53 protein-coding genes and 5 pseudogenes (2 of these 58 only partly in view) are annotated in these 55,947 nt (G+C 71.1%); 28 read left to right on the plus strand and 30 right to left on the minus strand.

What is annotated here, in order from left to right; genetic code table 11:
- From ACFW6P_RS11055 to ACFW6P_RS11070, 4 genes and pseudogenes are all read left to right on the plus strand, one after another.
- Positions 1-172, plus strand: the 3' portion of a protein-coding gene (locus tag ACFW6P_RS11055; protein WP_386350962.1) for a DUF4397 domain-containing protein. 656 nt of this gene lie to the left of the window's left edge; the window shows 172 of its 828 coding nt (coding positions 657-828); the start codon falls outside the window, past its left edge; it ends in the stop codon at positions 170-172.
- A 244-nt stretch (positions 173-416) separates the two neighbouring features.
- Positions 417-878, plus strand: coding sequence for a class F sortase (locus tag ACFW6P_RS11060; RefSeq protein WP_386351160.1), 462 nt, complete (start codon positions 417-419; stop codon positions 876-878).
- Entirely contained in the window at positions 866-1,228 is a 363-nt protein-coding gene (locus ACFW6P_RS11065) for a hypothetical protein (RefSeq protein WP_386350965.1), read from the plus strand. Before ACFW6P_RS11060 ends, ACFW6P_RS11065 begins: the two co-directional genes overlap by 13 nt.
- Positions 1,229-1,737: 509 nt before the next feature.
- Positions 1,738-2,085 (plus strand): annotated as a pseudogene (locus tag ACFW6P_RS11070) (CPCC family cysteine-rich protein).
- Positions 2,086-2,175: 90 nt separating this feature from the next.
- On the opposite strand, the gene ACFW6P_RS11075 reads toward ACFW6P_RS11070, so the two are convergent.
- Positions 2,176-2,706: an NUDIX domain-containing protein gene (locus tag ACFW6P_RS11075; RefSeq protein WP_386423452.1), complete on the minus strand. Its 531-nt coding sequence runs from the start codon at positions 2,704-2,706 to the stop codon at positions 2,176-2,178.
- Position 2,707: 1 nt separating this feature from the next.
- A complete protein-coding gene (locus tag ACFW6P_RS11080) occupies positions 2,708-4,048 on the minus strand; it encodes a tetratricopeptide repeat protein (RefSeq protein WP_386350972.1) in 1,341 nt (446 codons plus the stop codon).
- Positions 4,049-4,271: 223 nt separating this feature from the next.
- On the opposite strand from ACFW6P_RS11080, the gene ACFW6P_RS11085 reads away from it, so the two are divergent.
- The 5 genes from ACFW6P_RS11085 to ACFW6P_RS11105 all read left to right on the plus strand — a co-directional run bounded on the left by ACFW6P_RS11085 (position 4,272) and on the right by ACFW6P_RS11105 (position 7,945).
- Complete coding sequence (locus ACFW6P_RS11085) at positions 4,272-5,021, plus strand: hypothetical protein (protein WP_386350975.1); 750 nt, start codon at positions 4,272-4,274, stop codon at positions 5,019-5,021.
- A 78-nt stretch (positions 5,022-5,099) separates the two neighbouring features.
- On the plus strand, positions 5,100-6,011 hold the full coding sequence (locus tag ACFW6P_RS11090; RefSeq protein ID WP_386350978.1) for an aminoglycoside phosphotransferase family protein: 912 nt from the start codon (positions 5,100-5,102) through the stop codon (positions 6,009-6,011).
- A 1-nt stretch (position 6,012) separates the two neighbouring features.
- The gene (locus ACFW6P_RS11095) at positions 6,013-6,705 is read left to right on the plus strand and encodes a class I SAM-dependent methyltransferase (protein ID WP_386423454.1); all 693 of its coding nucleotides are present in this window, start codon (positions 6,013-6,015) and stop codon (positions 6,703-6,705) included.
- Between the two features lie 33 nt (positions 6,706-6,738).
- On the plus strand, positions 6,739-7,284 hold the full coding sequence (locus ACFW6P_RS11100; RefSeq protein WP_386350983.1) for an HAD domain-containing protein: 546 nt from the start codon (positions 6,739-6,741) through the stop codon (positions 7,282-7,284).
- Positions 7,285-7,411: 127 nt separating this feature from the next.
- Entirely contained in the window at positions 7,412-7,945 is a 534-nt protein-coding gene (locus tag ACFW6P_RS11105; RefSeq protein ID WP_386350986.1) for an SMI1/KNR4 family protein, read from the plus strand.
- Positions 7,946-8,111: 166 nt separating this feature from the next.
- Here the strand turns inward: ACFW6P_RS11105 and ACFW6P_RS11110 are convergent.
- From ACFW6P_RS11110 to ACFW6P_RS11125, 4 genes and pseudogenes are all read right to left on the minus strand, one after another.
- Positions 8,112-9,169, minus strand: a pseudogene (locus ACFW6P_RS11110) (relaxase/mobilization nuclease domain-containing protein); the annotation flags it as partial.
- Positions 9,159-9,710, minus strand: a complete 552-nt coding sequence (locus ACFW6P_RS11115; protein WP_386351162.1) for a hypothetical protein — start codon at positions 9,708-9,710, stop codon at positions 9,159-9,161. The gene ACFW6P_RS11115 and the pseudogene ACFW6P_RS11110, both read right to left, overlap by 11 nt.
- Before the next feature lie 315 nt (positions 9,711-10,025).
- Positions 10,026-11,306: pseudogene (locus ACFW6P_RS11120) on the minus strand (DUF3631 domain-containing protein).
- Between the two features lie 520 nt (positions 11,307-11,826).
- Positions 11,827-12,021, minus strand: a complete 195-nt coding sequence (locus ACFW6P_RS11125; RefSeq protein WP_386350989.1) for a helix-turn-helix domain-containing protein — start codon at positions 12,019-12,021, stop codon at positions 11,827-11,829.
- 121 nt (positions 12,022-12,142) lie between these two features.
- Here ACFW6P_RS11125 and ACFW6P_RS11130 point away from each other — a divergent pair, with 121 nt between their 5' ends.
- Positions 12,143-12,643 carry a helix-turn-helix transcriptional regulator gene (locus ACFW6P_RS11130; RefSeq protein WP_386350992.1) on the plus strand — a complete coding sequence of 167 codons (501 nt, stop codon included), beginning with the start codon at positions 12,143-12,145 and terminating at the stop codon, positions 12,641-12,643.
- Between the two features lie 24 nt (positions 12,644-12,667).
- Positions 12,668-13,786 carry a tyrosine-type recombinase/integrase gene (locus ACFW6P_RS11135; protein WP_386350995.1) on the plus strand — a complete coding sequence of 373 codons (1,119 nt, stop codon included), beginning with the start codon at positions 12,668-12,670 and terminating at the stop codon, positions 13,784-13,786.
- Positions 13,787-13,894: 108 nt separating this feature from the next.
- Here the strand turns inward: ACFW6P_RS11135 and ychF are convergent, their stop codons facing one another.
- The gene (gene ychF / locus ACFW6P_RS11140; protein WP_386350997.1) at positions 13,895-14,983 is read right to left on the minus strand and encodes a redox-regulated ATPase YchF; all 1,089 of its coding nucleotides are present in this window, start codon (positions 14,981-14,983) and stop codon (positions 13,895-13,897) included.
- Between the two features lie 170 nt (positions 14,984-15,153).
- Between ychF and ACFW6P_RS11145 the strand changes: the two genes are divergently transcribed.
- Complete coding sequence (locus ACFW6P_RS11145) at positions 15,154-15,792, plus strand: DUF6542 domain-containing protein (protein ID WP_386423456.1); 639 nt, start codon at positions 15,154-15,156, stop codon at positions 15,790-15,792.
- Positions 15,793-15,801: 9 nt separating this feature from the next.
- Here ACFW6P_RS11145 and ppgK read toward each other — a convergent pair whose 3' ends face one another.
- Complete coding sequence (ppgK, locus tag ACFW6P_RS11150; RefSeq protein ID WP_386423458.1) at positions 15,802-16,548, minus strand: polyphosphate--glucose phosphotransferase; 747 nt, start codon at positions 16,546-16,548, stop codon at positions 15,802-15,804.
- Positions 16,549-16,616: 68 nt separating this feature from the next.
- Positions 16,617-17,642 carry a 4-hydroxy-3-methylbut-2-enyl diphosphate reductase gene (locus ACFW6P_RS11155; RefSeq protein ID WP_386423460.1) on the minus strand — a complete coding sequence of 342 codons (1,026 nt, stop codon included), beginning with the start codon at positions 17,640-17,642 and terminating at the stop codon, positions 16,617-16,619.
- A gap of 112 nt (positions 17,643-17,754) precedes the next feature.
- Here ACFW6P_RS11155 and xseA point away from each other — a divergent pair, with 112 nt between their 5' ends.
- The 3 genes and pseudogenes from xseA to ACFW6P_RS11170 form a co-directional block, all read left to right on the plus strand.
- Positions 17,755-18,963, plus strand: a complete 1,209-nt coding sequence (gene xseA, locus ACFW6P_RS11160; RefSeq protein WP_386423462.1) for an exodeoxyribonuclease VII large subunit — start codon at positions 17,755-17,757, stop codon at positions 18,961-18,963.
- A gap of 9 nt (positions 18,964-18,972) precedes the next feature.
- Entirely contained in the window at positions 18,973-19,218 is a 246-nt protein-coding gene (locus ACFW6P_RS11165) for an exodeoxyribonuclease VII small subunit (RefSeq protein WP_386351011.1), read from the plus strand.
- A 24-nt stretch (positions 19,219-19,242) separates the two neighbouring features.
- A pseudogene (locus ACFW6P_RS11170) lies at positions 19,243-19,490 on the plus strand (nitroreductase family protein); the annotation flags it as partial.
- 60 nt (positions 19,491-19,550) lie between these two features.
- Here ACFW6P_RS11170 and ACFW6P_RS11175 read toward each other — a convergent pair.
- The gene (locus ACFW6P_RS11175) at positions 19,551-20,075 is read right to left on the minus strand and encodes a DUF4245 domain-containing protein (protein ID WP_386423464.1); all 525 of its coding nucleotides are present in this window, start codon (positions 20,073-20,075) and stop codon (positions 19,551-19,553) included.
- Between the two features lie 127 nt (positions 20,076-20,202).
- On the opposite strand from ACFW6P_RS11175, the gene glpX reads away from it, so the two are divergent.
- Positions 20,203-21,237, plus strand: coding sequence for a class II fructose-bisphosphatase (gene glpX / locus ACFW6P_RS11180; protein WP_386423466.1), 1,035 nt, complete (start codon positions 20,203-20,205; stop codon positions 21,235-21,237).
- A 298-nt stretch (positions 21,238-21,535) separates the two neighbouring features.
- On the opposite strand, the gene ACFW6P_RS11185 is transcribed toward glpX, so the two are convergent.
- Both ACFW6P_RS11185 and ACFW6P_RS11190 read right to left on the minus strand, forming a co-directional pair.
- Positions 21,536-21,913 carry a WhiB family transcriptional regulator gene (locus tag ACFW6P_RS11185; protein WP_386351018.1) on the minus strand — a complete coding sequence of 126 codons (378 nt, stop codon included), beginning with the start codon at positions 21,911-21,913 and terminating at the stop codon, positions 21,536-21,538.
- Between the two features lie 113 nt (positions 21,914-22,026).
- Positions 22,027-22,704: a DUF1707 domain-containing protein gene (locus ACFW6P_RS11190; protein WP_386423468.1), complete on the minus strand. Its 678-nt coding sequence runs from the start codon at positions 22,702-22,704 to the stop codon at positions 22,027-22,029.
- A 166-nt stretch (positions 22,705-22,870) separates the two neighbouring features.
- On the opposite strand from ACFW6P_RS11190, the gene ACFW6P_RS11195 reads away from it, so the two are divergent.
- The 4 genes from ACFW6P_RS11195 to ACFW6P_RS11210 all read left to right on the plus strand — a co-directional run bounded on the left by ACFW6P_RS11195 (position 22,871) and on the right by ACFW6P_RS11210 (position 29,240).
- Positions 22,871-24,541, plus strand: a complete 1,671-nt coding sequence (locus ACFW6P_RS11195) for a fumarate hydratase (RefSeq protein ID WP_386423470.1) — start codon at positions 22,871-22,873, stop codon at positions 24,539-24,541.
- Between the two features lie 77 nt (positions 24,542-24,618).
- A complete protein-coding gene (locus ACFW6P_RS11200) occupies positions 24,619-26,022 on the plus strand; it encodes a class II fumarate hydratase (RefSeq protein WP_386423472.1) in 1,404 nt (467 codons plus the stop codon).
- Between the two features lie 103 nt (positions 26,023-26,125).
- The gene (locus tag ACFW6P_RS11205) at positions 26,126-26,800 is read left to right on the plus strand and encodes a DUF402 domain-containing protein (protein WP_386351027.1); all 675 of its coding nucleotides are present in this window, start codon (positions 26,126-26,128) and stop codon (positions 26,798-26,800) included.
- Between the two features lie 301 nt (positions 26,801-27,101).
- Positions 27,102-29,240: a SpoIIE family protein phosphatase gene (locus ACFW6P_RS11210; protein ID WP_386423474.1), complete on the plus strand. Its 2,139-nt coding sequence runs from the start codon at positions 27,102-27,104 to the stop codon at positions 29,238-29,240.
- A gap of 59 nt (positions 29,241-29,299) precedes the next feature.
- Here ACFW6P_RS11210 and ACFW6P_RS11215 read toward each other — a convergent pair whose 3' ends face one another.
- Positions 29,300-31,588: a transglycosylase domain-containing protein gene (locus ACFW6P_RS11215; RefSeq protein ID WP_386423476.1), complete on the minus strand. Its 2,289-nt coding sequence runs from the start codon at positions 31,586-31,588 to the stop codon at positions 29,300-29,302.
- 259 nt (positions 31,589-31,847) lie between these two features.
- Here ACFW6P_RS11215 and ACFW6P_RS11220 point away from each other — a divergent pair, with 259 nt between their 5' ends.
- The 5 genes from ACFW6P_RS11220 (at position 31,848) to ACFW6P_RS11240 (ending at position 36,710) form a co-directional block, all read left to right on the plus strand.
- Complete coding sequence (locus ACFW6P_RS11220; RefSeq protein WP_386423478.1) at positions 31,848-32,783, plus strand: SPFH domain-containing protein; 936 nt, start codon at positions 31,848-31,850, stop codon at positions 32,781-32,783.
- Complete coding sequence (locus ACFW6P_RS11225) at positions 32,780-33,046, plus strand: hypothetical protein (RefSeq protein WP_386423480.1); 267 nt, start codon at positions 32,780-32,782, stop codon at positions 33,044-33,046. The genes ACFW6P_RS11220 and ACFW6P_RS11225 overlap by 4 nt, the downstream gene beginning before the upstream one ends.
- A gap of 120 nt (positions 33,047-33,166) precedes the next feature.
- Positions 33,167-33,691, plus strand: a complete 525-nt coding sequence (locus ACFW6P_RS11230; RefSeq protein ID WP_386351038.1) for a PadR family transcriptional regulator — start codon at positions 33,167-33,169, stop codon at positions 33,689-33,691.
- Positions 33,688-34,377, plus strand: a complete 690-nt coding sequence (locus tag ACFW6P_RS11235; RefSeq protein ID WP_386423482.1) for an ABC transporter ATP-binding protein — start codon at positions 33,688-33,690, stop codon at positions 34,375-34,377. The genes ACFW6P_RS11230 and ACFW6P_RS11235 overlap by 4 nt, the downstream gene beginning before the upstream one ends.
- Positions 34,374-36,710 carry an ABC transporter permease gene (locus tag ACFW6P_RS11240; protein ID WP_386423484.1) on the plus strand — a complete coding sequence of 779 codons (2,337 nt, stop codon included), beginning with the start codon at positions 34,374-34,376 and terminating at the stop codon, positions 36,708-36,710. The genes ACFW6P_RS11235 and ACFW6P_RS11240 overlap by 4 nt, the downstream gene beginning before the upstream one ends.
- A 74-nt stretch (positions 36,711-36,784) precedes the next feature.
- Here the strand turns inward: ACFW6P_RS11240 and ACFW6P_RS11245 are convergent, their stop codons facing one another.
- Positions 36,785-37,729 (minus strand): LysR substrate-binding domain-containing protein, encoded by a 945-nt coding sequence (locus tag ACFW6P_RS11245; RefSeq protein WP_386423525.1) that lies wholly within the window; start codon positions 37,727-37,729, stop codon positions 36,785-36,787.
- A gap of 139 nt (positions 37,730-37,868) precedes the next feature.
- On the opposite strand from ACFW6P_RS11245, the gene ACFW6P_RS11250 reads away from it, so the two are divergent.
- On the plus strand, positions 37,869-38,423 hold the full coding sequence (locus tag ACFW6P_RS11250) for a peroxiredoxin (RefSeq protein ID WP_386351047.1): 555 nt from the start codon (positions 37,869-37,871) through the stop codon (positions 38,421-38,423).
- Positions 38,424-38,429: 6 nt separating this feature from the next.
- Positions 38,430-38,963 carry an alkyl hydroperoxide reductase gene (locus ACFW6P_RS11255; protein ID WP_386351049.1) on the plus strand — a complete coding sequence of 178 codons (534 nt, stop codon included), beginning with the start codon at positions 38,430-38,432 and terminating at the stop codon, positions 38,961-38,963.
- Between the two features lie 122 nt (positions 38,964-39,085).
- Here the strand turns inward: ACFW6P_RS11255 and ACFW6P_RS11260 are convergent, their stop codons facing one another.
- The 8 genes and pseudogenes from ACFW6P_RS11260 to ACFW6P_RS11295 all read right to left on the minus strand — a co-directional run bounded on the left by ACFW6P_RS11260 (position 39,086) and on the right by ACFW6P_RS11295 (position 48,070).
- Entirely contained in the window at positions 39,086-40,396 is a 1,311-nt protein-coding gene (locus ACFW6P_RS11260) for an AI-2E family transporter (RefSeq protein WP_386351051.1), read from the minus strand.
- Positions 40,397-40,533: 137 nt separating this feature from the next.
- Complete coding sequence (locus ACFW6P_RS11265) at positions 40,534-41,235, minus strand: transglycosylase SLT domain-containing protein (RefSeq protein WP_386351054.1); 702 nt, start codon at positions 41,233-41,235, stop codon at positions 40,534-40,536.
- A 419-nt stretch (positions 41,236-41,654) separates the two neighbouring features.
- Positions 41,655-42,980, minus strand: a complete 1,326-nt coding sequence (locus tag ACFW6P_RS11270) for a PhoH family protein (protein ID WP_386351057.1) — start codon at positions 42,978-42,980, stop codon at positions 41,655-41,657.
- Positions 42,981-43,385: 405 nt separating this feature from the next.
- On the minus strand, positions 43,386-44,159 hold the full coding sequence (locus ACFW6P_RS11275) for an isoprenyl transferase (RefSeq protein WP_386351060.1): 774 nt from the start codon (positions 44,157-44,159) through the stop codon (positions 43,386-43,388).
- Positions 44,160-44,866: 707 nt separating this feature from the next.
- Positions 44,867-45,383 (minus strand): annotated as a pseudogene (locus ACFW6P_RS11280) (hypothetical protein).
- Between the two features lie 57 nt (positions 45,384-45,440).
- On the minus strand, positions 45,441-46,319 hold the full coding sequence (locus ACFW6P_RS11285; RefSeq protein ID WP_386351063.1) for an LLM class flavin-dependent oxidoreductase: 879 nt from the start codon (positions 46,317-46,319) through the stop codon (positions 45,441-45,443).
- A gap of 54 nt (positions 46,320-46,373) precedes the next feature.
- Positions 46,374-47,279 carry a hypothetical protein gene (locus tag ACFW6P_RS11290; RefSeq protein ID WP_386423526.1) on the minus strand — a complete coding sequence of 302 codons (906 nt, stop codon included), beginning with the start codon at positions 47,277-47,279 and terminating at the stop codon, positions 46,374-46,376.
- Between the two features lie 131 nt (positions 47,280-47,410).
- Positions 47,411-48,070, minus strand: coding sequence for a hypothetical protein (locus tag ACFW6P_RS11295; protein WP_386423486.1), 660 nt, complete (start codon positions 48,068-48,070; stop codon positions 47,411-47,413).
- 244 nt (positions 48,071-48,314) lie between these two features.
- Between ACFW6P_RS11295 and ACFW6P_RS11300 the strand changes: the two genes are divergently transcribed.
- Positions 48,315-48,698 (plus strand): DUF192 domain-containing protein, encoded by a 384-nt coding sequence (locus tag ACFW6P_RS11300; protein WP_386351070.1) that lies wholly within the window; start codon positions 48,315-48,317, stop codon positions 48,696-48,698.
- 64 nt (positions 48,699-48,762) lie between these two features.
- Here the strand turns inward: ACFW6P_RS11300 and ACFW6P_RS11305 are convergent, their stop codons facing one another.
- The 8 genes from ACFW6P_RS11305 to ACFW6P_RS11340 all read right to left on the minus strand — a co-directional run.
- Positions 48,763-49,497, minus strand: a complete 735-nt coding sequence (locus ACFW6P_RS11305; protein WP_386351073.1) for a hypothetical protein — start codon at positions 49,495-49,497, stop codon at positions 48,763-48,765.
- Between the two features lie 39 nt (positions 49,498-49,536).
- On the minus strand, positions 49,537-52,005 hold the full coding sequence (locus ACFW6P_RS11310; protein ID WP_386423487.1) for a hypothetical protein: 2,469 nt from the start codon (positions 52,003-52,005) through the stop codon (positions 49,537-49,539).
- A gap of 169 nt (positions 52,006-52,174) precedes the next feature.
- On the minus strand, positions 52,175-52,825 hold the full coding sequence (locus ACFW6P_RS11315) for an OmpA family protein (RefSeq protein ID WP_386351077.1): 651 nt from the start codon (positions 52,823-52,825) through the stop codon (positions 52,175-52,177).
- 8 nt (positions 52,826-52,833) lie between these two features.
- The gene (locus ACFW6P_RS11320) at positions 52,834-53,415 is read right to left on the minus strand and encodes a hypothetical protein (RefSeq protein WP_386423489.1); all 582 of its coding nucleotides are present in this window, start codon (positions 53,413-53,415) and stop codon (positions 52,834-52,836) included.
- Between the two features lie 16 nt (positions 53,416-53,431).
- Complete coding sequence (locus tag ACFW6P_RS11325; protein WP_386423491.1) at positions 53,432-54,058, minus strand: pilus assembly protein TadG-related protein; 627 nt, start codon at positions 54,056-54,058, stop codon at positions 53,432-53,434.
- Complete coding sequence (locus ACFW6P_RS11330) at positions 54,055-54,288, minus strand: hypothetical protein (protein WP_289935118.1); 234 nt, start codon at positions 54,286-54,288, stop codon at positions 54,055-54,057. Before ACFW6P_RS11330 ends, ACFW6P_RS11325 begins: the two co-directional genes overlap by 4 nt.
- 148 nt (positions 54,289-54,436) lie before the next feature.
- Positions 54,437-55,393 (minus strand): response regulator, encoded by a 957-nt coding sequence (locus tag ACFW6P_RS11335; protein WP_386423493.1) that lies wholly within the window; start codon positions 55,391-55,393, stop codon positions 54,437-54,439.
- 60 nt (positions 55,394-55,453) lie between these two features.
- Positions 55,454-55,947: the final stretch of a sensor histidine kinase gene (locus ACFW6P_RS11340; RefSeq protein WP_386351087.1), read on the minus strand. Its footprint extends 700 nt past the window's final position; the window shows 494 of its 1,194 coding nt (coding positions 701-1,194); the start codon falls outside the window, past its right edge — the gene reads right to left on this strand; the stop codon is at positions 55,454-55,456.

Below are 55,947 nucleotides of genomic sequence, written 5' to 3' on the forward strand. Positions count from 1 at the left end.
CCAGACGTTCAGCGGCATGTCGTCGGCTCCGCGCTCCGTGGACGCGGGCGGCAACGGCGCCGCCGTCAACACGAACTCCTCCGACGCGTGGCCCGCCTGGGCCGCCGCGGCGGGCGTCATCGCGGTGACGGGTGTCCTGGCGGTTCGCCGGGCCGCCGGACGGCGTGGCTGACGGCACACGACGGCTCGCCGGACTGACCGTTGCGGCTGCCGCCCTGGCAGCCGCTCTCGGCTTTCCGGACGCACCGTCGGACCGGGCCGCTCCCCCTGCGGACTTCGCGGCCGCGCCCGCCGAGCGGGGGAACGCGGCGGCCTCCGGGCCGAGGGCATCGCCCGACGCGCGGCAGAGGGACCGGGCAGGCCTGGAGGGCTCGGCTGCCGGGGCGGTGCGGGACACACCGCCCCGGCGCGTTCTCGTGCCCGGCGTCGGCCTCGACGCACGGGTCGAACCGGTGGGGGTGACGGACCGGGGGGACATGACGATCCCCGACACCCCGTCCGTGGCCGGCTGGTACCGCTACGGTCCCTCGCCCGGCGGCTCCGAGGGCTCGGCCGTGCTCGTCGGGCACGTCGACACCGACACCGGCGAACTCGGTGAGTTCGCCGCCCTGTACGACGTGGGCCGGGGCGACCGGGTCGAGGTGCGGCGGGAAGGGGCCGAAGCCGTGCGCTACCGGGTGGTGTCGCGGGTCACCGTGCCGAAGGACGAACTGCCCTCGTCGACGTTCCGCCGCACCGGCGCACCCGTGCTCACTCTCATCACCTGTGCTCCGCCGTTCGATCCCGGGCGCGGAGGCTACCAGTCCAACCTCGTGGTCACGGCGGAGCCCGTCGACTCCCGGGGTCCGGGGAACAGGAGGACGCAGTGGCCCATGTAGAGCCCGCGCACCTGGTGGAGCTGGCGCTCGGGAACGCCGCGCCGGGCGGGGAACTCGCCGACGCACTGCTGCACGTCGAGCAGTGCGAGCACTGCCGTGACGAGTTGCGGGTGATGACCCGCGTGGTGACGGCCGCCCGCACCGCCCAACTGGTCGACCTGCCGGCGGCGCCCCCCGAACACGTCTGGCAGCAGATCTCCCGGAACCTGACCCCTGAGCCCACGCCGCCCCGGCCGCCCGCAGGCCCCCTCACCCCCGGCAAGCGGAAACTGCTCACCGCACTCGCCCTGGCCGCCCTGGCCGCAGCCTCGGCGGCGGCCGCCCGCCGGTGCCGCCGCGACTGCCCGTAGCCCCGGGACGGCTTCGCCACCGGCAGGGTGCCTCGGCACTTCCGCGAGAAGGCCAGGGCCTCGCGGTCGAGCAGCGGCGCCGGGCAGCGGGAAGTGCCCCCCGGAACAACCGGGGGGCACTGTGGTCTCACGTGCGGACGAGTCGCCCTTCGGCGACCGAGCAGGTCGGACGGCTTCCTTCGGCGCTCTTCGTCATCGCCTTCACGGACCCGCCGGTGTGCACCGGCGGGCCGAGCCGGGGAACCTCCACGGCACCAGCCCGCCCCTGGTTCTCATGCCCTCGGGTCATCGACGAGGGGCGGTTCAGACGTTGAAGCGGAATGTCTGCAAGCTGATCCTGACCTGCGGCGGAGCCCCCTCCAGGGCTCTGACCTTGGGTTTCCTCGTTGGCATGCGTTGGCTCCCGACGGCCGTTTACGAGTGTCCCGCGGACTGGCTGCGGACTGGCCGGGGTCCCGAGGCAGAGAAATCCATGGCACCCCGGCGGGACCTGCAACGAGACTGCGCAGGTGAGCGACTCCTACCCCTGCCCATGCTGCGGGCACCGCGTGCTGGACGCGATGCCCGGCTCGTACGAGATCTGCCCCGTCTGCTTCTGGGAGGACGACGGGGTCTAGTTCCGCTGGCCGGCCATGCCCGGCGGCGCGAACAAGGTTTCCCTGATCGAGGCCCAGCAGAACTACCAGGACTTCGGCGCCTGCGACGAGCACGGCCGCCGGTACGTCCGCCCGCCGGCCGAGGATGAGCCGCTCGACCCCGCCTGGCGCCCCATCGATCTGGCACGGGACTCCTTCGAGGAACTGGCACGGCACCCACACCTGAGCTCTCAGGCCCATCATATTGCGGAACTCGAATAGTCCGCATCTCATCGGCCCGGCCCGACATCGTTGCTCACCGAACACGTTATGCGGAATGAGTGTGGGCAGCCCTCTTGATGGTTGGCGCGCTCAGCTCCAACCATCAAGAGAAACTTGTGTGCCGCCTGCCAAGAAATGCCGGAGGGCAATGGCTGTGGTGTCCACGAAATCGTCGGGGATGGCGTTGGTGTCGACCCAGCGAACCTGGGAGTGCTTGCGGGGTTCGCGGTTTTCGGGTTCGCCGGTCCAGTCGTGGGCGGCGAAGACGACGGTGAGGAAGCCGTTGGGGGCTTCGACGCCCCAGGCGCCGTGGATGATGTGGGCAACCTTGAGGGACTCGGGCTTCACGGTGAGGCCGGTCTCCTCGTAGAGCTCGCGGACCGCGGTTTCGGTGATGGGTTCGCCCGGCTCGCTCTTGCCGACGGGGAGGTCCCACAGGCCCTGGGCGAACTTGGCGTTCTCGCTGCGCTGGAGGAGGACGACGCGGTTGGTGGCCTTGTCGTGGACGATGACGGCCGCGACCAGCAGGGTCATCGATTCGAGCGCCGGCTTGAGGGCCTTGGGCTGGTCGTCGGTCTGCTGGGTCACGGTGTTCCCTTCGTCGGGCGGGTTGTTGGGCATGTTAGGCGAGGGCCTCGCGGGCGCGGCGGGCGAGATCGGCGGCACCGGGAACTCGGCGGCGCTGGTAGACCGCGAGCGTGGAGCGGATTGAGGTGATTGCCTTACGGGTCCGATCGGAGGTCATGCCCGCCATGAGGACCAGGGCCTGGGTCCAGGCGGCAACCGCCTCGTCGGCGCGGGCCTGAGCGGCAAGGCTGTCGCCGAGGTCTGCGTAGGTGAGGGCGTGGACGCGCTTGTACTTCTCGGGGTCCCAGCGGGTGAGGGCGTCGCGGTGCTGCTGTTCGGTGCCGATGTGGTCGGCGAGGTCGGTCAGGGTGCGGGCGGTGTGGCTTGCCACAGTGCCGGCGGCGGGTCCGCTGACGCGGGAGTAGCTGGGCTGGGGGCCGTCGTCCCGTAGGAGTGCGTCCTCGGCGGCGAGCAGGGCGCGTGCGGCCGACGGGTTCTCGTCGGTGGCGGCATAGGCGCGGGCGTGCGTGATGTGGAGGAGGGCCTCGGTCTGGCCGTCGACGTGGCCGAGACCCGTGCGTAGGGCGCCTTCGACGAGGTCGACGCAGTGGTGGGGCTGTTTGAGGCTCAGGGCTTGGTGGGCGAGGGCGCGCATCATCCAGGCGGCGTGGCCGTGGGGGTCGGCTTCGCAGGCGAGCTTGTAGCCGACCTGGTAGTAACGCTGGGCGGCGCCTTCCTGGCCGAGGTCGTGGTGCTTCCACCCTGCGAGGTAGGCGAGTTCGGCGACGGCGCCGAAGGAGGCCCGGCGTAAGGCTTCGTTGGGGAAGCGTCCGCGCAGCATGGGGGCGGCTGTGTCGGCGAGGTACGCGGTGACGGTGGTCAGGCCGTGCCCGCCGCCGAGGCGCTCGTCAGCGGCGCTGAAGGCCGCGGTGATCTGGCGTACGACGTCCACGTCCTCCGCGCCGACTAGGGATGTGCCGGTGCGGGCGCGGAGCATGCGGGCGGTGGCTTCGTGGTCGTATCCGAGCGGCATGGCGACGCCGGCGGTGGTGAAGGCCGCGATGGCGAGGAAGCGGCGGCGCTCGACGTCGGCGCGGCCCAGGTCGGTGGCGGCGAGGACGGGGTCGGATTCCGCCGGCTCTTCGTCATCGCTGGCCTGGAGGCCGATCTCGGTCTGGGTGATCGTGCGCCCCGCTCGGCGGGACAGTGCTTCGGCGAGGTACTGGCCTACTCGGCCGGACGGGGCACGGGTGCCGGTCACCCAGTGCGAGATGGCCGACTTGTTGGTCTTCTCGGCGGCGATGCGCCGCACGTCTCTGGCGAGGCCCTCGTAGGCGCAGTCGACCGCCGCGATGACGTCGCGCAGACGGGAGTTGGGTTCTCTCTGCGCCGCCACGATCGCCTCCGCCCTGGAGCTGTAAACCGCGTATACCGCTTCAACTGCCTTCCACCGTACCCACTGAGCGTGACCACCGGTTCACTTATCAGCAGCCGCCCGGAACGGCGTGACCGTGATCCAGGCTCCCCCTTGGTCCGGGCGGCACCCCGAAGTTCCGTACGCCCACACCGGGCTCGGGCATTCCTGTGCCCGCGTCCGGCCAATCAGAGACGGAGACACGGTGACCACCATCGACACCACGGCCATCACGGTCGAGCTGCCCGAGGCGTTCGACCCGCGCTGGAGCCGCCTGCCCGGCATCCAGGTCGACGGCCGGCGCATCACCATCGACCCGGCCGAGTACTTCTTCCGCTTCGAGTCGAACACCTGGCTCGTCGCCGACTGGGAGCTGGTCAAGTCCCAGCTCCTGGAAGTGGACGAGACGACCGAGAGCGCGGTCGAGCAGCTCGCGCTCGACTTCATCAAGCAGCACAGCGAGTCCACGTCCGACGCGGCCCGCGTCCTGGCCACCGCGTGCGAGGTGTACGCGTATCTCTTCCGCGAGGAGCACCTGGCCGGCCTCGGCCTGCCGCAGATCAACGCCCAGCACCTGAGGATGCTCCGCGAGGCCGCCACGCTCATGGCCCTCAACAAGGTCGAGCTGGACGGGCACATCTCCAACGTCGGCCCGTGCTGGTTCTTCCCCGCCGCCACCTCCGTCGTCTTCGACCTGGACGACGAGATGGGCGGGATGCTCGACGAGGTCTACCACGGCGGCTGGTTCACCGAGCACCGCAGGATCGAGTCCATCAAGGCCCACGCGGCGCTCGGTGGCCGGCTCGTGCACGGGTGCCAGTCCGTGCCGGACCAGTCCGGCGGCGTGGTCGCGCCCTACGGTGCCTCGATGGCGAACTTCCGCGACGACCTCGCCGCGTTCAAGGCGGGCTGGATCGAGCAGGTCTACGCCCACCGCGTGAACCCCGCCGCGTAACCACCACCCGATCAGGCTCCGGGGCGGGCCGGCATCCCTCGCCCGCCCCGGACGCCACCATCCCCCCGGAGCCCCCTCGTGACCACGAACCCCAGCGCCGAACTCCTCGACAACCTGCTCACCGCGACCGGCCAGACCACTGCCGTACGAGAGGAGGTACGCGTGTGGTCCCTGTCCGGCGTCGAGCGCGTGACCTTCCCCGACGGTGCCACCGCCATCTTCAAGTACGCCAAGAAGCCCTTCGACAGCGAGGACCAGGCCCTACGCCTGGCCCACACCCTCGGCATGCCCGTCCCCCAAGTCCACGCCTCCGCCGTCCTGGACGGCTGGCTCGGCATGCTCATGGAAGACCTCGGACCGTCCACCCGCGAGGCCGACGACCTCGACGGCGTCGCTGCGGCCGTGGTCCTGCACGGCACCCGCACGGCCCCGCCCTTGCCCGTCCTCGACCAGGAGCGCCTGCGCGCACTTCCGGCCCGGGCGCTGGAACACCTCGAACGGCTGAGCAAGGCCGGCCGGTGGCAGGACGCCGACGACGTCGAGGACGCGCTCGACCGGATCGCCAAGGCCGCCGAAGCCCGCTCGGCCGGAGCGACGCTGGCACCGTTCGGCTGGGTGCACTCCGAGTTCCACCCCACCAGCCTCCACATCGGCGAGCGCGGCTGGCGGCTGCTCGACTTCGCCCGCGCCTTCACCGGCCCCGGCCTGCTCGACCTCGCCAGCTGGCATGGAACCATCGAGCCCGCGCACCCCGTGCGCCTGCGCGTCTTCCTGGAGCAGTACGTCACCGCCGGCGGCACCCCCGACGCCCTCGCCCCGCGCGGCGGGCTCACCGCCGAGAACTGGGCCCTGGGCTGGCACCGCATGTGGGCTGTTGAGTGGTTCATGGAGCAGTCCATCCGCTGGATCAACGACCCGGCCACCGACCCCGCCTACATCAAGGCCGTCCGCCGCCACCTCACCGACGCCCTCCACCTCCTGGAGATCTGACGTGCTCGCCCAGACATCCCCCTGGCACGCCCACTCCGCCCAGCGCACCGCCGCCGGACTCGCTGAACCCCTATCCGTACCCGCCCGGATGGAATGGACCACAAGACCCGGCCAAGGTCCCGGCGCCGACGTCCTCGGGCCTGACCTGCGTGGCAAGCGACTCCTGGAACTCGGCTGCGGCCCCGGCCACAACGCCGCCCACCTCGCCACCCGCCACGGCGCCCACGTCACCGGCGTCGACCTGGTCGGCCTGCAGGTCCGCCGCGCCCGCTCCCACTACGGACGGCTCAACAACCTCACCTTCGTCGCTGGCCACGCCCTGCACTACCTGCACGCCGCCGACGAACAGTTCGACGCGATCTACTCCGTCTTCGGCGCCGTCGGCCTGGTCGCCCCTGAGCTCCTGCTGCCGGCCCTTGCCCAGCGCCTCACGCCCGGCAGGGTGCTCGCCTTCTCCGTTCCGCACCCGCAGCGTGGCGGCCGAAGCCCCTCGGGCGACGATCGGCCCCGCCGCGACTACGTCACCCTTCCCGACCGCACCCGGCTCCCCATCGCCCGATGGGAGTTCTCCACGGACCGGTGGGAGAAGCACCTAAGCCAGGCGGGTTTCTGGCTCACCTCGGCCCAGGAGTTCCACGACCCCCGCATGGGCCACTGGCCCACCACCCTGCTGATCCGCGCCCGCAAGCTCTGACCAGCCATCGCCCGGCTTCCCTTGGAGGAACCGATGCGCCCGCCCTACCTGCTCCTCGACATCGACGGCGTCCTCATACCCTTCCCCGACGCAGAGGGCTCGACCCCGGCCACCCACGCTCGCCACGACGTCGTCCCCGCCGGCCGGAGCGCCGACAACCCGGTCACCGTCTGGCTCAACCCCGACCACGGCCCCATGCTCATGGACGTGACCAGTACGGGTCTCGTCACGCCGGTCTGGTGCACCAGCTGGCGCCAGGACGCCGCCACCCTCATCGGCCCCCTCCTGGGCCTCTCGGACCTGCCGTACGTCGACCTGCCGCGCCCTCAGATCACCACCAGCCACCCCAACGGCTACCTCTGGAAGCGCGACCACGTCGACGCCTGGCTGGCAGACGCCCCGGCTGCCTGGATCGACGACGACTTCACCGGTCTCGACCACGCCTGGGCGGCGGAGCGCACCGCCAAGGGAACGGCGACCCTCCTCATTCAGCCTGACCCACACCGCGGGCTGCAGCCCGAGCACCTGACCGAGGTCACGACGTGCGCCTCGCAGTTGCCCACAGCCCGCGCCGCCTGACGACTGATGCCCTCGCTGCCGCGAGCAGCGAGGGCATCGGGGTGCGCTGAGGGTGCTGTGTCGCTGTGTCAGCAGGGGTGGATCGAGGCGGTGCAGCCGAGCCCAAACCGATCGCTACTCTCTTCGCATGACCGCGAACGGAGATCGCCAGTTCCCCGCCGCGCTTGCCGCTGCCATGGCGGTCCGGCTGGAGTGCATTGGCGAGGACGGTGTGGACTTCGAACCCTACGAGTCCTTCCTGACTGCCGATGAGACCACCGAGTGGTTCCGCGCGTGGACAGGCAACGGCGAGCTGAACGGCGACGACTTCCGCGTATTCGGCCAGGACGGCACCGGCGGGAACGCGGCGCTGTGGCTGGTTCATCCCGGGCGGGAACTGGTAGAGCAGCCCGTTGTCTTTCTGGGCTCCGAAGGAGAGACAGGCGTCGTCGCTCGCGACATGGGTGCCTTCCTATGGCTTCTAGCTGACGGCTTCGGCCCGTGGGAAGCAGCCACCTCGTACGAGCCCGAACCCGATTGGGCTCCCCAGGTCAATCGCGATCTGGCGGCTATCGCGGAGCAATTCGCTCCGGACCGCCGCGCGTCGGCAGCGGCGATCATCGCGCAGGCCACACGAGAGTTTCCCGACTTCGATGACACCATCATGAAGCTTTGCCGTTGAACCCGACCCGATGCCCCCGCCACGACGTGGGCGAGGGCATCTGACCGGGGTCAGCGGTGCCGACTGCGCCCTTCGGGCCTCGTAGCCACTGGTGTGGCCTGAGGGTGTGGTGTGGCGGACATGGCCGAGGTGGTGCTGCGGCTGCGAGCGGCTTGCGTCCGTCGGTTCGGCTGAGCGGTGATGCGCCAGTTGAGAGTTCCGCCCGGTGTGGGCCGGTCGTGGCGCTGGCGATGTTGTACAGGGCGTCGCCGAAGGCGGCCAGGTGACCCTGGGCGGCGGCATCGTCACCGGAGTCGAGTGCGGTGCGTGCCGCGTGTATGGCGGTGGTGGTGTGCCGCCATGGGTCGGCTGGGTCCGCCGCATGCCGGGGGTGGTCGGCCACCTCCTGGTCGGGGAGGCGTTCGCGTAGGCGGTTGATGGAGAGGTCGGGGGCGAGTTTCGAGCCGCCGTACCAGACGGGTTCGCCGGCCGCGTTGGTGTCGCCGGGGGCGGCGAGGCTGTAGCCGATCACGTCGCCGGTCTCCGGGCCGATGCGGGTCTTGACCTTGATGCCGAGGGACTGCAGTAGTCGGCTTCGGTTCGTACGGCGGCGGCGACCGCGTACGCCTGCTCGCGCAGCCAGTGCCGTGCCGTGACCGTCTGGCCCTGGCGCTCGGCCTTGGCGCGTTCGGCGCCGGTGGGGGTGCGGGGTGCGGTGAGGTCGCCGGACTTCAGGCGGCGCAGGCCGAACTCGGCCTCGATCTTGCGGCATTCGGCTTGGGCCCGTTGTCCGTCGCGGTTGGTGCGCGGGCGGCGCCCGTCGGCGCGGACGGTGGTGGCCATGAGGTGGATGTGGTCGTCGGCGTGGCGTACCGCGATCCACCGGCATGCCTTCTCGTCGCCTTCGGGGGCGATGCCTGTGGCGTGGACGATGCGGCGGGCGACTTCGGCCCACTCGGTGTCGGTGAGGTAGCGGTCGCCGGGCGCGGTGCGGACCGGGCAGTGCCAGACGTGCTGAGGTGGTTTCTTGCCGCCAAGCTCGCGGGTGCGCAGGTCGACGTGGTGGTCGAGGCGCTTGGCGAGCTGGGAGTAGGTGGCTGTCGGGTTGCGGCCCGGGTCGGGGGCGCCGGCCATGTCCCAGGCGGCGACGATGTGCGGGTCGGTGTGTTCGTCGCGTCGGCCGGGGCCGAAGAGGTAGACGATCAGTCCCCGGGTGTCGGAGCCGGTGGAGACGTCAGGAACCATGGGCGGTGCCTTCCGTCAGGAGCTGGTCGATCAGCCGGTAGCTGCTCTCGGCTGCTTGCTCTACGCGGTCCAGCACCGCCTCGGCGCGCTCGGGCACCGTTCCTCGGTGGATGGCTGCGGTGATCTGGTTGAGGTTGCCGCCGATGCGGTTCAGCGCGACCGTCTGCGCCTCGACGGCCTCGATCAGCGGGCGGACCGGGTCGTCCTCCGGGCTGCCGACCAGCCCCGCCTTGCCGAGGGCGACGGCCAGGGCGGCGTCGCCGACGAACCCGGCGAACTTCTGACCGCGCTGGTGAGCGGCGGCGCTGATCACGCCGACCGCTGTCCGCGTGAAGCGGATGGTCTTCTCCTGGTCGCGCTTCTCCACCGTGCGCTTGCGGTTCATCAGCGCGGGCAGGGCGGGGGCGTCGAGGTCCCGCCAGGAGAGCTGCTCGACGGGCGGTTGGACGTCGGTCGGTGTCTGGGGGCGGAGGGCGGCGGAGTCGGCTATGACCCCTTCCAGCTCGGGCGCCCCCTGGCGCTCGGCCTTCTCCTCCGCCACCACTGGGGCGGGGGCAAGCGCGGACGAAGCCTCGTTAGAGGCTCGTTCGCTCCGGCTCGCTGCTGATCGGCGGGTCAGGCCGAAGAATCCCTTGCGGCGGCGGGTGGGGGCGTTGTCGGTGCTCGTTTCGGGCATGGTGGTGCTCCGGTGGTCGTGTGGGGTGGGGCTTCGTCACGTCCGTCGCATCCGTCCCGTAGCTGGTCAGGACAGGTACGGAGGCGGTCGCAGGTACGGAGTGATCCGTACCTGCGAGGAACTCCGTCCCCGCGCTGACCTGCGCGGGGACGGATGCGACGGATTGATACGGAGCTGGTGTCAGCGAGTGGGCCTGGGGCCGGCAGGCCCGCCGGGCGGGCCGACGGGCAACGTCCCCGACGGAGGGGCCGGTGGCTTGCCCTGGGGTCGACGTGCGAGTACGGCCTCGCCGGCTGCGGGGGCCGGTGGGGCGGGGTCGGGGCAGCAGCGGGCCCAGGCATCGAGGAACTGGTTGCGGGCGTACGCCTTGGCCTGCCTGCCGTTCTCGAAGCGGTGGTTGGCCGGACTGATGCCGAAGTCGCGCAGCAGGTTGGCCAGGTGGTAGGCGTTCAGGCCCTTCGTGCCGTACTCGGCCCACGGCGCCTCGGCGTCCTGGAGGAGGGCAGCGAGCAGGTCGTGGCTGCGCAGCGCTTCCTGGTCGCCCTGTTACTCAAAGACTCGTCGGATGTCCCGGAGCAACCGGGTCTTCAGCGTCGTCTGCTCGTCCTGGACCACCTCGTTCCTGGTCATCGCCAGGCAGGCCGCACGGGCCCGGGCAGGCCAGTGGCCGCCGGCCAGGTCGGCGACGATGACCAGGGGCTCCCAGGTGTCCGCAGCCCGGTGCTCGACCGGCATCGGTGGCACCAGCCGGTGCGCTGTCCCGCGCAGCGGGGTCAGCCACGCGGCCAGCCGGTCCCGCAGCGCGTTCAGTTCCGGGACGGAGTGCCGGGAGCGGAAGGGAGCGACCTTCTCGCCGGGCTTGCGCTTCTGCATGCGGAGCACGACGGCACGGTCCATGATCGTGTCCGGCAGGTCGCCGATGCCCGCCAGTGCGGCCATGGCGAAGGTCGGAAACGCGGTGGGCTTGTGTTCCGGGCCGGAGATCCGCCAGGCGGGGCGGTTGCGCTGGTGTCCGGCGTTCAGCAGGCCACGCAGGTCCTCCTTGTCCCCGGCCTTGGGGCCGAAGATGGTGTCGGCCTCGTCCACCAGCAGGGTCGGCGGGTCCTCGCCGATGATCCGGAAGACCACCGCCGGTGAGGTGTTCACGGTCATCATCGGCCGGGACACAGTCTCGTGGAGCACGTCCAGGACCCGGGACTTGCCGCAGCCCTTGGTCGGCCCCACCACCGTCAGACGCGGCGCGTGCTGGAGGGCGGGCTGGATGTGGGAGGCCGCCACCCACAGGGTGACCGCGGTCAGGGCCTCCTCGCTCGGCAGTACGACGTACCGGCCGATCGCGGCACGCAGCTCGTCCAGTACGACGGTCCCGTCCTGGTCCCGGTCCGCCGAGAAGCCAGCACGTTCGCGATCCTCGGTTCCCGGTCCGGGTTCGGGGACCGTCCCCGGATCACCGTGCTCCACCGGGACCGACGGTCCGGGTTCGCCGGCCGACTGACCGGAACTCTCCGTCCGGTCCTCGTCTTCCGGACCGGGTCCATGGTCCGGGTTCCCGGTCTGGTCCGGTAGGCCGCTGAGCTGCGCGTTCTCCGTCGTTCCGGGTTCCTGGTCCGGGTTGTCCGGGACTTCGGTCCGGGTTTCGGTCGCGGACCGGTCCGGTCCCGGACCGACCGGACCAGCGGCACGGTCCTGTCGATCACCGGACCCCGGAGAGGCGGGCCCGCCGTCCGCTCGGTCCGGACCGAGCCACGGGATGCCCTGGCCGGGGACCGCAGCGGCAGGCCAGACGACCTTGTGGGATGTGTTCGAGGTGGCGGGGGACGTAAAGTCCTCCATCGGCGTTCCTCTCAGGTGAGGGACGGGACGGGCAAGGTCCCGCCTCTCACCGGTTCGTTCGTTCAGGGATGGGCGACGTGCAGGGGAATCTCCGGCCCTCGGCGTTGGCGCGCCGGGGGCCGTTGCTGTGTCTGGGCCTGTCGGTGGCTCACGAGGCCAGGCCCCATTCGTCCTGGCCGTCGATCAGCGTGCGCTCGTACCGCAGCAGCTCGGCCTCGGGGTACAGCACCCGCTTGCCGACCTTGATGCCGAGCGGCCCCTTCTTGATGTGGCGCCAGTAGCGGACGGTGCTCTCGGCTGTGCGGTATCGCTCGGCGACCTCGGCGGTGGTCAGGTATCGCATGCATTCCCATTCGACTAGGTGGCGATTTGATCTGCATAGAGTTGTACCCCGGGATCGGCGGTTAACCAAATCGGGAGGCGCATGTTTCAATTAGGATAGCGACGGTGACGATGGAGGTTCGATGGCAGGCGACAGGCCCGAGGGCGGCGAGGTGCCGCTGCTCTACAGCGAGGGGAACGTGGCCGCGCGCGTGGCCCTGGAGCGCGAAGTCAGAGGGTGGAGCACGACCGAGCTGGCGGAGCGGGTGACCAGAGCCGGCATCAAGATGAACCAGACAGCGGTCTGGCGCATCGAGAACGGCACCCCCCGGCGGCGCATCAACCTCGACGAGGCCCTCGCCTTCTCCCGCGTCTTCGAGCTCCCCCTCGAAGAGCTCATGTCACCGCCCCTGGAAGGGCTCGACATCGCCAGCCGGCGCCTCGTCCAAGAAGCCGTCGAAGCGTTCTACGCGACCCGCGACGCACGAGACCGCCTCCATCACGCCGTGGTCGCCATCGCCGACCACATCAAGGCCCACCCCGACAGCTCGCGGGCGATCCACGAGCAGTGCCTCCGCCTCATGGGCGACGAGCGGGACGCTCGCACGCTCAGCAGTGACATCGAGGACGGTGGTCACTACTGACAACCGACACGAAGGAGAGGCCACTTGGCCAACATCCAGAAGCGCCCCAACGGCAAATGGCGAGCCCGCTACCGCGACCTCGACGGCAAGGAGCACGCCCGCCACTTCGACCGCAAGATCGACGCCCAACGGTGGATCGACGAGGTCACGGCCAGCCTGGTCACCGGTCAGTACGTCGACCCGCGATCGGCGAAGAAGCCCTTCAAGGAGTACGCGGAGGAATGGCGGGCCATCCAGCCGCACCGGCCTTCCACGGCCAAGGCGGTGGCCCAGCACCTGCGCTGCTACGTCTACCCGGCGTGGGAGAAGCGGGCACTCGGCGCCATCAAGCCCGGCGACGTACAGAGCTGGGTCACCAACCTGACCGCCACGCACGGGCTGGCCGCCAGCACCTCACGGACGGTCTTCAACACGGTCAACGCCGTCTTCCGGGCGGCTATCCGTGACCGGATGATCCCCCACAACCCGTGCGCCGAGGCGAAACTGCCCTCGGTACCCCGGAAGAAGATCGTGCCCCTGGCCGTCAAGCAGGTGCGGACGCTGTCCGAGGAGATACCCGCCCGGTACAAGGGCCTCGTACTGCTCGGCGCCGCGACCGGGCTCCGCCCCGGCGAGCTCTTCGGTCTCCAGCTCCGGCACGTGGACCTGCTGCACGCGACCGTCTCGGTCGAGCAGCAGATACAGCAGACCGCCAAGCACGGCGTGTATGTCTGCCCGCCCAAGACTGCTCGCTCGCACCGCACGGTCCCGCTCCCCCGCATGGCGGTGGATGCGATGAAGGCCCACCTGGGGGACTTCCCCGCCGATGGGCCCGAGGGCTGGATCTTCACGGCGCCGCAGGGCGGACCCGTGGTCTACACGCACTTCATGGACGGGTCCTGGCGGCCCGCCTGCGCGAAGGCCGGCATACCGAAGGGCACCGGACCCCACGCCCTCCGGCATCACTACGCCAGCCTGCTGATCAAGCACGGCGAGTCCGTGAAGACGGTCTCCGAGCGCCTCGGCCACACCAATGCGGCCATGACGCTGAACATCTACACCCACCTGTGGCCCGACTCCGAGGAGCGGACCCGGGCCGCGGTCGACAAGGCGTACGCGGACCGGTCCGCAGATGCCCAGCCGCAGGTCGACGAAGCGGCGTAGCCGCTCCCCCGCGCGCTGACCGAAGTCAGCACGCTGCGGACTCTGCGCGGACCGCAAAGGCCGCCCAACCCGCTCCGTCGCAGGTCAGACGGCCTTTCGCCGAACGTATTAGACGTTGAACCGGAACTCCACCACGTCCCCGTCCTGCATCACGTACTCCTTGCCCTCCATACGGGCCTTCCCCCTCGCTCGCGCCTCCGCGACCGAACCCGTCTCCACCAGGTCCTCGAAGGAGATGACCTCCGCCTTGATGAAGCCCTTCTGGAAGTCCGTGTGGATGACACCGGCCGCCTCGGGGGCCGTGGCGCCCTTCTTGATGGTCCAGGCGCGGGACTCCTTCGGGCCGGCCGTCAGGTAGGTCTGCAGGCCGAGGGTGCGGAAGCCGACGTGCGCGAGGGTGGCGAGGCCGGGCTCCTCCTGGCCGACGGACTGCAGCAGCTCCAGGGCCTCGTCGTCGTCGAGCTCGGCGAGGTCCGCCTCCAGCTTGGCGTTGAGGAAGATCGCCTCGGCCGGGGCGACCAGGGCCCGCTGCTCGTCCTTGAAGTCCTCGTCGGTCAGCTCCTCCTCGTCGACGTTGAAGACGTAGAGGAACGGCTTGGTCGTGAGCAGGTGCAGGTCGTGCAGGGGCTCGTTGCGCTCGGTGCCCTGGACGATGCCGTGCGCGAAGAGCGTGTCGCCCTTCTCCAGGATCTCCTTGGCCTCCTCGACGGCCTTGACCTTCGCCGCGAGGTCCTTCTTGATGCGCGACTCCTTCTGGAGCCGGGGCAGGACCTTCTCGATCGTCTGCAGGTCCGCGAGGATCAGCTCGGTGTTGATCGTCTCGATGTCGTCCTTCGGCGAGACCTTGCCGTCGACGTGCACGACGTTCTCGTCCTTGAAGGCGCGGATGACCTGGCAGATCGCGTCGGACTCGCGGATGTTCGCCAGGAACTTGTTGCCGAGGCCCTCACCCTCGCTCGCGCCGCGCACGATGCCCGCGATGTCGACGAAGTCGACCGTCGCCGGGAGGACACGCTGTGAGGAGAAGATCTCCGCCAACTTCGTCAGGCGGGGGTCGGGGACACCGACGACACCGACGTTGGGCTCGATCGTGGCGAACGGGTAGTTGGCCGCCAGCACGTCGTTCTTGGTCAGGGCGTTGAACAGGGTCGACTTGCCGACGTTGGGCAGGCCGACGATTCCGATCGTGAGCGACACGTTGCGACTTCCCGTGAGTGGAGAGGGCCAGGGGGCCAGGAGACCGGCCGATCCACCAGTCTACGGCGTGTCCGGAACCGCCCCGGGCGGCGTATCGAACGCGTGGCCAAGCTCGCCTCCCGGCGTGTCAGAAGGGCTATTCGGCATATTGAACGACCTAAGTTGGTGCGATGGAGCAGCACAGGACGCGACCTGCCGAGTACGGACCGCGACGGGAGCGGCCGAGGACGCCCCTGCCGCCGCAGCTGAAACGGGGTGCGGGCGGCGGGCCCGCACGACGGGCCGGGGCACCGGGGGCGCAGCGCCGTCCGGCGCCGGCCCGCCGGCCCGCGCCCGCGGCCCGCCCCGCCCTGCGGATTCCGAACCCCCGGCTGACGGGACTCGGCAGCGGGCTGTTCTGCGCCGCGGTGATGTTCCTGCTCGGCGCGCTGTGCGCGGCGCTGTCCGGGGCGTCCCTGACGGCGTACGGCGTGCTGTTCCTGCCGGTGTGCGTGCTGACCGGCGTCTGGGTGCGCCGGGGCGATCTGATGACCGCGCCGGTGGTGGTGCCGATCGCGTTCGCGGTGGGACTGCTGCCCCTGGCCGACGGCGACGGAGGGACCGGCGGCAGGCTGATGGGCCTGGTGACGGCGCTCGCCACGCAGGCCGGGTGGCTGTACGGGGGAACCCTGATCGCCGGGCTGATCGTCATCGTCCGGCGGATCCGGCTGGTGCGGCGGAGGAGGACGGCGAGCGGAGCCCGGCCGACGGCCCTGCCGGCCGGGGCCAGGGACCCGGGCCCGCTGCCCCGGAGGCGGACGGGGGTGTGACGACGGCCTTCAGAGGCCCGCCGCCCGCATCGCCGCGCCCACGATCCCCGCGTTGTTCTGCAGCTGCGCCGGGACGATCTCCGCCTTGACGCCCTTGATGTGGGGCAGGAACTTGTGGGACCTGCGGCTGACGCCGCCGCCGATGATGAACAGCTCCGGCGAGAACAGCATCTCGACGTGCGCGAGGTACTTGCTCACCCGGTGCGCCGCCCAGTGGTCCCACGACAGGTCGTGGTCCTCACGGGCCTTGCTGGAGGCCCGCTTCTCCGCGTCGTGCCCGTCGAGCTCCAGGTGGCCCAGCTCCGTGTTGGGGACCAGGACGCCGTCGATGAAGAGCGCGCTGCCGATGCCCGTGCCCAGCGTCAGCAGGATCACCGTGCCCCGGCGGCCGCGGCCGGCCCCGACGTGCATCTCCGCGACGCCCGCCGCGTCCGCGTCGTTGACCACCGTCACCGGCAGTCCGCCCAGCCGCTCGCCGAGCAGGTCGCGCGCGTCGGTGTCGATCCAGCTGTCGTCGACGTTCGCCGCCGTGCGGATCATGGAGCCGTCCGTGACCACGCCCGGGAACGTGACACCGACCGGTCCCGTCCAGCCGAAGTGGTCGACGACCTGCTTGACTCCGTCGGCCACCCCGTCGGGCGTGGCCGGCTGCGGAGTCAGGACCTTGTGGCGCTCCTGCGCCAGGTTGCCCTTGTCCAGGTCCACCGGGGCACCCTTGATCCCGGAACCGCCGATGTCCACACCGAAGATCTGCATGGCCCTACGTTACGCCGTACGACTGACGGTCACGGGCCGGACCGCCCTCGCGGCCCGGCCCGGCGGGGCTACTCCCCGGAATCTTCACCGGACCCGGCGCCGCCCCGCGCGGCCACCAGCGCGGCGGCCTCCTCGCGCAGGTCGCGGCGGAGCTCCTTGGGCAGGGAGAACGTGATGGACTCCTCGGCGGCCTTGACGATCTCGACGTCCTCGAAACCGCGCCGCGTGAGCCACTCCAGGACCTGCTCGACCAGGACCTCGGGCACGGAGGCGCCCGAGGTGACGCCGATGGTGGAGACTCCTTCCAGCCAGGCCTCGTCGATCTCGTCGGCGAAGTCGACGAGATGGGCGGCGCGGGCACCGGCGATCTTGGCGACCTCGACGAGGCGCTTGGAGTTGGAGGAGTTGCGCGAGCCGACCACGATGACCAGGTCGGACTCGGCGCCCATCTGCTTCACGGCCAGCTGGCGGTTCTGCGTGGCGTAGCAGATGTCGTCGCTGGGCGGGGAGACGAGCTGCGGGAACTTCTCCTTCAGCGCGTCGACGGTCTCCATGGTCTCGTCGACGGACAGCGTGGTCTGGGAGAGCCACACGACCTTGGACGGGTCGCGGACCTCGACCTTCGCCACGTCGCCCGGGCCGTCCACGAGCTGGATGTGGTCGGGGGCCTCGCCGGAGGTGCCGATGACCTCCTCGTGGCCCTCGTGGCCGATCAGGAGGATGTCGTAGTCGTCGTTCGCGAAGCGGACGGCTTCCTTGTGGACCTTGGTGACCAGCGGGCAGGTGGCGTCGATGGTGGCGAGCCTGCCGCGCTCGGCCTCCTCGTGGACGACGGGAGCCACGCCGTGCGCCGAGAACATCACGATGTTGCCCGGAGGGACCTCCTCCGTCTGCTCGACGAAGATCGCGCCCTTCTTCTCCAGGGTCTGCACGACGTACTTGTTGTGGACGATCTCGTGGCGGACGTAGACCGGAGCGCCGTACTGCTCCAGCGCTTTCTCGACGGCGATCACGGCGCGGTCCACGCCCGCGCAGTAGCCCCGGGGGGCGGCGAGCAGGACACGGCGGCCAGGCGAAGCAGACATGCGTCCCATCGTAAGGCCGCCCCGCGGTGACCCGGAGATCACGCCGGTCCCCGACGGGGCGCGCGCCCCGGGGCAGGGCGGCTGGTCGGCGTTGTCGGCGGCGCGCACTACCCTCGCGGGCATGGCTGTGAACACGTCCGCGGAATCGCCGCTGCCCGTCGGCGAGGTGTCGCGGCTCATCGGGCGGTGGATCGACCGGCTCGGGGCGGTGTGGGTGGAGGGGCAGATCACCCAGCTGTCGCGGCGGCCGGGCGCCGGTGTGGTGTTCCTGACACTGCGGGACCCCTCGCACGACATCTCCGTCGGCGTCACCTGCTACCGGCAGGTGTTCGACGCCGTCGCGGACGTGGTGAGCGAGGGGGCCCGGGTCGTCGTCCTCGCGAAGCCCGAGTGGTACGCCCCGCGCGGGCAGCTGTCGCTGCGGGCCTCCGAGATACGGCCCGTCGGGGTCGGGGAGCTGCTCGCGCGACTGGAGCAGCTGAAGAAGTCCCTGGCGCGGGAGGGGCTGTTCGCGCCGGAGCGCAAGAAGCCACTGCCGTTCCTGCCGCAGCTGATCGGGCTGGTCTGCGGGCGGGCCTCGGCGGCCGAGCGGGACGTGCTGGAGAACGCCCGGCACCGCTGGCCCGCCGTGCGTTTCGAGGTGCGCAACGTGGCCGTGCAGGGCGTGCACGCCGTGCCCCAGGTCGTGCAGGCCGTCAAGGAGCTGGACGCGCTGGAGGACGTGGACGTGATCGTCGTCGCCCGGGGCGGCGGCAGCGTGGAGGATCTGCTGCCGTTCTCCGACGAGCAGCTGGTCCGGACGGTCGCCCGGTGCCGTACGCCGGTGGTGTCGGCGATCGGGCACGAGCCGGACCACCCGCTGCTGGACCATGTCGCCGATCTGCGCGCCTCCACCCCGACCGACGCGGCCAAGAAGGTCGTGCCGGACGTCGGCGAGGAGTACGAGCGGGTGCGGCAGCTGCGGGACCGGGCACGGCGGTGTGTGGCGGCGCTGGTGGACCGGGAGGAGCGGGGGCTGGCGCACGCGCTGGCGCGGCCGTCGATACAGGATCCGCACCGGATGATCGACGAGCGCGCCGACCAGGTGGCGGACCTGCTGGACCGCGGCCGGCGCTGTCTGCGGCACCAGCTGGACCGGGCGGAGTCGGAGCTGGCGCACACGCACGCGCGCGTGGTGGCCCTCTCCCCCGCCGCCACCCTGAAGCGCGGGTACGCCGTGCTGCAGAAGACGGACGGGCACGCCGTCCGCGACCCGGGCGAGGTGGCGGCCGGCGAGGCGCTGCGCGCGCGGGTCTCCGAGGGTGAGTTCTCCGTACGAGTGGACACATAGGGTGGGTGGATGACCAGCGAGGTTGACGAGACGCCGGGGACGACCGGGGCGCTCGGGTACGAGCAGGCGCGGGACGAGCTGATCGAGGTCGTCCGCCGTCTGGAGGCGGGCGGGACGACGCTGGAGGAGTCCCTCGCGCTCTGGGAGCGCGGCGAGGAGCTGGCCAGGGTGTGCCGCCGCTGGCTGGAGGGGGCGCGGGCGCGGCTGGACGCGGCGCTGGCCGAGGAGGCCGCGCGGGACGGGGACGCCGAGTAGTCGGGGCGCGGTTCGGTGCGGTGCCGGGCGGTCCGTGAGAGCAGCGCCGCGCTGAACGCCGCCCTGCAGGCCGCCTGCTTCATCATCGGCGTCCGCGCCGCCGGACTGGCCGCCGGACCGATGACGGGGGCCGACCCGGAGGGCATCCGCAAGGAGTTCCTGGACGACGACCACACCCCCTGATGGTCGTGAACATCGGCCGCCCGAGCCCGCAGGCGTGGCACCCGCGCTACCGGCGGCTGGACTTCGGGCAGGTCGTCACGACCGTCTGACCCGCCCCGCGATCACGGGGAGACCCCCGGCGCGTCGCCGGGGGTCTTACCCGTGCGTCCTCACTCCGTGCGCAGCGCCCGCGCCATCTCGGTCAGCTGCGCGAACGGGGCGGTGCCCGTCACGACCGTCGTCGAGCCCGTGGTGCCCTCCAGGACCAGCGCGTCGTAGCGGCCGCCCTCCCAGCGGGTCCACGTCCGCCCGCCGATCGTCTCGGTCTTCCCGGTCTCCCGCCCGCCCTGCGTCGCCTCGTCGAGGAAGACGGGCCGCCGCTGAGTGGACTGCTCGACCGCCACGTACTCCCCCTGGGGATCGTGGAACCCGAGGTGCCAGGCGTCGAACTCGTCGCCCCGGAAGCGGACGGAGGTGGCCTTCCAGGCGTCGGGCAGGCCCTCGGGCGCGGCGACGGGGTACGAGGCGGCGCGGCGCGCCGTGAGCAGCTCGACCCGGTAGTCGACCCGCTTGAGGTCCGGCGGGCTGTCGTCGTTCGGGATGAAGAGGTAGATGAAGCCCGCCACGAGGGCGATGACCCCGAGCGAGAGGATCATGTCCCGCGCCGTCTTCTGCTTGCCGTTCGTGCCTGCCACGCCCCCTATCGTCGCAGGTCTCCGGTGCGCTCATCCGTGGGGGTCCCTGCTCATTTTACGAGGTCGGGGATAGAGTCGTTCAACAACGCCCTCATCCGGCCGTCGTCGTACAGAAAGGTGCGCTCCGATGACCGAGCATCATCACTTGCCGTCCGAACTGGATGTGCCCTCCGAGGCTCCCGACCGCAACCTCGCCCTGGAACTGGTCCGGGTGACCGAGGCGGCGGCCATGGCCGCGGGCCGCTGGGTCGGGCGCGGTGACAAGAACGGCGCCGACGGTGCCGCGGTGCGTGCCATGCGGACCCTCGTCTCCACCGTCTCGATGAACGGCGTCGTCGTCATCGGCGAGGGGGAGAAGGACGAGGCCCCGATGCTGTTCAACGGGGAGCGCGTGGGCGACGGGACCGGGCCGGAGTGCGACATCGCCGTCGACCCGATCGACGGCACGACGCTGACCGCGAAGGGCATGACCAACGCGATCGCCGTGCTGGCCGCGGCCGAACGCGGCTCGATGTTCGACCCGTCCGCCGTGTTCTACATGGACAAGCTCGTCACCGGGCCCGAGGCGGCGGACTTCGTCGACATCAACGCGCCCGTGGCGGTGAACATCCGGCGGGTCGCCAAGGCGAAGCGTTCCGCGCCGGAGGACGTCACGGTCGTGATCCTGGACCGGCCGCGGCACGAGGGCGTCATCAAGGAGATCCGGGACACCGGTGCGCGCATCAAGCTGATCTCCGACGGTGACGTGGCGGGCTCGATCCTGGCGCTGCGCGAGAGCACGGGCGTCGACCTGCTGCTCGGCATCGGCGGCACGCCGGAGGGCATCATCTCGGCCTGCGCCGTGAAGTGCCTGGGCGGCACGATCCAGGGCAAGCTGTGGCCCAAGGACGACGAGGAGCGGCAGCGGGCGGTCGACGCGGGACACGACCTCGACCGGGTGCTGACGACGGAGGACCTCGTCACCGGGGAGAACGTGTTCTTCGTGGCGACGGGCATCACCGACGGCGAACTGCTGCGCGGGGTGCGCTATCGGGCGGAGACCGCGACGACCGACTCGATCGTGATGCGGTCCCGGTCGGGCACGGTACGGCGGATCGACTCCGAGCATCGGCTGAGCAAACTGCGGGCGTACAGCGCGATCGACTTCGACAAGGGGAAGTAGCGCGCGGCCCGGGGGGTGAGGGCTGCGGCTGCGGGCATCGTCGGCGTGTGCGGGTCGGTGGTGGTTGTTCGCGCAGTTCCCCGCGCCCCTGTCGGGGGCGCCCGGGTGCGGAGTTCCGGCGGGCGCGGCGCCGTCGTGGTCACTCGCGCAGTTCCCCGCGCCCCTGTCGGGGCGTTTCGCCGCGGGCGACGGCAGGTGCCGGGGCGTCGTGGGGCGCGCCCCTTGCGGGGCGGGTGGTCGAAGGCGTGAGAGGGGCGTCCCCGGTGCGGTGGGGACGCCCTCTCGTGCTGGTGGTGTGCTAGCCCGCCGCCGCTATGCGGTTGGTCGCGCGGGCGGCCTTCTTCAGCTCCATGTCGCGGCGGCGGCGCCGGGCCAGGGCCACGCGGCGCTCCGCCGCGGTGAGGCCGCCCCAGACGCCGTAGGGCTCGGGCTGGAGCAGGGCGTGCTCGCGGCACTCGACCATGACCGGACAGCGGGCGCAGACCCGCTTGGCCGCCTCCTCCCGGGAGAGCCGGGCGGCGGTGGGCTCCTTGGACGGGGCGAAGAAGAGGCCCGCCTCGTCCCTCCTGCACACCGCCTCGGTGTGCCACGGCGTGTCCTGGTCCCTGTCTCGCGCTGGCACCCGCGGGGCCGGAACGGCAGCTACCTGCAGGGACGAATGCGGCGGTTGCAGCACGGTCTACTCCTGACGACGGCTTCGCGAGCGAGAGACGATGCGCAAGGCCTACCCGCTGTGCGCGCGCCTATGCACTGCGTTCCGAACCGCCGGTTCCGGTGCATTCGCGACCGTCAATGACCCAGGTGCCGCCGCGCACCCCCGTCGACCTTGCGGTGCATCCGGTCCAGGATGTCGGACACGGCCTTGCCCCGCCGGGGCCGCGCCTCGACGCTGCCCAGAACCGCCCAGCCGTCGACGTAGACGATCGGGGCCTCGGGGTCGCCCGAGTCGAGCGTGGCCACCTCGAAGCTGCCGAGGACGCCGCCGCCCATGCCGCGCAGCGACACGTTCTCGGGGGCGCGGATCTCCACGCTGCCGAAGATCGCGAAGGACTTGACGACGACCTGCTGGTGGTCGTAGAGCGCCTCGCTGAGGTCGATCTCGACACTGCCGAAGACCGCGTAGGCGTGGATCCGGCGGCCCGCGCGCCAGCGGCCCTTGCGCACGGCGCTGCTGAAGACCGCGACCACGTTGTCGTCCGGGTCGATCGGGATGGCTCCGGCCGTGGGGCGGGCCGGGGCGGTGGCCGGGCCGGGGCCCCGGTGGGCCGCGGGCAGGTCCCGGATGAAGACCTCCAGCTCGCCCACCGTCTTGGCGCGCAGCACCCCCTCCACGCGCTCGGCGTGCTCGTCCGCGGTGAGACGGCCCTCGGCCAGGGCGTCGTGCAGGATGTCGGCGATCCGGTCGCGCTCGGCGTCGGAGGCGCGGAGCTCGCCGGCGGCGGGCGCGGTCTGCTTCTGAAGGTCCACGGCAGCAGCGTACCGAAACGCGATAGATCGCGACACCCCCCACGAGCCGCCGAATGTGACGAACAGAGCCTCACCTCACAAGCTCGCCGCCAGTGGCAGGTCCTACGCTGGTTGACGCTCGCCAAAGGGGGCGGGCCGCCGTCCGTCGAGTGAGGAATGGGCTGAGATGCCTGAGTTCGCGTACACCGATCTGCTCCCCCAGGGAGAGGACACCACCCCCTACCGGCTGGTGACCTCCGAAGGCGTCTCCACGGTCGAGGGGCCGGACGGGCGGACCTTCCTCCAGGTGGAGCCGGAGGCGCTGCGCAAGCTCGCCGAGGAGGCCGTCCACGACATCCAGCACTACCTGCGCCCGGCCCACCTCGCGCAGCTGCGCCGGATCATCGACGACCCCGAGGCCTCGGCCAACGACAAGTTCGTGGCGCTGGACCTCTTGAAGAACGCGAACATCGCGGCCGCCGGCGTGCTCCCGATGTGCCAGGACACGGGCACGGCGATCGTCATGGGCAAGCGCGGGCAGAACGTGCTGACGCGGGGCCGTGACGAGGAGGCCCTGAGCCGCGGCATCCACGACGCGTACAAGAACCTCAATCTGCGCTACTCGCAGATGGCCCCGCTCACCATGTGGGAGGAGAAGAACACCGGCTCCAACCTGCCGGCGCAGATCGAGCTGTACGCGACCGACGGCGGCGCCTACAAGTTCCTGTTCATGGCCAAGGGCGGCGGCTCGGCCAACAAGTCGTTCCTGTACCAGGAGACCAAGGCCGTCCTGAACGAGTCCTCCATGATGAAGTTCCTGGAGGAGAAGATCCGTTCGCTGGGCACGGCCGCCTGCCCGCCCTACCACCTGGCGGTCGTCGTCGGCGGCACCAGCGCCGAGTACGCGCTGAAGACCGCGAAGTACGCCTCCGCGCACTACCTGGACGAGATCCCGGCCGAGGGCTCAGAGCTGGGGCACGGCTTCCGGGACAAGGAGCTGGAGGAGAAGGTCTTCGAGCTGACGCAGAAGATCGGCATCGGGGCGCAGTTCGGCGGCAAGTACTTCTGCCACGACGTGCGCGTGGTGCGGCTGCCGCGGCACGGCGCGTCCTGCCCGGTCGCCATCGCGGTGTCCTGCTCCGCCGACCGCCAGGCCGTCGCGAAGATCACCGCCGAGGGCGTCTTCCTGGAGCAGCTGGAGACGGACCCGGCGCGGTTCCTGCCGGAGACGACGGACGAACACCTCGACGAGTCCTCGGACGTCGTGAGGATCGACCTCGACCAGCCGATGGAGACGATCCTCGCCGAGCTCTCCAGGTACCCGGTGAAGACCCGGCTGTCGCTGACCGGCCCGCTGGTCGTGGCGCGCGACATCGCGCACGCCAGGATCAAGGAGCGGCTGGACGCGGGCGAGGAGATGCCGCAGTACCTGAAGGACCACCCGGTGTACTACGCGGGTCCGGCCAAGACCCCCGAGGGTTATGCGTCGGGCTCCTTCGGCCCGACCACGGCCGGCCGGATGGACTCCTACGTGGAGCAGTTCCAGGCGGCGGGCGGCTCCAAGGTGATGCTGGCCAAGGGCAACCGCAGCAGGCAGGTCACGGACGCGTGCGCGGCGCACGGCGGCTTCTACCTCGGCTCCATCGGCGGCCCGGCCGCGCGCCTCGCCCAGGACTGCATCAAGAAGGTCGAGGTCGTCGAGTACGAGGAGCTCGGCATGGAGGCCGTCTGGAAGATCGAGGTCGAGGACTTCCCGGCGTTCATCGTCGTCGACGACAAGGGCAACGACTTCTTCCGGGACCCGGCCCCCGCCCCGACGTTCACCTCCATTCCGGTACGGGGCCCCGGACTCGCCTGACCGGGGCGGTGACGACTTCCCTCCACGGGGAACAGTGGTCCGGGCCCGGACGCTGTGACACGTGGAGGTGATCGTCGATGACCGGCGAGCAGGACAGGACCGAGTACCGCACCGAGCACGACTCCATGGGCGAGGTGCGGGTCCCGGCCCACGCCAAGTGGCGGGCCCAGACGCAGCGAGCGGTGGAGAACTTCCCCGTCTCCGGGCAGCGCATCGAGCGCGCCCACATCGAGGCGCTGGCCCGCATCAAGGGCGCGGCGGCCAAGGTCAACGCCGAGCTGGGGGTCCTGGACGAGGACATCGCCCGGGCGGTCCGGGAGGCGGCCGGGGAGGTGGCCGAGGGCACCTGGGACGAGCACTTCCCGGTCGACGTCTTCCAGACCGGGTCGGGCACCTCGTCGAACATGAACGCCAACGAGGTCATCGCCACCCTGGCCACCGAGCGGCTGGGCAGGGACGTGCATCCCAACGACCACGTCAACGCCTCCCAGTCGTCCAACGACGTCTTCCCGTCCTCGATCCACATCGCCGCCACCGCCGCCGTGACGCGCGATCTGGTCCCCGCACTGGAGCACCTCGCCGCCGCGCTGGAGCGCAAGTCCGGGGAGTTCGCCGATGTCGTGAAGTCCGGGCGGACGCACCTCATGGACGCCACGCCCGTGACGCTGGGCCAGGAGTTCGGCGGGTACGCCGCCCAGATCCGCTACGGCGTCGAACGGCTGCGGGCCTCCCTGCCCCGGCTCGCGGAACTGCCCCTGGGCGGCACGGCCGTCGGCACCGGCATCAACACCCCGCCCGGCTTCTCCGCCGCCGTGATCGAGGAGGTCGCCCGCACCACCGGGCTGCCCCTGACCGAGGCCCGTGACCACTTCGAGGCGCAGGGCGCGCGGGACGGCATCGTCGAGACCAGCGGCCAGCTGCGGACGATCGCGGTCGGGCTGACGAAGATCGCCAACGATCTGCGCTGGATGTCCTCCGGGCCGCGCACCGGGCTCGCCGAGATCGCCCTGCCCGACCTCCAGCCGGGCTCCTCGATCATGCCGGGCAAGGTGAACCCGGTCGTCCCGGAGGCCGTGCTCATGGTGTGCGCGCAGGTCGTCGGCAACGACGCCACCGTCGCGACCGCCGGCGCCGCCGGGAACTTCGAGCTCAACGTGATGCTGCCGGTCATCGCGAAGAACGTCCTGGAGTCGATCCGGCTGCTCGCCAACGTCTCGCGGCTGCTGGCCGACCGGACCGTCGACGGCATCACCGCCGACCGCGAACGGGCCCGCGAGTACGCCGAGTCCTCCCCCTCGGTGGTCACGCCGCTGAACAGGTACATCGGCTACGAGGAGGCCTCGAAGGTCGCCAAGAGGGCGCTGGCGGAGCGCAAGACGATCCGTCAGGTCGTGCTGGAGGGCGGGTACGTGGAGCGCGGGGACCTGACGGCGGAGCAGCTCGACGAGGCGCTGGACGTCCTGCGGATGACGCACCCGTGACGGTCCGGGCGGCCGGTGTGCGCCCGGCGCGTGAACCGCGACACGTGCCGAGGCGTCGTATGCCTGGGGCACCTAATATCTGTGCATGGCGGACGATGGAGCGATGAGACGCGTGGAAACGGGTGGTGCGGCGGGTTTCTGGGAGCCGGGGAGCCGGATCCTGTGGCGGTACCGTGAGAACGGCGGGGCGCACGTTCACATCGCGCGTCCCGTCACCGTCGTACGGGACGAGGCGGACCTGCTCGCCGTCTGGCTGGCGCCCGGCACGGAGTGCGTGAAGCCGGTGCTCGCCGACGGGACTCCCGTGCACCAGGAGCCGCTGTCCACCCGCTACACCAAGCCGCGGACCGTGCAGCGCGACCGGTGGTTCGGCACGGGCGTGCTGAAGCTGGCCCGGCCCGGTGAGCCCTGGTCGGTGTGGCTGTTCTGGGAGCCGGGCTGGCGGTTCAAGAACTGGTACGTGAACCTGGAGGAGCCGCTGGTCCGCTGGGAGGGCGGCGTCGACTCGGTCGACCACTTCCTGGACATCTCCGTGCACCCGGACCGCAGTTGGCACTGGCGCGACGAGGACGAGTTCGCCCAGGCCCGCGGGGACGGCCTGATGGACGACCGGCAGGCCGAGAAGGTGCGGGCCGCCGGGGAGGCGGCACTGGAGGTGATCCGTGCCTGGGGGCCGCCGTTCTCGGAAGGCTGGCAGCACTGGCGCCCGGATCCGTCCTGGGCGGTACCGTCACTGCCCGAGGACTGGGATCGGACGCCCGCGCACGTGTCCTCATGAGACCCTTGATGCGCCCCCGGCCGAGAAACGTAGGATCGTCCTCCGCAAGGGCGCGTGGCGGCAACTACCGGAGCACGCGCTGAGCTTGACCGATCGTCACCGAGGGGCGGCAGGACGTGAGCGAGGGGTACGAGGGCAACACCGCAAGGACCTGCGCCACAGGCCCGGTGGACCGCGGACGGCCCACCGGTGGCACAGGAACGACCTCTGACCACGCGGGAATTCCGTTCCTGGGGCACGTATTCCGGGTATCGGAGTTTCGGCGGGACCAGCCGCACTTCTGGAATGCGGCCCCGGACGGATGGATTCGACACGCGTGACGGAGCAGCCGACCTCCTTCGAGCGCCCGCAGCCGGGCGCCGACCCCGTGGACCCCCGCGGGGCGCTCCTGCACACCCCGACGCCCGCGTGCGCGCCGGGTGCCGGGGCCTTACCCGCACAGGGCCGCCACGGCGGCGACATCAGCGTTCCGGTCACGACGGCCCACACTCCGCCGGGCACGTCCGATCCGGGTACCTCCACGCCGTTCGGCAAGGGCAAGGACACCGTGAGCGACCCCGCCTCCGAGCACTCCCAGCCGGGTGCCGAGCAGACCGCCGAGCGCGACACCCCGCGGCCGCGCCCCGCCCCCGAGACCATCCCGCTGCAGCCGGCCGACGAGCAGGACCGGCAGGGCGCCGACGGCCAGGACCGGCGCAGCGGCCAGAGCCTGCCGCCCGGCCGGCCCACGCCCATGCGGCGCGACGGCGACCGGCTCCGGTTCGTCGGGGCCGCCACCCGGCGGATCGCCCGGGGCATCGACCTGGACGAGATCGTGATGGGGCTGTGCCGGGCCACCGTGCCCACCTTCTCCGACGCGATCCTGGTGTACCTGCGCGATCCGCTGCCGGTCGGTGACGAGCGGCCCACGGGCCCGCTGCTGCTGCGGCTGCGCCGCACCGACCGGATACCGGCGGAACGCGACACCGAGAACGGCTTCCTGCCGGCCGCTCAGCCCGAGCCCAGCGAGCTGGACACGGTCGGCGCCGAGCTGTGCGAGGTGCGGCCGGGCAGCGCTCTCGCCGAGGTCCTGCGGGGCGTGCGGCCCGTGTTCACCGAGGCGCCGGCGGCTCGTGCCGCGCTGCCGGAACTGCTCGGCGAGAGCGGGGCTTCGGCCGTTCCGGGGGGTCAGCGTGCGATCCTCGCCCCGCTGCGCGGCCGGCGCCGGGTCATCGGGGCCGCGCTGTTCCTGCGCCGCCCCGAGCGCATCCCCTTCGAGCAGGACGACCTGCTGGTGGCCGCCCAGCTCGCCACGCACAGCGCCCTCGGCATCGACAAGGCCGTGCTGTACGGCCGTGAGGCCTACATCGCGGACGAGCTGCAGCGCACCATGCTGCCCGAGACGCTGCCCCGCCCCACGGGTGTGCGGCTCGCCTCCCGCTACCTGCCGGCCGCGGAGACGGCCCGGGTCGGCGGCGACTGGTACGACGCGATCCCGCTGCCCGGCAGCCGGGTCGCCCTGGTCGTCGGCGACGTGATGGGCCACTCCATGACGTCGGCCGCCATCATGGGCCAGCTGCGCACCACGGCCCAGACGCTCGCCGGGCTCGACCTGCCGCCGCAGGAGGTCCTGCACCACCTCGACGAGCAGGCCCAGCGGCTCGGCGTGGACCGCATGGCGACCTGCCTGTACGCGGTGTACGACCCGGTGGCGCACCGCATCACCATCGCCAACGCCGGCCATCCGCCGCCCGTGCTGCTGCACCTGGGCGGCCGCGCGGAGGTGCTGCGGGTGCCGGCCGGCGCCCCCATCGGCGTCGGCGGCGTCGACTTCGAGGCGGTGGAGCTGGACGCGCCCGCCGGCGCGACCCTGGTGCTGTACACCGACGGCCTGGTCGAGTCGCGGCTGCGGGACGTGTGGACCGGCATCGAGCAGCTGCGCGAGAAGCTCGCCGCGACCGCGCAGCTGACCGGGCCGGACCATCCGCCGCCCCTGGAGGCGCTCTGCGACGAGGTGCTCGACATGCTCGGCCCGGGCGACCGGGACGACGACATCGCGCTGCTCGCCGCCCGCTTCGACGGCATCGCGCCGAGCGACGTGGCGTACTGGTTCCTGGAGCCGGAGGACGCGGCCCCCGGGCGGGCCCGCCGGCTGGCCCGGCGCGCCCTGTCGCGCTGGGGCCTGGAGGAGCTGAGCGACTCCGTGGAGCTGCTGGTCAGCGAGGTCGTCACCAACGCGGTGCGGTACGCCTCCCGGCCGGTCACGCTGCGGCTGCTGCGCACCGACGTGCTGCGCTGCGAGGTCGGCGACGACGTCCCGCAGCTGCCGAGGCTGCGCCAGGCCCGCGCGACCGACGAGGGCGGGCGGGGGCTGTACCTGGTCAACCGCCTGGCCCGGCGCTGGGGCGCGACCCGGCTCAGCACGGGCAAGGTGGTGTGGTTCGAGCTCAACCGCGGCTGAGCCGCCGCCCGCACACGCCGAAGGGCGCCCGGTTCCGACCGGGCGCCCTTCGGCGTTGCCTACTCTCCGCCCGGTACGGCCGGCTCGAACGGATCACCGCCGTCGCCCGGCGGGGTCGTCTGCGGTGCCGTCGGCGGGGGGACGGTGGGCGGGGTCGTCGACGGCTTCGTCGGCGGGGCCGTGGTCGGCTCCTCCGACGTGGGCGGCGGGGACGACGCCGGCTCCTCGGTCGTCGGCTCCTGCGTCGGTTCCCGGCTGGGTTCCTCCTGGGTGGGCGTCGGCGTCCGCGTCGGCTTCACGGCGGCGCCCTGCATGGTCTCCAGGTCGAACGCGCTGACCTCGCCCATCACGCCGAAGGTGTACGCGGCCCAGATCCGGGCCGGGAAGCCACCGCCGTTGACGCGGGGTTCGCCGCCCGCCTTGTACATCGGGACCTGGGCGCCCGTCTTGGCGTCCTCGCCGAACAGGCCCACGGAGGTGACCAGCCCGGGCGTGTAACCGGTGAACCAGGCCGACTTGTTGTCGTCGGAGGTGCCGGTCTTGCCCGCGACCTGCTGGCCGCCGCGCCGGGGGTTGTCGCGGACGGAGGCCCGGGCGGTGCCGTCGTCGACCACACCGGTCAGGACGGAGGTGACCGTGTCGGCGGCCTCGCGGCTGATGACCTGGTCGCCGATCGCCTTCGGGAGGGTGACCGTGCGGGTGTTGTGCTCGACGGTCTTCAGCAGCGCCGGGGTGACCTTCCGGCCGTGGTTGTCGAGGGTGGCGTAGACGCCGGCCATCTCCAGCGGGCTGGCGCCCATGGTGCCCAGGGTCTGCGCGGGTACCGCCTCCAGGCCCTCGGTGTCCATGCCGAGGCGGCCGGCGACCTTCATCACCTCGGGCATCCCGACGTCGACGCCCATCTGCGCGAAGACCGAGTTGACGGACTTGTTCATCGCCGTCTGGACGGTGACCTCGCCGTAGTCCTTGTCGTCCTCGTTCTCCGGGGCGAATCCGACCTCGGTGCCGTTCTCCACGACCGGGCGCTTGCTCGTGCCGTCGTAGACCGTGTCGGCCCGGATCGGGGTGCCGTCCTGGGTCTCGGCGTCGCCCTCCAGGGCGGCGGCCAGGATCACCGGCTTGAAGGTGGAGGCGGGCTGGTAGTCCGTACGGGTCGCGTTGTTGACGTAGTGCCGGAGGTAGTCCCGGCCGCCGTACATCGCGACGACCGCGCCCGTCCTGGGGTTGACGGAGGCGGCACCGGCCTGGACGTTCGCGTCGACCTTGCGCTTGCCGGGGTCGAGCCTGCTCTCGAGCTGCTGCTCCACGGACTTCTGGAGCGCCTTCTGCTTCTTCCTGTCGATGTTGAGGGTGAGGGTCCAGCCGCCCTGGTCGACCATCGCCTGGGCCTGCTTGGCGTCCTCGGCGGTGCCCTGGGCGACGAGCTGCTTCTCCAGCGCGGCGTTGGCGGCCTTCACCAGGTAGCCGGTCTGGCCCCCCATGCTCGGGTCGTCCTTGGGCTTCTCGGGCACCGGGAACTTCATGGCGTCCCGCTTCGGCCCGCTGAGCCAGTCCTCCTCGACCATGTTGTCCAGGACGTAGTTCCAGCGTGCCCTCACCAGCTTCTTGCCGGTGTCGGAGGCGATCGCCCAGTCGTACTGGTTCGGTGCCTGGAGGAGCGCGGCGAGGTAGGCGCCCTGCTCGACGGTGAGGTCCCTGGCGTCCACGCCGTAGTAGGCCTGCGCGGCGGCCTGGATGCCGTAGGCTCCGCGGCCGTAGTAGCTGGTGTTGATGTAGCCGGCGAGGATGTAGTCCTTGGACTTCTCCCGGTCCAGCTTCAGGGAGATGACCAGTTCCTTCAGCTTGCGCGTGACGGTCTGTTCCTGGGACAGGTAGTAGTTCTTGACGTACTGCTGGGTGATCGTCGAGCCGCCCTGGGCGCCCTTGCCGGTCACGGTGTTGAGCACACCGCGGGCGGTGCCCTTGAGGTCGACGCCGGCGTCCTTGTAGAAGGTCTTGTTCTCGGCGGCGACGAACGTCTTCTGCACCGGCTCGGGCACCTCGGCGAGGTCCACGATCTCGCGGTTGCGCTCGCCGGTGCGGCCGAGGAGGGAGCCGTCGCTGTACTGGTAGACGTTGCTCTGCAGCTCGGCGTCCGCGTTCCCCTCCGGGATGTCGATCAGCATGTACAGCACGACGAACGCGCCCATGCCCAGCAGGCACAGCCCGAAGAAGGCGCCGAGGATCTTCTTCCAGCCGAAGAGCCTGCGTATGGCGCTCTTCCCGGACGGGTCCGGCGAACGGCGGCGCCCGGGTGCCGCCCGGCGCCCACCGCGCTGTCGGGCGCGTCTTTCTTCCGCTCGTCCCATCGGTCCGATCCGCTCCGCTTCGTTCATGTGTGCTCACATGCCACACAGGTTCGCCGCAAGGTCAGCTCAGAAAGCTAACACCGGGAGATATGAGAAAGGGCTGCCGATCCGGGCCTTTACGGACGTGACAATCAGCACCCACCCCACCGGAACCGACGCCCGGGAGACATGCGGGGTTGCCAGGGCCGGATAAAGTGTTATCACTTAGCTAGGCAGAAGCTATGCGGGAGTGGCTTCTCAGGAGAACGGGGGATCATCCATGTCCACACACGACACCCAGGTCACGGCCGACGTGCCCGAGATGCCGGCGCCCCGCGTGCGGGAGTTCACCGCGCACAGCATCGGCGGCGGGCTCGCCCTGCTGCTGGGCCTGGCCGGCCTGCTGGCCGGAGCGGGCCTGATAGCGGCCGCCTCCGTGGTCGGGCCGGCCGGCGCTGAGGCCGCGCTGATCGTCGGCGGCATCCTGGTGGCGCTCGCCGCGTTCCTCGCCATGTGCGGGCTCACCATGGTCGCGCCCGGCGAGGCCCGGGTCGTCCAGCTCTTCGGCCGCTACCGGGGCACGATCCGCGAGGACGGCCTGCGCTGGGTGAACCCCTTCACCTCGCGCACCAAGATCTCGACGCGGGTGCGCAACCACGAGACGGCCGTGCTGAAGGTCAACGACGCCTACGGCAACCCGATCGAGCTCGCCGCGGTCGTGGTGTGGCGGGTCGAGGACACCGCGCAGGCCACCTTCGAGGTGGACGACTACGTCGAGTTCGTCTCCACCCAGACCGAGGCGGCCGTCCGGCACATCGCCATCGAGTATCCCTACGACGCCCACGAGGAGGACGGCCTGTCGCTGCGCGGCAACGCCGAGGAGATCACCGAGAAGCTCGCCGTCGAACTGCACGCGCGCGTGGAGGCGGCCGGTGTGCAGATCATCGAGTCCCGCTTCACGCACCTCGCCTACGCCCCCGAGATCGCCTCGGCGATGCTCCAGCGGCAGCAGGCCGGAGCGGTGGTCGCGGCGCGGCGGCAGATCGTGGAGGGAGCGGTCGGCATGGTCGGGTCGGCGCTCGCCCGGATCACCGAGCAGGACCTCGTCGACCTGGACGAGGAGCGCAAGGCGGCGATGGTGTCCAACCTGATGGTGGTGCTGTGCGGCGACCGCGCACCGCAGCCCGTCCTCAACGCCGGGACGCTCTACCGGTGACGGCTCCTTCCGAGGGCTCCTCGCCCCAGCGGCGGCCGCGGCAGCGCAAGCAGGTGCTGCTGCGGATGGATCCTGCGGTGTACGAGGCGCTGGCGCGGTGGGCCGGGGACGATCTGCGGTCGGCCAACGCCCAGATCGAGTTCCTGCTGCGCAAGGCGCTGGCCGAGGCGGGGCGGCTGCCGCGGGGGACCGGGCCGCTGCCCCGGCGGGGACGGCCGCCCGGCCCTGCGGGGGACTCCACCCCAGGGACGCCCACGACCTGACACGGCGGGCTGTTGCGAAACCGTGACACTCGCCCGCGACCTGCACGCCCGCACACCCCGCCACGCACTGCACACTCGGCGTATACATCCCGCGTATACACATCGTGTACAGTCCTGGGCATGTCCATCGGTCACACTCTCCTGGGACTCCTGGAGTCCGGCCCGCGCCACGGTTACGACCTGAAGCGGGCCTTCGACGAGAAGTTCGGTCACGACCGGCCGCTCCACTACGGCCAGGTCTACTCGACGATGTCCCGCCTGCTGAAGCACGGCCTGGTCGAGGTCGACGGCATCGAGGCGGGCGGCGGGCCCGAGCGCAAGCGGTACGCGATCACCGAGGCCGGCATCACCGACGTCGAGCGCTGGCTCGCCACGCCCGAGAAGCCGGAGCCGTACCTCCAGTCGGCCCTCTACACCAAGGTCGTCCTGGCGCTGCTCACCCACCGCGACGCCGTCGGCATCCTCGACACCCAGCGTTCGGAGCACCTGCGCAGCATGCGGATCCTCACCGACCGCAAGCGCAAGGGCGACCTGGCCGACCAGCTCATCTGCGACCACGCCCTGTTCCACCTGGAGGCGGACCTGCGGTGGCTGGAGCTGACCGCGGCGCGTCTGGACAAGCTCCGTGAGGCGGTGGCCCGATGACGCCTCCCGCCGGATCGCTGCTCGTCGCCCAGGACCTGCGCAAGGCCTACGGCCCGACCACCGCGCTCGACGGCGCCGGGTTCTCCATCCACCCCGGCGAGGTCGTCGCCGTGATGGGCCCCTCCGGGTCGGGCAAGTCGACCCTGCTGCACTGCCTCGCCGGGATCGTCATGCCCGACTCGGGTTCGATCACGTACGCGGGGCGGGAGCTGACCTCGATGAGCGACGCCGAGCGCAGTGCGCTCAGGCGCTCCGAGTTCGGGTTCGTCTTCCAGTTCGGCCAGCTCGTGCCGGAGCTGACCTGCGTGGAGAACGTGGCGCTGCCGCTGCGGCTGGGCGGGACGTCCCGCAAGGAGGCCGAGCGGACCGCGCTGGCCTGGATGGAGCGGCTGGAGGTCGACGGCCTGCGCAGGAAGCGGCCCGGTGAGGTGTCCGGCGGGCAGGGGCAGCGGGTCGCCGTCGCCCGCGCGCTGGTCACCGACCCGCGGGTGGTCTTCGCCGACGAACCGACCGGCGCGCTGGACTCGCTCAACGGCGAGCGCGTGATGGAACTGCTCACGGACGCCGCCCGGTCGGCCAACGCGGCGGTGGTGCTCGTGACGCACGAGGCGCGCGTGGCCGCGTACTCCGACCGCGAGATCGTCGTACGGGACGGCAGGTCCCGCGACATGGAGCGCGTCGTATGAGCGCCGGGCAGTGGACCAGGGACCTGGCGATGGGGGTCCGGTTCGCCTTCGCCGGCGGACGGGAGGGATGGGTCCGGGCGCTGCTGACGGCCGTCGGCGTGGGGCTCGGGGTGGCGCTGCTGCTGCTCACCACCGCCGTGCCGAACGCCATCGCGGAGCGGGACCGGCGCGAGGACGCCCGCAGCGACCACACCATCAGCCAGCCGGACACACCGAAGGCCGACGACACCCTGATCGTGCTCAACGCGGACACCACGTTCCGGGACCGGGACGTGCGCGGCCGGCTGCTGGAGGCGGAGGGACCGAAGGCCCCGCTGCCCCCGGGCGTCGCGGCGTTCCCGGCGGCGGGCGAGATGGTCGTCTCCCCCGCGCTGAGGGAACTGCTCGCCTCCGACGAGGGCGCGCTGCTGCGCGAGCGGCTGGACTACCGCGTCGCGGGCACCATCGGCGAGGAAGGGCTGGTCGGCTCCAGGGAACTCGCCTACTTCGCGGGCGGCGAGGATCTCGCGCAGCGGCTCGGGCACAGCACCGGAGCCAGGATCGACCACTTCGGCGATGACGACCTGGCGCCGTCCGCCCCCTGGGGCCCTGTGCTCCTGCTGCTGATCCTGGTCGTCTTCGTGGTGCTGCTGATGCCCGTGGCCGTGTTCATCGCCGCGGCCGTGCGGTTCGGCGGCGAGCGGCGGGACCGGAGGCTCGCGGCACTGCGGCTCGTCGGCTCCGACAGCCGGGCGACCCGGCGTATCGCCGCCGGAGAGGCGCTCGCCGGTTCCGTGCTGGGACTCGTCCTCGGCACCGGGTTCTTCCTGCTCGGACGGCAGCTGGCGGCGTCCGTCGAGGTGTTCAACGTCAGCGTCTTCCCGAGCTATCTGAACCCCTCTCCCCTGCTGGCCGCCCTGGTCGCGCTGGCGGTGCCGACGGCCGCCGTGCTGGTGACGATCCTCGCCCTGCGCGGGGTGGTCATCGAACCGCTCGGCGTGGTCCGCACGGCCAGGCCGGTGCGGCGCCGGCTGTGGTGGCGGCTGCTGCTGCCGCTGGGCGGGCTCGCGATGCTCCTCCCGATGACGGGGCAGGGTGACGACGGCGGGAACTTCAACCAGTTCCTCGTCGTCGGCGGTGTCGTGTGCCTGCTGGTCGGGGTGACGGCCCTGCTGCCCTGGGTGGTCGAGACGGCCGTGGCCCGGCTCGGGGCGGGCGGCGTCGCCTGGCAGCTGGCCGTGCGCAGGCTCCAGTTGAGCAGCGGCGCGGCGGCCCGCCAGGTCAACGGCATCGCGGTGGCCGTGGCCGGGGCGATCGCGCTGCAGATGCTGTTCGCCGGGGTGGGCGACACCTACGTCCAGGCGTCGCGGTACGACGTCTCCCGGGCCCAGATGAGCGTGGACCTGCCGGAAGGTGCCGCCGCGGCGCCCGCCATCGCGAAGTACCGCGAGACCGAAGGCGTGCGCAAGGTCACCGCGCTGTCCAGCGTCTACCTCGGCGACCGGCACGGCGACAAGTCCTCCTACCTCGAGGTGACCGTGGCCGACTGCGCGTCGCTGCGCGAGGCGGCCACCCTGCCCTCCTGCCGTGACGGCGACGTCTTCGCGGTCGAGGGCGCGGAGCACGACGACGGCGGCGACCACCTGGCCGAGCCCGGCACCACGCTGTGGACGGACCCGGGCGACACCGCCCGCTCCGGCGACCGACCGGTGTCCTGGACCGTGCCGCAGGGCATCCGGCAGGCCCAGCCGCGTGAGGATCCCGCCGGGTACGCGCGCGGCGGCATCCTGCTCACCCCCGGCGCGCTGCCCGGGAAGCTGGGTACGGTCCTCTCCGTACAGCTGTTCGTGAGCCTGGACCCGTCGGTGCCGGACGCGTACGACCACGTGCGCAACACGGCCGCGCGCCTGGACCCGACGGCCCGGCCGACGACCTTGCGCGGCTCCGAGACCAACGAGCGCTTCGACACCATCCGCACCGGCCTGTCCGTCGGCGCCGTCTGTGTCCTCGCGCTGATCGGGGCGAGCCTGCTGGTGTCGCAGCTGGAGCAGTTGCGCGAGCGCCGCAGGCTGCTGTCGGCCCTGGTCGCCTTCGGCACCCGGCGCCGCACCCTGAGCCTGTCGGTGCTGTGGCAGACGGCCGTCCCGATCGGGCTCGGTCTGCTGCTCGCGGCGACGGTGGGCATGGGCCTGGGCGCGGTGCTGCTGCGGATGGCCGACAACCCGGTCCGGGTGGACTGGCGAAGCGTGCTGTCGATGACCGGCGCCGGCGCGGGCGTCGTCGTCGTGGTGACGCTGCTCAGCCTGCCGCCGCTGCTGAGGCTGATGCGGCCGGAAGGGCTGCGCACGGAGTAGGCGGGGTCTGCGTGGGCGGGGCTCCGGCGTACGACCCCGCTGGGGCCGCCCGGCCCGTCGTGTCGCCGGCCGCGTCAGGCGTCCCTGTCCAGGATCCGTACGGGCAGCGGCCGCAGCGCCTGGCGCAGGGCGGCGGCCAGTTCCTCGTACTCCGCGCCGCGCGCGGCCCCCGCCCGCATCGCCAGGGCGACCCGGCGGGTGGGGGCCGGGTCGGCGAAGTACCCGGTGAGCAGCTGGTTGCCGCGCGAGATCTCGACCTTGAGGGCGGTGCGCGGCAGCAGCGTGACGCCGAGCCCGCCCGCCACCAGCTGCACCAGCGTGGACAGCCCGGCGGCGGTCGTGGTCACGGGCACGTCGTCGCGGCCGGCCTCCCGGCAGATGTCGAGGGCCTGGTCCCGCAGGCAGTGCCCCTCGTCCAGCAGCAGCAGGTTCAGCTCGCGCAGCGCCTGGCGCGGGATGCCCTCGCGGCCGCCCAGCTCGTGGTCGAGGGGTGTGACGAGCACGAAGTCCTCGTCGAACAGCGGCAGTTCCTCCACGCCCGGGACGCCGAGCGGCACGGCGAGCAGCAGCAGGTCCAGCCGCCCGCTGGTCAGGCCGTCCAGCAGGTTGGCGGTCTGCTCCTCGTGCACCTGCAGATCGAGGTCGGGGTACCGCTCGTGGACGAGCCGCAGGACCGTGGGCAGCAGGTAGGGCGCCACCGTCGGGATCACCCCGAGCCGCAGCACCCCGGTGAAGGGCGCCCGGACCGCCTCGGCCTCCTCCAGGAGCGCGCCGACCTCGGCCAGCACGGCCTTGGCCCGTACGGCGATCCGCTCCCCCTCGGGTGAGAGCAGGACCTTGCGCGTCGTACGCTCGAGGAGCGTCACTCCGAGTGTCTCCTCCAGCGCCGAGACCGCGCCCGACAGGGCGGGCTGGCTCATGCCGATCGCCCCGGCGGCGTCACGGAAGTGCAGGTGCTCGGCGACCGCCGCGAAGGCCCTCAGCTGGGCCAGACTGGGCTGCCTGCGCTTATTACCCACCGTCACTGATAACCACCTCCGATCAACTCGACCGAGTGTAGCTATTTCCGCAATCAATCGAAGCTGTGCCAACATCAAGATCGTCCAACCCGTGGGAAACGCCTGCAAACCGGGTGTTTCTTCGCTGCAAGGAGAAGGTGTGCTCACCGTCGGTGACAAGTTCCCCCAGTTCGACCTGACCGCCTGCGTCTCGCTGGAGAAGGGCAAGGAGTTCCAGCAGATCAACCACAAGACCTACGAGGGTCAGTGGAAGGTCATCTTCGCGTGGCCCAAGGACTTCACCTTCGTGTGCCCGACCGAGATCGCCGCCTTCGGCAGGCTGAACGGCGAGTTCGCCGACCGCGACGCGCAGGTCCTCGGCTTCTCCGGCGACTCCGAGTTCGTCCACCACGCCTGGCGCAAGGACCACGACGACCTGCGCGACCTGCCGTTCCCGATGATGGCCGACTCCAGGCACGAGCTGATGCGGGAGCTCGGCATCGAGGGCGAGGACGGCTTCGCCAAGCGCGCGGTGTTCATCGTGGACCAGAACAACGAGATCCAGTTCTCGATGGTGACCGCGGGTTCGGTCGGCCGTAACCCCAAGGAGGTCCTGCGGGTCCTCGACGCGCTCCAGACGGACGAGCTGTGCCCCTGCAACTGGTCCAAGGGCGACGAGACCCTGGACCCGGTCGCGCTGCTCGCCGGGGAGTGATCTGACATGTCCCTCGACGCGCTCAAGTCCGCCGTACCGGACTACGCCAAGGACCTGAAGCTCAACCTGGGCTCGGTCATCGGCAACTCGGAGCTGCCGGCCCAGCAGCTGTGGGGCACCGTGCTGGCGACCGCCATCGCCTCGCGCTCCCCGCGGGTGCTGCGCGAGCTGGAGCCGGAGGCGAAGGCGAACCTGTCGCCGGAGGCCTACACGGCCGCCAAGGCGGCCGCCGCGGTGATGGCGATGAACAACGTCTTCTACCGCACCCGGCACCTGCTGTCGGACCACGAGTACGGCAACCTGCGCGCGGGTCTGCGGATGAACGTCATCGGCAACCCGGGCGTCGACAAGGTCGACTTCGAGCTGTGGTCCTTCGCCGTGTCCGCCATCAACGGCTGCGGCATGTGCCTCGACTCCCACGAGCAGGTCCTGCGCAAGGCCGGCGTCGACCGCGAGGTCGTCCAGGAGGCCTTCAAGATCGCGTCCGTGATCCAGGCGGTCGGCGTGACGCTGGACGCCGAAGCGATCCTCTCGGAGTAACTCCCGTCGCAGACGGCGAATGGCGTGGCCCCGTCCACCGGGCATGGATGCTGCATGGTGGACGGGGCCCCGTCGTCGTTCCGCGAGCGGGCCGGGCTACTGCTCCGGGGGTGCCTCCGGCGCTACTGCTCCGGGGGTGCCTCCGGCGCGGGCTCCGCGCTCACCGCGGTGGCCCCGCGCGGCCGGACCGCGTGCCGCAGCGCCGACTCCTGCGAGTACGCCCGCAGATACGCGGCCACCGTGTTCGTCACGGCCACCAGCGGCACGGCGACGACCGCGCCCCCGATCCCGGCCACCATGCCCCCGGCCGCGACGGACAGCACCACCGCCAGCGGATGCACCCGCACGGCCCGCCCCAGGATGAACGGCTGCAGGATGTGCCCCTCGATCTGCTGCACCGCGAGCACCACCACCAGCGTCATGACGGCGGTGAACACCCCCTGGGTGACGAGTGCGACGACCACCGCCAGCGCGCCGGACACCACCGCACCCACCAGCGGGATGAAGGCGAACAGGAAGATGAACACCGCCAGCGGCACGGCCATCGGCACGTCGAGGAAGTAGATGCCGAGGCCGATGAAGATCGCGTCGATCAACGCCACGAGCACCGTGCCCCGCACGTACGCCGTCAGCGTCCGCCACGCCGCCGGCCCCGCCCCGGCCACCCCGGGCCGCGCCGCCGCCGGCACCAGCTTCAGCGTCCACTGCCAGATCCGCTTGCCGTCGTAGAGCAGGAACAGGGTGCAGAAGATCGCGAGCAGGATGCCGGTCAGTGCCTCGACGACGACCGTCACGCCCTCCAGGCCCGCCGAGGTGATCTGCTCGGTATTGGCCCCGACCGCCTCCCGCAGGTTCGAGGCGATGTCGTTGATCTGCTTGTCCGTGACGTGGAACGGGCTGTTCAGCAGCCAGTTCCGCAACTCGTCGATGCCGTTCTGGATCTGGTTGGAGAGGTTGTCGATGTTCTCCATGACCTGCCAGGTCACGAACCAGCCGATGAGGCCCATGACGACGAAGCCGAGGCCCGCCGTCAGCGCCGTGGCCGGTCCGCGCGGCACCCCGTGGCGCCGCAGGCGGGCCACCGTCGGCTGCAGCATGGCCGTGATGAGCAGCGCGATGACGAACGCCAGCACCACGAGCTGGACGGCGCTGATGACCCGTATCAGCACCCACAGGGTGCCCGCGAGGACGAGCAGCCGCCAGCCGGCCTCGGCCGCCACCCGCACGCCCCAGGGGACGGCGAGCGCCGGGTCGGGGCGTGCGGCGACGCTGGGCGCGTAGTCCGGGGGCGGCGGCACGTGGTCGTCGGACCGGCTGCGGGACTCGGCCTCGGCCCGCTCCCGCTCTGCCGCGGCGCGGCGCTCGTTGTACCGCTCACTCATCTCGGTCAGCCCGGCGCCGAGCCGGCCGAGCCACCCTGGCACTCGCGACATGATCCGTCCTCTTCCCCCGTCTTCCCGCGCCACTCCTCTCCGGAGTCCTCCGCGTCCGACCGTACAGGGAGCGAGCCCCGCACCGTACGACGGTGCGGGGCTCGCGACAGGGCTCGGATCGGCCGGGGCCGGCCGGCTCAGTACCAGTTGTTGGCCTGCCAGAACGACCAGGCGTCACACGGGCTGCCGTAACGCTCGTTCATGTAGTTCAGGCCCCACTTGATCTGGGTGGCCGGGTTGGTCCGCCAGTCGTCGCCGACGGACGACATCTTGGAACCGGGGAGCGCCTGGAACATGCCGTAGGCGCCGGAGGAGGGGTTGACGGCCTTGTAGTTCCAGTCGGACTCGTGGTCCACGATGTTGCTGAAGCACTGGAACTGACCCGCCGGCACCATCTGCCGCGCCATCGCCTGGATCTGCGCGATGGTGTAGGAGGTGGCGACGGGGAAGTCGGAGATGTCCTTGGAACGGCTGGCGGCCTTCTTGGCCTCCGCGCGCTCCTCCGCCTCCTTGGCCGCCTGCTCGGCCGCCTTCTCGGCGGCCGCCTTCTTCGCGATGGCCGTCTCGGCGGCGGCCTTGCGGGCGGCGGCTTCGGCGTCCTTCTTCGCGCTCACGTCCGCGGCGATGGCCTGCGCGTCGGCCTGCTGCGTCAGGGACGCGGTCTGCACCTGGGCCTGCTGGCCCGCGGGGATGTCCGCGAGCAGCGTGGTGCCGCTTGCCGTCGCTTCCGCGTCGTTGTTCTGCGCGGTGCTGCCCGAGGCAACACCGACGACGCTGCCGACAGCGGTGACCGCCGTGGCCGAGGCCACTGCGAGCCCCCGGACCGAGATCCGGCTCACACGGTTTTCCTTCCAGCATCGCCCGCTTCGGTGACCCTCGCGGACGCAATCGTGCCCCTGGCACTGGCCTCCCCAACTGCGGGGTCACGGGAGGCGCGGGCCCGGTGGGCAACTCCCGCGAGGGGAGCGCCGCGTGATGCTCGGGCGGCATACGACATCGCTATGGAGTTGGCGTTGTGCTTCTCGTGGTGCCATACCGCTGGGGGTACAGGTGTGTCGTATGCGGGGCCTGACAGGAGTGAGACTCTGCCGTAACACGACGGGGCAAGGCAATTCCGCGTTGCGTGTGAAAGCTCACATTCTGTTGGACGCGGGAAAATCACGGGAACGGCCGGACACGAAGGCGCCGCCCGGCTAGGCTCTACGCCTTTCCGGACGGCGCAACTCTCGCGCAACCACCCCTCCTCCGGGTGGTTCGGTCAGACCTGACCGTCTTCGAGCATTTCGGTCACAAGGGCGGCGATCTGGGACCTCTCGGACCGGGTCAGGGTCACGTGCGCGAAGAGCGGATGCCCCTTCAGCTTCTCGACGACGGCCACCACACCGTCGTACCGGCCGACCCGCAGGTTGTCCCGTTGGGCCACGTCATGGGTGAGCACCACCCGCGAATTGGCCCCGATCCGGGACAGAACGGTCAGCAGCACGTTCCTCTCGAGCGACTGCGCCTCGTCCACGATGACGAACGCGTCGTGCAGCGACCGGCCGCGGATGTGGGTGAGCGGCAGGACCTCCAGCATCCCGCGTGCGGTGACCTCCTCGATGACCTCGCGGCTGGTGACCGCCGACAGCGTGTCGAACACGGCCTGGGCCCAGGGGCTCATCTTCTCGGCCTCGGAACCGGGCAGATAGCCGAGCTCCTGACCGCCCACCGCGTACAGCGGACGGAAGACCATCACCTTCTGGTGCTGACGGCGCTCCAGCACCGCCTCCAGGCCCGCGCACAGCGCGAGGGCCGACTTGCCGGTGCCGGCCCGGCCGCCCATCGACACGATCCCGACGTCCGGGTCGAGCAGCAGATCGAGCGCGATGCGCTGCTCGGCGCTGCGGCCCTTGATGCCGAACACCTCGCGGTCCCCGCGCACGAGCCGGATGGTGCCCTCGGGTGTGACCCGCCCGAGCGCCTTGCCGCGCTCCGACTGGATCATCAGGCCCGTGTGCACCGGCAGGCCGGCGGCCTCGGGGGCGTGGACGTGCCCCTCGTCGAAGAGGATGTCCACCTGCTCGCCCGGCAGGGTCAGTTCGGTCATCCCGGTCCAGCCGGAGGAGTCCGTGATGGCGAGCTCCGCGCGGTACTCCTCGGCGAGGAGCCCGACGGAGGACGCCTTGATCCTGAGCGGGAGGTCCTTGGACACGACGGTGACGTCGAAGCCCTCGGCCTGCAGGTTGCGGGCGACCGCGAGGATGCGGGAGTCGTTGTCCCCCAGGCGGTAGCCGCTGGGCAGCACGCTGGGGTCCGAGTGGTTGAGCTCGACACGGACGGTCCCGCCGAGGTCTCCCGTGGGGATGGGGGCGTCGAGACGGCCGTACCGCACCCGGAGGTCGTCGAGCAGACGGAGCGCCTGCCGGGCGAAGTAGCCGAGTTCGGGATGGTGCCTCTTCGCCTCCAGCTCCGTGACCACGACGATGGGGAGCACGACCTCGTGCTCGTCGAAGCGGCTCAGGGCGTTCGGGTCGGCCAGCAGGACGCTGGTGTCGAGGACATAGGTGCGCCGGTCTGGCTTGTGGCGCTTTGCGCTGGTCACCACGGAAGGACGTACCCCCTCGGATGAGGTCGGGGAGCGACGGAGTGGAAGCTGGACCGGGAGGGGTGGGAAACATCCCGACCGGTTCTCGGCCGCCCTGCGCGGGCCGAGGACCGGCCCTCCCGCCACTGCGTCCGTGCTGTGACCGCACGATCGGGCTGGTGCAAAGGGCCTCCCGGGCGGACGGCCCCGTGCCGTCCGCTGAGATCCGACACCCGTGGTTCGGGCGTCGACCTGACTGGGTTATGCCCTCGAACGAGCGTCGCCATGCCACGGCACAGGACGGCGGGCCGGTGAACTCCGCGTGACACGCGTCCGCGTCGGCTTCCCGGGAGGAGGGGTGACGTGGGACGTCGGACGTCCCCGGTCCCGCGCGACCTGCGGTTGCGCGGGGGCGCGCGGTGTGCGTCAGCCGCCGTAGCGCCGGTGGCGGGCGGCGTAGTCACGCATCGCGCGCAGGAAGTCGACCTTGCGGAACGCCGGCCAGAACACGTCACAGAAGTAGTACTCGGAGTGCGCGGTCTGCCAGAGCATGAATCCGGACAGCCGCTGCTCACCGCTGGTGCGGATGACCAGGTCGGGGTCGGGCTGGTCGCTCGTGTAGAGGTGACGTCCGATCATGTCGATGTCGACGGCCTCGGCGAGCTCCTCCATCGACGTGCCCTTGTCCCGGGCGTCGAGCAGCATCGAGCGCACGGCGTCGGCGATCTCCTGGCGGCCGCCGTAGCCGATGGCGACGTTGACCACTATCCCGTCGACGTGGGCGGTGGCCTCCTCGGCCTCCTTCAGCACCGTCTGCATCCCGGAGGGCAGCAGGTCGGGCGTGCCCACGTGGTGCACGCGCCAGCGGCCGTCGGCGGCGAGCGTGCGCACGACGTCCTCGATGATGCCCAGCAGCGGGACGAGCTCCTCCTGCGGGCGGTCGAAGTTGTCCGTGGACAGCAGCCAGAGGGTGACGACCTCGACGTCGGTCTCGGTGCACCAGCCGAGGAACTCCTCGATCTTGTCGGCACCGGCCCGGTGTCCGTGGACGGTGCTGGAGCCGGCGGCCTTCGCCCAGCGCCGGTTGCCGTCCATGATGACGCCGATGTGCTTGGGCACCTGAGCGTGGTCCAGGCGGCCTTCCACCCGGCGTGCGTACAGCCTGACCAGCAGGCCGCGCAGCTTGTCGCGCAGGTTCACGTGATCGTCAGCCCCTCCGTACGGATCGGACAGGCCGCGGCGTGCGGCACGGTCGTGGCCGCGGGCGGTCCCTGCCCGTTCGGCAGTCCCCGGGGGCGAAGCCTACCCCCGTTGGCGCCGCGGGCCGTTCACGAGTGCGGAACGAGTGGTTCCGGCCGAGGGTTCGAGCCGTCCGGCCGTACACGGAAAACGGGCCGGTCCGTGGGGGGGGATACGGACCGGCCCGAGGGGGGGTTTCCACCATAACCCTTCGTGAGTGATGACGCGCGCATCGGCGGGCCACAACTACTCTCCGGAGCTGATCGGCGACACCGCGATGACCGCGGAATCTCTCGTTCAGCACTCCCGGCCGCCCGAAAAGCACCCCGTGGCCTGGGCATTCGCACACTCTCGGACCGGATCCTGCGGATTCACCGCCCCCTGGGAGCCCTTTCGGTCATTTGTCCGAGCATCCCCTGGACGGGTGAACCCGGCCGCGAACGCGCGCTTGATCCGCCGCAGGGGATACCGCTCCCGCCAAACCTCCGGGTGACGGGCCCGGGCACCGCGCGGCCCCCTCCACCGCGCGGCACCATCCCCGCGCAGCTTTGCTGACGCGAATTACCTTGGTCTGAACTTACGTGATGCGGCGGTGTGGAAGCGAGCCGAGACGATAACGATGTGAAAAACCTCGACGTGTGATGCGGGAGTGGAACGAGGAAGAGGAGTCAGGAGGAGTAAGGAGGAGTGACCGCCGGCCTACCGGCGGGCGGGCGCGGTCGGCGGTGGGTGGTCGTGGCCCGCGGTCTGCCGGCGTCGAGGAGATGGCGGGTGCTGTGCGCCACGAACGGCCCGCCGGCCCGGATCCGCTCGTGCAGCTCCCGGAGCCGGGGCTCGTACGCCTCGACGGTGAAACCGGGGACCATCCACACGGCCTTGCGCGGGAAGTGCACCACCGCGCCGATGTCGTGGAACTCCGTGCGCAGCCGCTCCGCGCGCAGCTCGACGACGTCCAGCCCGGCGGCCTCGGCCTCGGCGCGCTCGTGCTGCCCGTACGTCGAGCACCGCCTCTGCCCGCCCCAGCCGCTCGGCCGTCGACACGGCGTATCCCCAGGACGGCCGTGCCTCGGTCGCCCGGCCGTCGAACCAGGAGAAGTCCCCGCCCTCGGTGGGGACGGCGGCGGCTTCGGCGACGAGTTCCTCGAACGTGCGGTCGGACGGGTGCGGCTTCCGGGGCTCGTTCATGGGGAGATGGTGGCAGTCAGGGTGCGGGAGGTGCGAGGCGTTTCGGGCCCAGAGCTGTCAGGGAAGCAGGGGCCGCACCTCCTCGGCCACGAACCGCACGAATCCCTCCGGGTCGGGCTCGTCCCCCGTCGGCTGCAGCACCACCGTGTCGGCCCCGGCCTCGGCCAGCCGCTGCACGGCCTCGGCGACCGCGCCGGCGTCCCCCGCGGCCCCGAGGTCCGGGACGTCCTCGAGACCCTCGGCGGCCAGCTCGGCCCGCAGCCGGCCGGCGGCGCCGGGCCCGGTGGCGGCGGACAGGTAGACGACGACGGGGTGCGGCCCGGGTCCGCGCGCGGCGCTCTCCCGCCCCTCGGCGACGAGGGCCCGGGCCCGCCGCACACCGTCGGGGCCGGTGGCGGCGGTGAGGACGGTCCCGTCGGCGGCCTCCCCGGTGAGCCGGAGCGACCGCGGCCCGGTGGCCCCGGCGAACACGCGGACCGGACCGGACCCGGGCGGCCAGTCGAGGGCGACGTCGTCCAGCGAGACGTACCGGCCCGCGCAGCTGACCCGCTCCCCGCCCAGCAGGGCCCGCAGCGCGACGAGATGCTCCCGCAGCAACGTCATCGGCGACTCCACGCGGGCGCCGACCTGGCCCATCCAGTCCTGCACGCCGTGCCCCACGCCGACGAGGGGGCGCCCGGGGAACATCCGGTGCAGGGAGGCGATCTCCATGGCCGTGACGGCCACGTTCCGCAACGGCACGGGCAGCAGCCCGACACCGACCCGCAGCCGCTCGGTCCACGCCAGTGCGGCGGCGGCGGTGGAGACACCGCCCTCCCGGAAACAGTCCTCCCAGAGCCAGAGCTCCTCGAGCCCCGCCCCCTCGGCGACTTCACAGACCGGCCGCAGCCGTTCGGGTGCGAGCTGGGGACGGAAGACGGCGCCCAATGTGGTCATGAGGGCCTCCCTACCCAGCCCGGCGGGCGTCCAACGGCCCCCCGCGGGCGGGGATCAGCGGTTGACGGCCTGGATCTCCTGCACGACGACGTCCTGGGTGGCGCCGAAGGTGCCGTCGGGTAGACGTTGTTCACCCGGAACCCCGGTGCCCGACCAGTGGATCCTCCACGTGACCGTTGCCCGCAGCTTGTACGAGCCGTCACCGGAGGACCGCAAGTACCTCACACCGCACGGCGGAGTCCTGTCGGCCTTGCCCTTGGCGTACGGTTCACCGATCGAGCCGTCGGCGTTGATCTGGCAATCCCCGGAGGCGGGATAGGTGATGGCGTCACCCGTGCCCGGCTCGATCTTCAGGGAGACGGGCTCCGCAGTCGTCGTCGCCTGAATGTCCAGCAACGGCACGCTTGCCGTCACCGACACCGGCTTGAACGTTGCCCCGTCGAGCCAGGCCCAGGTCGGCAGATTCACCTTCGTGGTCTGCTGAGGAGCGAGTTCCACCGTGGTGGAGGGCACCCGGATCTCTGCGTACGCGAGCTGGGCGAGAACCTCCGGCGTGACGGCTTGAGGGACGTCCGCCGGCGGCGGGTCTCCGTTGTCGACCCAGAAGACCGGCTTGGTGCAGTCGAGTGAGCCGGGAGCACCGACTTGGCTCTCAGGTACGTAGGCGTCCCACCAGTACCCTTCCCCGGACTTGTCCTTGTTGAAGTCCTTGTAAGGGTGGCCGTTGACATAGCGGTCACGTTGCTGCGCGTCCCACTGGTAGCCCGTCGACTCGGACTCCCAGATGGGCTCCATGGACTTCTTGAGCTGCTCCGGCGTGTACTTGGGAGCGTAGTAGCAAGGAGGCGGGGTCCACGTACCCGTGGATGTGACTGCGCCGGCGGAATTGCCCGAACCGTTCTTCGAGCGGTCGAATACGATCACGCCGCCCGCCGACGACGCGAGCGTGTCGCCCTTCACCGATCCTGAAGGGCCCGGCGCGCTCGGTTCACCCTCAGTGGAGCCGTCGGGGGTGACTTTGGCCCAGGCGCTCGGCGCGGCTACGGGCACGAGAGCCGCGGCCAGGGCCAGGCCTGCGAGCGCTGCCCGCTTCACTTCAAACACTGCTTCGCTCCTGCGGTCGAAACGATGCGCGCGGTCTGCCACACCCCGTCGCCGTTCTTCTCCAACCGGGTGTTGTAGAGGATGAAGTCCTCGTCCGAGGGTGTGGTGACCTTTGCCTTGTTCGTCTTGAGGTCCTTGGCGTAGCCCTTGCTCTCGTCGGCACAGAACAGGACCGATGCCGCCTTGCTACCGTCCAACGTCACCGTCCGGTCGTAGTACCGAATAGTGCCCGTGATGCCGAGGTCGGCCTTCTTGAACTTGTCCACCCAAACCGCGGCCGCCTCCAACGCCCTTCCTGTGTTGTAGAAGTTCATCGCCTTCGCTTCGGGGTCCGTCCCCGCGATCGCAGCATTGATCGCACGCATACGCTCGGCGTTGTCGGCGAGTACGGCGTCCTTCACAGCGTCACCCGTCTTGCCGCCTTCGAAGGTCATCGTCAGGTCGGCAGGCAACTTGATCTCGGGACGCCCTGCGGCCTGTGAGGTCGAGGGGCTGGGAGACGCAGAGCCGGGACCCCCGCCATCAGCTCCCGCGATCTTGTCGTTCTCTTTGCCCTCGGCGCTGTCATCGCTCCCGCACGCGGACAACGTCAAGGCCGCGGCGGCGGTCAGCGTGAGCGCTGTGAGGAGGGTGGGGCGGCGGTTCACGGTCGGCTCCCGGTCAGAGGCGAGGCTTCTCTTGAGCGAACCAAAGTTATCCAGCGGGGTGCCGCCGCACCAGGTGAACGGTGTGAACGCACGGGGTGTATGGGGAGGAATCGGCGATGCGCCGATCGGTTCGCGCCGTAACGGTTGCGTAACGCGTCAACCGCTTCCTCAAGTGCCGTGGCACGTACGGCGTTTCAGTCAGGAAGCAGCGAAGCAAGCGTGTCCGCAGTCGGAGGAGGGCCGGATGGGGCGGCGGTGGCGGGACGGGTGGGGGGAACTGGTCGTGCGGGCGGGTGAGCGCGCCACTGTGCGTGTTCCGCTGGAGATCGCCACCTCCTACCGGGCCCGTACCCGGGGGTTGTTGGGGCGGGACTCCATCGAGGGGGCGATTCTCCTCTCCCCCGCCAACAGCGTGCACACCTTTGGTATGCGCATGCCCATCGATGTCGCCTACCTCGACGGTCGGCTGAGGGTGATCGCCGTGCGGACCATGCGGCCGGGGCGGCTGGGGATGCCGCGGCTGCGGGCGCGGCACGTGGTGGAGGCGCGGGCCGGGGTGATGCGGGAGTGGGGCATGGAAGAAGCAGGGGCCCGGGTGGAGGTCGTCGGCACGGTGGCGGAGCGGTAGCCGTGCGGCTTCCCGCCACCACGGGCTCGCCTGGGGGCGGCTGGGTGACGGTGCGGGTTCGGGATCACGCTCCGGGGTCGGGGGTCGTGTCCTCGCTCTCCAGGTCGAACAGCATGTGCTGCGCCGCTTCCGCGTTGTCCCAGCCGGCCGGGCCGTCCGGCTTCACCGACAGGCGCTGCAAGGCCGCCCTGGCCTCGCGCGTGCGCATCGCGCCCAGCAGTTCGATGGCCGAGTCGGCGCCGACGTCCTGCGTCACGCAACGCTCGGCGGCGTCCACCGCCCAGTCCGCGAAGCGGCCCGGGTCGGGGTCGAGAGCCAGCCAGCGGAAGACCGAGTCGGCGATGTCGTCGCGCAGGGACGGGATCAGGGCCAGCATCGCCGCCTCCACGTGGCGTACGACGTGCCGCTGCAGCGGGTTCGGACGAAGCCGGTCCTGCCAGGCGCGGACCAGTTCGTCCACGCCTGACCAGGTCACGTCGCCCGTGCGGGGCATGCGCTCACCCACGGCCCGGTGGAACTCCTCCCAGGCGTGCCACAGCAGGCCCGGCGACGGCGGCCGAGGCACGTCGGGGGACAGCTCCGGGTCCTCCAGGAGGACGGTCACCACCCGCCGGGCCTCCGCCAAGCGGTCCTCGGTGCGGGGCAGTTCCGCGATCCGGCGCCAGTCGTACGCGTCCCAGGGCTGCGGCAGGGTCCGCAGCGCGCGGGGCAGGACGTAGTCGCCCTCCGGGTCGTGCCAGCGCGCGACCCGCGGATCCCACATCTCCTCCGCGCTCGGCTGCCCGCCCCGCTCACTCATCACTGCCGTCCCGCCACGGCGCTGCCTTCCGTCGTCCGCTCAGCTGATCCCCAGATACGCCTTGGCGCTCTCCGGGTCCTTCATCTTGGACCAGTCCATGGTGCCGTTCGCGGTCCGCTCGTCGACGGCGCGTTGCATCCGACCGAGCTGGTCGGCGGTCAGCTCCTGGCCGGCCACCCGCACGTCGACGTCGTTCCTGGCCATCTCGCCGGCCGCCGTCCTGGTGTCCTTGGCCGGTCTGCCGTTCCGGGCGGGCTTGAACTCGCTGAAGATCGCCGTCCAGCGGTCCGTCGTCTCGATCTCCACGGTGGCCTTGCGGCCGGGCTCCTTGGCCGCCCACTTCTTCAGCCGTTCGACCTGGTTGGCGAAGTCCGCCTTGCGCGTGGCCGAGCCGGCGTTCTTGACCTCCTTGACGTGGACGGTGCCGTTCCGGTCCTTGTAGACCACGTCGGCGTCGGGGATCTCGTCGAGGTTCACCCTCTGCCCGCCGCCCAGGTCGGCTTCCTGCCGGTTCATCTTGCCGCCGACACCGGCGTCCACCCGGGTGCCGGGGGCCGCGTCGTAGGCGGCGCGGCGCACGGCGTTCACCTCTGCACGTGCTTCCGCCAGCTTGTTGGCGTCCGAGGCGTTCACGACCTTCCCCTGCAGGGCCGCTGCGGCGTCGGGGTTGACGTTGTCGCGGCGGGCCAGGTCGGTGATCTCGTCCAGCGCGTCGGCCGCGTCCTGGCTGCTGATCTCGGCCTTGGCCGGATCCGGGTCGTCCTTGGCCCGGTCGACCAGCCCGTCGATCTGGTCGTCGGGGACGGAGGAGCCCTGCTCCCGGAGCGCGGCCTTCGCGGCCTCGGCCCGGGCTTCGAGCGTCTGCCGCTCCGCCTCCTCGGCCTTCTTCCTGGCCTCCTGGGCCTGCTGCCTGGCCTCCTCGTCGCAGCCTTCCTGGGCGCGTGCGACGACCTGTGCGGCGGAGCGGCCGGCCGCCAGGACCGTGGTGCCGGTGCCGGGGGATCCGGTGAGGGGCCAGGGGGTGTGCGGGGTGCCGTCCGACCGGGTCCCGCCGTACGGCGTCCTGCGGGCCGGGGCGGCGATGGTGCAGCCGGATTCGCGGGCCTTCCTCTCGGCCTCGTCCGCCGCCTCGTCGGCCTCCTTCGCGGCCTTCTCGGCGCCCTTGACGTCACCGGTCCTGGCTGCCTTCCCCGCGTCCTCCGCCGCGTCGGTCGCCTTCTTCGTGAGCTTGCCCAGATCACCCAGCTTGCCGAGCTTGCCCAGCTTGCCGAGTTTCCCGGCGGCCTTGGCCTCGCCGTAGCCCGGGATGAAGAGGGAGCCGACGTTCCACAGGACCGTGGTGACCGCGCGGGTCTCGTTGCCCTGGTTCCACTGGTCGCGGACGTCGTCCCCGATGAACATGTCGTCGAGGATCCTGCCGCCCGAGCTGACGGTCGCGCCGCCCCAGTCGGTGAGCGCGTCGAGGTAGTCGCCCCTGGCCCACTTGTCGCCCGCGTCCTTGGCGTCCTGCGACCACTGGTCGGCGATCACGCCGCCGTAGTCCTTCAGGCCGTCCAGGGTGTCGAGGGGATGGATGACGGTGTCCCAGATGCCCTTCAGGTCACCGCCGATGCCGTCCACGAAGAGGCCTTGGCCGACCTGCTTCAGCTGGTCGCCGGCGCAGCCGAAGAAGGCGCCGAAACCGGAGAAGCAGCCGTCGTCCTCGTCGTCGGCGGCCTTGGGCTCGTCGTTGTCGTCACCGTTGTCGTGATCGCTGTCGTTGTCGTGGTCGTCGTCGTTGTGCGCGTCGTCGTGTGCGCCGGTGTTCCTGTCGTCGGTGTCCTCGGACTTCGGGGGGCTCCCGGGCCGGTCGCCCTCGCCGGTTTCCGGCTTGGTGGCCGGGCCGTCCACCGTGTCCGGGCGGGTGGCCGTGACGTCCGCATCGCCGTCGGCGGCGGGGGACGGGCAGGCCGTCCCGGTGACCTTGCAGACCGCCGCCCGGAGACCGCCCTGGATCTGGGCGCCCAGGCCGCTGACCAGGAGGGCTGCGATGAGCGCCGCGACGACCGCGATCAGGCCCGCGTACTCGACCGCCGTCTGGCCCTCGTCACGGCGCCAGCGGATCATCCGGGGCAGCGAGAACGGGCGGCGCTCGGCACGGTCGAGCGCAGGGAGGCGGTACCAGTCGCGGCTGTCCGTGCGGGTGAGGAAGTAGAGGATGAGGAGGGGGAGGAAGAGCTGGCTGTAGCCGCGCGGCGATCCGTCGGTGATGTGGGAGATCGCCCCGGCGACCAGCCAGGCCTGGACGGCGATCAGGCGGGCCCTGACTCCGGTACCGCCCTGCCAGGAGCGCCGGGCGAGCCACCAGCCGAGCGCGCCGGGGGCTGCCGCGTAGGCGGTGAGGGCGAGGACGGCGCCGTCGACGGCGCCGTACGAGGAGGCGGTGAGCAGGACGCCGAGTCCGCCCAGGACCGTGACGGCGAAAAGGACGTGGACGAGGGTCAGCGCGGTGGTGAGCGAGCCGGGCATCGCCCGGCGCCCACCGTGTCCCGGCGGCCGTCCGCCCCCGGCCCCCGGGACTCCCCCGATCGAGGTCATGCCCCCACCTCCCCTAGGTCCACGACACGGCCTGAGGCTAGGGAGGGACCGACGGGGCGGGATGGGTCCGTGGCCCCAAAACGGGGCCCAATCCGCCTCCTCAGCTCTCCGAGCGGGGGAAGGAGACCTCGACCCGGCGGTTCTTCTTGCGGCCGGACTCCGTGGAGTTGTCGGCGATCGGGTACTGCTCGCCGTAGCCGCGCACCTCGTAGGTGACGTCGGAGTCGGTCAGTTGCCGGTCCAGGACGTTCTGCACGGCGTCGGCGCGCTTGCGGGACAGGACGTCGCCGTGGGCGGAGGAACCGAGGTTGTCCGTGAAGCCGAAGACGCGGATCCTCGTCGCGTTCTGCTTCTTGATCTCTCCGGCGATCGCGGAGATCCGGGCCTTCGCCTCGGCCCCGAGCTTCGCGCTGTCCTTGCCGAACAGGACCTCGGCCTGAAGGGCGAACTTGACGTCGGCGTTGGTGTCCTCGCGGCGTTCGTCACCGCTCTGGTCTTCGACGACCTGTTTGATGTCGAGAACCTTGGGTTCGGCGAGGGTGGCCCCTTCGGGGAGCTTGAGATCGGGGTCGTTGGGATCGACCTCGACGGGGGCGGAGGCGGACGCCTGACTGCCAGGGGGTACGCCGGGGGTTTCGTCGGCGTGGGCCGACACGGCGCCGTAGAGGTTCGTGGCGGTCATCAGAGCGGCGGCGGTGAGGACCAGGGCGAGGCGTGGTGTCGCCGTTCGGGTGTACGTGGGGGTCGTCATGGCCGGCCTCACCCGGAGATCTTGATGGTGGCGCTGGAGAAGGTCGGTACTTGGAGGTCCACTTCGGTCGTGCCCGCCGGTGGTGCCGGGAACTGCATGAAGACCGGGAGAGTCTGCCCCGCCTCGAGGTTGCCCAGGCCCGTGGTCGTCAGCGGTCGCCCCTCGGTGTCGCGGAGTGTGTAGTAGCGCTTCTTTCCCTTGGCGTCCACGATGGTGGCACCGCCGAGAGAAGGGCCATGCGCGATGACTTCTGTCTCGTCACCGCTCGTCTGAGGCGGGACGACCACTGACTTGTCGCCGTCGTTCTTCACCACGCCGTTCACTGTGAGGAAGCCGCCCGAATCGCGTGCGGCGGAAGTGATCTGAAGGAGCAGGCCGTTGGTGCCCTTCAGCTCCGCCAGCGGCGTCTCCGCCTGCCCCTCCTGAGCACTCGGCTGGGATCCACTGTCCTTGGACGCGGACGCCGACGGGCCCGACTTGTCGTTGTCCCCGCCTCCGCCGCCGCAGCCGGCCACACCGAGGGCCAGTCCGGCCGCGACGGTCAGCGCGACCATCCCCCTGCGCGCCTTCGCAGTGAACCGAATGCTCATTTCTCCGCTTCCTTCATCACTCGTCGTTCGCTTGTGGGTCGGCCAGATGGACGTCGAAGAGGTCTTCGGGTTTCGGCAGGGCATCGAGATCGTCCGGTTTCAGCTCCCAGTCCGTGCCGCCGTCGCACAAGAGCGCCGGCAGGACGTCTGGATCGGCGTCGCCGGTGGGCGGCTCGAAGTCGCAACGCGGCTCGATCACGGCCCTGGCGGTCGCATTGGACTTCTGGTTCTCCGTGCCGGGGACGATGGATTCGCCGACGGAGATGTTCGTCTCGACCTCGACCGTGAAGCTCAGGGGGCCGTCGGGGCTGCATCCAAGACCCACCAGCCGGGCATCGTTCTGTGCGGCGAGCTCATGAGCACGCCAACATGAGGGGCCGAGCCCCTGAGCGGTGCCCTCGAAGATCTGCCGCCACTTGGTCGGGTCCAGTACGTCCTTCACCCATGCACCCGCAAGTTGGTCCCGCCTGTCCTGGGCCGCCGCGAGAGCCGCCGCGTCGGCGGCCGTCTGGGCACCGTTCCTGTTCGCCGCGGCCTGGCCGACCGCGAAGTACGCGAACGCGAGAAAGAGCAGGCCCCCCACCACCGTGATGTAGATGGGGAAAGCCTGCCCTGCGTCGCCGTGCAGGCGAGGTCGCGTCAAGGAGCGACCTTGGCGATCTGCGCCTGGATCTTCCCGAGGATCGTCTGGCCGAGGCTGGTGCCCGTGATCGCCAGCACGATCGCCACCACCACCGCGATGATGCCCAGGTACTCCACCGCCGTCTGGCCCTTGTCGCCGGCGCGGCGCTGCATCGCCTCGACCGTCGTGTTCTTCCAGCCGTTCACGCGGACCTTGGTCGCGACGGCGGTCTTCAGCATCAGGTCGCTCATGGTGTTCCCCTCCGGATTCGGCTGTGCCGCTTTCGACACGCTGAACGTACGGCGGAGCGGCTGGTCCGCCAGAGGGCCCCAGGGCCCAATCGCGGGCCCAATCGCTCGGGCCCAGCCGGTTGTTGTCCACGCATGGTGTCACCGAAACTCACCCCAGTCCCCGGTGTGAGTCCGGCGCCGTGCCGATCCACTTCGCGGCGGCCTCGGAGCGGCTGGTGCTGTGGAGCTTGGCGAAGATGCGGTTGATGTGGTTCTTGACGGTCTTCTCGCTGATGAAGCACGTGGCGGCGATCTGCTGGTTGTTCATGCCGGACGCGATGAGGTCCATGATCTCCGCCTCCCTCGTGCTCAGTTGGAACCGTGACCGGTCGGGAGCGGCCGGACGGCCGCCTGTCCATCCAGACGACGACTGTCCCACATTTGGTTGCATCTGCGAAAGATTCTCTGAAGATGTGGGCGAGGACGGAGCCTGAGGGAGTGATAAAACCGCTGGTGCATAGGATTGTTGAGCGTTGATATACGGTAGGGCGGGATCGGTAGTTTCATATGCAGTCGCATTCGATGATCGGCCGAGGCCATCGGGAAGCGGGCGGGGAGTGGGCTCCTGGGTCCGGCGGAGCTGGGCCAGGAGCGCGCCCGCCGCCGTCGGGGTGAAGTGGGCCCTGCCCTCCTTGATGTCCCGTACGGCCGACACCAGTTGGTCGGCGGTGAACTCGCCGTGGACCAGGTAGCCGCCCGCTCCCCTGCGCAGGGCCTCCTGGACGATCTCCGACTCCCTGCTGTACGTCAGCATCACGACCGGGGCGATCTGCACCAGGTACGGCAGGGCCGAGATGCCGTCCACGCCGGGCATCCGGACGTCGAGGAGGACCACGTCCGGGCGGTGCTGCCGGGCCGCCTCGCAGGCCTGGCGGCCGTCCGACGCCTCCGCCACGACCGTGATGTCCGCGCGGCCCGAGAGCAGGGCGGTGAGGCCGGCCCGGACCACGGGGTTGTCGTCCGCGACGACGACTCGGAGACCTTGGTCCTGCCGCACCGGCTGTGGGAGGTCGGCGAACGGGTTCTGGGGGGGCGGGCCGGTGTGGGGCGGTGTGGGGTCCGGCATGTGTGGCCTCCTCTCGGGTCGTGGGGCGTCGGTCGTGGTTCGTGGTCGTAGATCGTGGGGTCAGACCGTGGGTGTGGTCAGGGCTGCCAGCGGGAGTTCCAGACGCACCTCCGTGCCCTTGGGACGGCCGCCGCGGCCGATTCTGATGCGGGCGCCGACGGAGGCGGCGCGTTCGACCATGCCGACGAGGCCGAAGTGACCCGCTCGGCGCAACTGTTCGAGCGTGGTGCCCGGAGGGAGACCGCGGCCGTCGTCGTAGACGCTGATGCGGAGCAGGTCGCCGTGGACGCCCGCGCTGACGTCCACGCGGGTGGGCTCGGCGTGGCGGTGGGCGTTCTCCATGGCCTCCGAGGCGATCGTGAGGAGTTGGCGGGCCACGGCGGGTGGGACGGGGGGTACGGCGTGGTCGCCGGTGGGGCGGTAGACAGCCGGCAGGCCGGTGCGCGTGCCGAAGTCGCGTGTACGGGCCGCCAGTTCGACCAGGACGTCCGTGGCCTGGGCGGGGTCCGACTCGCGGCGCAGGTCGGCCAGGAGTTCGCGGGACTCCGCCGCCG

Origin of the sequence: Streptomyces sp. NPDC058741, from assembly GCF_042746715.1 — a bacterium.
Taxonomy (GTDB): domain Bacteria; phylum Actinomycetota; class Actinomycetes; order Streptomycetales; family Streptomycetaceae; genus Streptomyces.

Coding starts and splice junctions, on each gene's coding strand:
- ACFW6P_RS11075 (WP_386423452.1), bottom strand. CDS start 2,706: ATGCCCAACAACCCGCCCGACGAAGGGAACACCGTGACCCAGCAGACC.
- ACFW6P_RS11100 (WP_386350983.1), top strand. CDS start 6,739: ATGCGCCCGCCCTACCTGCTCCTCGACATCGACGGCGTCCTCATACCC.
- ACFW6P_RS11105 (WP_386350986.1), top strand. CDS start 7,412: ATGACCGCGAACGGAGATCGCCAGTTCCCCGCCGCGCTTGCCGCTGCC.
- ACFW6P_RS11125 (WP_386350989.1), bottom strand. CDS start 12,021: ATGCGATACCTGACCACCGCCGAGGTCGCCGAGCGATACCGCACAGCC.
- ACFW6P_RS11130 (WP_386350992.1), top strand. CDS start 12,143: ATGGCAGGCGACAGGCCCGAGGGCGGCGAGGTGCCGCTGCTCTACAGC.
- ACFW6P_RS11145 (WP_386423456.1), top strand. CDS start 15,154: ATGGAGCAGCACAGGACGCGACCTGCCGAGTACGGACCGCGACGGGAG.
- ppgK (WP_386423458.1), bottom strand. CDS start 16,548: ATGCAGATCTTCGGTGTGGACATCGGCGGTTCCGGGATCAAGGGTGCC.
- ACFW6P_RS11155 (WP_386423460.1), bottom strand. CDS start 17,642: ATGGGACGCATGTCTGCTTCGCCTGGCCGCCGTGTCCTGCTCGCCGCC.
- xseA (WP_386423462.1), top strand. CDS start 17,755: ATGGCTGTGAACACGTCCGCGGAATCGCCGCTGCCCGTCGGCGAGGTG.
- ACFW6P_RS11165 (WP_386351011.1), top strand. CDS start 18,973: ATGACCAGCGAGGTTGACGAGACGCCGGGGACGACCGGGGCGCTCGGG.
- glpX (WP_386423466.1), top strand. CDS start 20,203: ATGACCGAGCATCATCACTTGCCGTCCGAACTGGATGTGCCCTCCGAG.
- ACFW6P_RS11195 (WP_386423470.1), top strand. CDS start 22,871: ATGCCTGAGTTCGCGTACACCGATCTGCTCCCCCAGGGAGAGGACACC.
- ACFW6P_RS11200 (WP_386423472.1), top strand. CDS start 24,619: ATGACCGGCGAGCAGGACAGGACCGAGTACCGCACCGAGCACGACTCC.
- ACFW6P_RS11205 (WP_386351027.1), top strand. CDS start 26,126: ATGAGACGCGTGGAAACGGGTGGTGCGGCGGGTTTCTGGGAGCCGGGG.
- ACFW6P_RS11210 (WP_386423474.1), top strand. CDS start 27,102: ATGGATTCGACACGCGTGACGGAGCAGCCGACCTCCTTCGAGCGCCCG.
- ACFW6P_RS11215 (WP_386423476.1), bottom strand. CDS start 31,588: ATGGGACGAGCGGAAGAAAGACGCGCCCGACAGCGCGGTGGGCGCCGG.
- ACFW6P_RS11220 (WP_386423478.1), top strand. CDS start 31,848: ATGTCCACACACGACACCCAGGTCACGGCCGACGTGCCCGAGATGCCG.
- ACFW6P_RS11230 (WP_386351038.1), top strand. CDS start 33,167: ATGTCCATCGGTCACACTCTCCTGGGACTCCTGGAGTCCGGCCCGCGC.
- ACFW6P_RS11235 (WP_386423482.1), top strand. CDS start 33,688: ATGACGCCTCCCGCCGGATCGCTGCTCGTCGCCCAGGACCTGCGCAAG.
- ACFW6P_RS11240 (WP_386423484.1), top strand. CDS start 34,374: ATGAGCGCCGGGCAGTGGACCAGGGACCTGGCGATGGGGGTCCGGTTC.
- ACFW6P_RS11255 (WP_386351049.1), top strand. CDS start 38,430: ATGTCCCTCGACGCGCTCAAGTCCGCCGTACCGGACTACGCCAAGGAC.
- ACFW6P_RS11260 (WP_386351051.1), bottom strand. CDS start 40,396: ATGTCGCGAGTGCCAGGGTGGCTCGGCCGGCTCGGCGCCGGGCTGACC.
- ACFW6P_RS11285 (WP_386351063.1), bottom strand. CDS start 46,319: ATGACCACATTGGGCGCCGTCTTCCGTCCCCAGCTCGCACCCGAACGG.
- ACFW6P_RS11300 (WP_386351070.1), top strand. CDS start 48,315: ATGGGGCGGCGGTGGCGGGACGGGTGGGGGGAACTGGTCGTGCGGGCG.
- ACFW6P_RS11305 (WP_386351073.1), bottom strand. CDS start 49,497: ATGAGTGAGCGGGGCGGGCAGCCGAGCGCGGAGGAGATGTGGGATCCG.
- ACFW6P_RS11310 (WP_386423487.1), bottom strand. CDS start 52,005: ATGCCCGGCTCGCTCACCACCGCGCTGACCCTCGTCCACGTCCTTTTC.
- ACFW6P_RS11315 (WP_386351077.1), bottom strand. CDS start 52,825: ATGACGACCCCCACGTACACCCGAACGGCGACACCACGCCTCGCCCTG.
- ACFW6P_RS11320 (WP_386423489.1), bottom strand. CDS start 53,415: ATGAGCATTCGGTTCACTGCGAAGGCGCGCAGGGGGATGGTCGCGCTG.
- ACFW6P_RS11330 (WP_289935118.1), bottom strand. CDS start 54,288: ATGAGCGACCTGATGCTGAAGACCGCCGTCGCGACCAAGGTCCGCGTG.
- ACFW6P_RS11335 (WP_386423493.1), bottom strand. CDS start 55,393: ATGCCGGACCCCACACCGCCCCACACCGGCCCGCCCCCCCAGAACCCG.